The sequence below is a fragment of the Sphaerimonospora thailandensis genome (genome assembly GCF_016863115.1).
Classification (GTDB): domain Bacteria; phylum Actinomycetota; class Actinomycetes; order Streptosporangiales; family Streptosporangiaceae; genus Sphaerimonospora; species Sphaerimonospora cavernae.
This window is the reverse complement of the sequence record NZ_BOOG01000060.1, coordinates 1-41,059: the sequence shown is the minus strand read 5'-3', so window position 1 is coordinate 41,059 and position 41,059 is coordinate 1. Positions and strand designations below refer to the sequence as shown.

Sequence of the window (41,059 nt, the reverse complement as noted above, 5' to 3'; positions counted from 1 at the left end):
TGGTAGCCCGTGCAGGTGCCCGGGTTGGAGGTGGGGCCGGGGCTGGGGCTGACGGTGGGGCTGGGGCTCGGGTTGGGGTTGCCCCCGCAGGTGCTGTCGTTGCCGGCCACGTTTACGGCGGTCCAGGCCGCCTGGACGGCCTTGTACTCAGTGGAGCAGTTGCCGTAGAGATCGGTGGCGGCGCGCAGGGTGTAGGCGCGGGCGGTGTTGCCCGGGTTGCTGGAGTTCACGTAGCGGGTGCTGGAGGTGAAGTGGTTGGCCAGGGCCTGGAACCAGATCTTCGCCGCCTTGTCGCGGCCGATGCCGGTCACGGCCGGGGCCGAGCCGCACACCGGCGAGTTGCCGTACCGCGTGCTGCCGGAGCCCTCGGCGAGCATGAAGAAGAAGTGGTTGCCGACGCCGGAGGAGTAGTGCACGTCGACGCTGTTCGTGCTGGTCGACCAGCACGAGTGCGAGCTTCCGTCCAGCGACGGGTTGTACATGTAGCGCAACGGACTGCCGTCGCCGCGGATGTTGATCTTCTCGCCGATGTCGTAGTCACCGGGGTCGGAGGTGTTGTCGGCGTAGAACTCCACCATGCTGCCGAAGATGTCGCTGGTCGCCTCGTTGAGGCCGCCGGACTCCCCGGAGTAGGTCAGGTTGGCGGTGCGCTCGGTCACGCCGTGGCTCATCTCGTGCCCGGCCACATCGATCGCGACCAGCGGCCGGGAGTTGCCCGACCCGTCGCCGTACGTCATCTGGGAGCCGTCCCAGAAGGCGTTCACGTAGTTGCTGCCGTAGTGGACGCGGCTCGGCACGCCCTGACCGTTGCCGAAGATGCCGTTGCGGCCGTGCACGTTCTTGAAGTAGTCGAACGTGGTCGATGCGCCGTAGTGCGCGTCGACGGCCGCGCTCTGCCGGTTGCTGTTGGAGCCGTTGCCCCAGGTGTTGTCGGAGTCGGTGAACGTCGTGCAGGTGCCGCTGGTGCGGTTGTTCATGTCACACGTACGGCCGTTGCCGTGGGCCACGTCCACCATGCTGTAGGAGCCGCTCGACCCCGAAGTGGAGATCGTGACGGTGCCCGAGTAGATCGAGTTTCCGGTGCCGTCGACGTGCCTGATCTCGTCGAACGACGACAGGACCGTCCCGGCGAGCGCGTCGGTGATCACGTGCAGCCGCGACGGTGTCTGCCCGTCCTCGGCCACACCGCTGACCACGGTCTCCCAGGCCAGCCTGCCGTTCCCTGTGGAGGCGTCGACGATCAGTTCGGGCTTGCCGACCTCGCCGGCCTCTCCGGTGAACGCGTCCTTGGCCTTGGCGGCCGCGTCGGCCGCGCTGATCTTCGGGGTGACGCCGAGCGTGAGCGGCGCCGTCAGGCCCACCGACGCCCCGTCGAAGGCGCCGTCCGTGTTGAGGTGGACGACGAAGTCGCCGCCGAGGACCCGCAGGTTGTGGTACTTCCGGGTGTAGCGCACGTGGGCCGTGCCGTTGTCGTCCACGTTGGTGGCGGACACGGCGTACTTGTCGGAGCCCCCGGCGCGCACGGCCTCACTGTGCTGCGCGATGGCCCGGTCGGCCTTGGCCGTGATGGCGGGGTCGGGGGCCGGGTCCGCGGCAGTCGAGGCCAGGGCCGTCGAAATGGGGATCGCGGTCGTGGCCGCGACGGCCACGGCGGCGATGCCGATCGGAGTCAGTCTTCGGAGGAAACCTCTCATGTCGTCCTCGCTGCTAGACGATGTGGGGGGGACCGCGGCCCGGCCGGGTGGCCGTGCCGCGACATCGACGCGGGACCTGTACCGGTCATGTGTGCGCCGGGACAGGGCAGGAGCGCCGCGACCAGACCGTCCCAATCTCGACAGATCGGGTCAATGATCTAGACAGAGCATGCAAACTTTGTCGATCCGTACGGCACGGCGATCAGGTTCAGCGGGATTTCCGTGACGGAAGGTGACGAAGTGAAACCGCTCCGAGATGCGGTTGGCAAGGAATCGACAAGCACCCGCAAGTGCGGCCGACTCGGCCAAAGAGATCGACAGCGGAGATCAGTAAAGGAAACCGCCGGCTCGGGCCGCGAAATCCCGCACATCGGGCCGACCGCCCCAGCGGGCGACCATCCGGTCGCGCAGGCCCCGCAGCTCCTGGCTGATCATCGTGGTCGGCACGGCGACCGCGTCGGCGAGCACCGACTCGGCGACCACCAGCGCGGTCTCGACGTTTCCGGCGCAGGCGTAGCCATCGGCCAGCCGCAGTGTGAGCATCACCCGAGCGGGACGCATGTGCGGCGGCAGATGGCGCAGCGACCGCTCGATCGCCTGGACCGCCAGACCGGCCACGGACCGGTTGGCCGTGACGACCGCGATGTCACGCAGCGCGCCGCCGGTGCTCGACTCGACGCGGAGGTGACCGGCGGCGCCGCACAGCCAGGGCGCCTCGAGCTCGTCGCGCTCGCCGAACCGGGTCAGATGCACCCTGGCGTGCGCGATATGCCGGTGGCACTCGGCCGCGTCGCCGCCCAACCCGTGTGCCCGGGCCTCGTAGAGATCGGCAAGGGCCGCCACCCAGGGCCGGTCCGGTCCGGCCGCCCGGATCCCGCGCGCGTACGCCAGAGCGGACTGCGGGTCGTTTTCGAGCCGGGCCAGCGTGCTCATGTCGCCGAGCAGGGACACGCGCGCCACGAGGTCCTCGGCCATGGCGGCCCAGCGCAGGCCGCCGCCGAACCAGGCCGCGGCCATGCCGTGCTGGCCGCGCTGCATCCGCAGCACCGCGGCCAACTGCGCGTAACCGGCGGCGAGGCTGAGCAACGCCCGCCGGTACGGCCCGGCGAGCACCTCCGTCCACCGCACGATCGCGTGCAGCGCGTGCTCGACCACTGTGACGAGCACCGCCGCCACCCGCTCGTCGGCCGCCTGCCAGTACGCCGCCAGGAGCGCGGCCAGCACGTGCACGGCATCGGCGTCGATGCTCTGCGGGGGTGGAGAGGTCTGGTCGAACGCGCAGGAGGCGAGATAGGTCGACAGCGCCTCCGCCGGAACGGGCACCGCACAGCCCGCGGTGTCGTGAAGCGGGCACGCCAGCCCATAACTGGGCAGGTGGGACGGCCAACTCAGCGTTTCGAGGATCTCCATGTCGGCCAGCAGTGCTCTGCCGTCTCCGGGCAGCGGAGTGGACAGGGACAGTCCGATCGAGCCCGTGCCGGTCCCCGCCTGTCCGGGCAGAGCCGCCGCCGTATAGGCCGCCTGCAGCTCCCCACCGGTGCCGAGCAGGTCGTCCAGTCGCCGCACGAGCCGGGGGGACGGCTCCCGGCTTCCGCCCTCCAGCTTGCTGATCGCGCTGTGGTCGTAGCCGACGTGGATCCCGACCTGCGCCTGTGTGAGCCCGGCCCGCCGGCGCCAGTGCCGCAGGCGTCGGCCGAACTCCTCCCACCGGGCCGGCGACCGGACGGCCGGGGAGTTCGCGTGCGCAGTCTCGGCGTCCACCAGGCTCCCAAGGCCGCCTCTTTACAGAAACCTTACTGAGATTGGTCGGATCGTAGCTCTACGCCGGATGCCCGACAAGACCCGATTCCACGCCTTCCTGACGCGCCCCCGCTCCCTGCACGTTGACGAAGTCCACGTGATCGTAGATCCGGTCGAGGTCGAAGCCGTCCGTGAGCCTCCTCCGGTCCCTGGGCAGGTACACGGTCAGCAGATAGCGCCTGCCCGTCTCCTCACCGAGCGCGTCGAGCTGGCAGCGGAACTCGGCGAGCAGCTCGGTCAGGTTCTCCCGATCCGCGTCGCTGACATGGTTTCCGGCATGTCCCCCGGACCCCGGCCACTCCCAGTCGATGTCGATGCCGTCGAAGACGCCCTCGGCGCTGCGCGGGCCGCCCCGTCCGCCGAACTCCGGAAGATCACCTCTGATGTAGGCGTCCAGGCATGACCTCACGAACCTCCGCCTGCTCTCGGCCGTCGCCGCGACGTCGGAGAAGTACTTGGAGTAGCTCGGACCACCGATCGAGATCAACGTCTTGAGGCCGGGGTGACGGGCCTTGAGCTTCTTGAGCTGGTTGAAGTTGCCGCCCAGCGCTGTGTCGGGCGCGTCGGCGACCCCGTCCACCGACTCTGCCGCGGAGAACCCCCGCAGGTAGTCGGCCCAGGCGTCGCCGGCGCCGTCCCCCTGATCGGGATCGTCGGGGTCGGGCAGGGGCGGCCTGGTCACCCCGCTCAGGCAGGTCAGCGCGTCGGGGTCGATGTTGGCGAAGGCGTAGTTGACGTGGGTCAGCCGGGCCGCCAGGCCACTGGTCTCCAGGCTCATCACCGTGGACGTGCCGCCGAAGGCACCGCGCTGGGCCAGATATCCCACCCGCGCCGTCCGCGGCGTGGGAGACGGCCGGGGAGGGGGAGGCGGCGGGGAGGGCGTGACGGTCACCCGGACCGTCACGGTCACCTCCGGCTCGGGCGGGGCATCGTCATCGGACCCATCGGCCGGGCCCTCCTCCTCGTCAGCGGCGGCAGCGGCGGCGGCGGCGGAACTCTCCCCCGAGGCAGGCGCGACCGCGGCCACCGGGGACAGCGGAGGGTTGGTCATGACAAGGGTCCGCCTGGCGGCGGGGGGCGTGCTCCCCGTTGCCTGGACCTGGCCGCCGTGCCATACGCCGTACCACACGACGAACAGCGAGGACATGACTGCGGCGAGGACCAGCACGGTGAAGGCGCCTCGCGTGATCGCTCCCATGGGATGACTCCGAGATGCCGGGGCGTGACCGTACGCGTTGACGAGATTGCCGAGGGAGCGTAGCGACGGCCTGACCAGCGGACAATCCACGCAACCTTAAGCACCGCTTATGGTCGGCTCATCCCGCAGCAGGGCACGTTCCAGCCTTCGCCTGTGATTTTCGTCACATCATCCCGGGCCGCTGCGACTTTCACCTTCGCGGACCGGGCGGGGTGTCGACCTGAAGATCGTGGTGCGGATATATGGTGAAACATCATTTTTTGTGGGAGCAACGTTGTTCTTCGGCATCACCAACATCTGGACCTACGTCCTCGGCTCGTTCCTCATCATCCTGCTGCCCGGCCCCAACTCGCTGTTCGTGCTCTCCACCGCGGCGAGGCGAGGTGTCAGGTACGGCTACCGTGCCGCGTGCGGGGTCTTCGTCGGCGACAGCGTGCTGATGTTCCTCTCGGCGGCAGGCGTGGCCTCGCTGCTGAAGTCCACGCCGCTGCTGTTCTCGGTGGTCAAGTACTCCGGCGCGGCGTACCTGGCGTGGATCGGCTTCGGCCTGGTTCGCACGGCCTGGAAGTCGTTGCGCTCCCCCGCCGCGCCCCGTGAGGTCGAGGCGGCCGAGGCGCGCGTGCCGCCTGAGAGCGGTCCATTCCGCAGGGCCCTTACGATCAGTTTGCTCAATCCCAAGGCGATCCTGTTCTTCGTGGCGTTCTTCGTGCAGTTCGTGGACCCGTCGTACGGCGCGCCCGCGCTGTCGTTCCTGATCCTCGCGCTGATCATCCAGGTCTTCAGCGTCGCCTATCTGACGATGCTCATCTTCGGCGGCACTCTCCTCGCCGACCGCTTCCGGCGGCGCCGCGCACTGTCGGCCGGTCTGACCTCGGGTGCGGGCATCCTGTTCCTGGGCTTCGGCGCCAAGCTGGCCACGGCCACGCTGAGCTGACCGACGGAAGCCGCAGAACGTTACAAATTGGCAGGTTATAGGGCACGAAACGCAAAAATCGGGTAATGTCCGGGCATGTCCGGCGCTTCGTTCCCCCGCATCCAGACAGTCACCGGCGCGGTTCCCGTCTCGGAGCTGGACGGACCGGTGCTGCCCCATGAGCACATGCGCACCGACACCCGCTGGGGCGTCGGGGTGGAATCCGACCCGCGACGCTGGCTGGACGAGGAACGGCACATCATTCCCGAGATCAGAGTCCTCGGGCGGGAGCACGGCCTCACACTGATCGTCGAGCACAGTTGCCTGGGTATGGCGAGGGATCCGGCCGCGCTGGCCCGCGTCTCCATGGACACCCGGGTCCACGTCGTGACCGCGACGGGCTTCGCCGCCGAGCCGTTCTCCGGCCATCTGATCCGGCACCGCGATGTGGACGACCTCACCGGCGACCTGCTGCGGGAGATCGGCGCCGGACTCGACGGGACCGGCGCCCGGCCGGGGCTCATCGTGGCGGCCTCGTGGGACGAGATCCCGACTCCCGCCGAAGAACGCGCGGTGATCGCGGCGGCCCGCGCCTCATTGCATGCCGATCTTCCAGTGGCCGCGGAAAGCCTCGAACTGCTGGAGCTCCTGCTCTCCAACGGCGTTCCCGCGCGGCGGCTGAGCATCCGCGGCGCGGATGCCCCCGCCCAGCGCAAGATCGCCGAGACCGGGGCCTACGTGAGCGTACGGGAGGCCGAGCAGGTCCTGGCCCTCCTGGACGCCGGGCACGCCGAGCGGGTGCTGCTCAGCAGCGGGGTGGAGCGCCAGGAGCACGTCGCCGCTTACGGCGGGCACGGGTACGCCCGGCTGTTCGACACGCTCATCCCGGCCCTGAGCGGAGCGGGTGTCGACAACGACACGCTTCACCTGATGATGTGCGAGAACCCCCTGCGCTGGCTCACCGACGCGGGGTGAGGCGACCCCTCCCCCCGCTCCCCCCAGAGGGGTGGGGGGTCAGGAGTCGAAGCCGAGGCCCATGGCGTCGAGGAGGCGCAGCCAGGCGTTGCGACGGCCCTGGTGGGCATCGGCCCGGGCCATCGACCATCGGGTGAGCTGGATGACGCCTGACCTGAACGGCTCGGGCGGGAACGGCAGCGGCTTCTCCCTGACCATGCGCAGCCGGGTCCGCTCGGTGTCGCCGCCGCCGAAGCCCGGGCCGCCCCAGTCCGAACCAGCACGGTCCGGGCCGCCGAGCAGGTCGAGCATCACGTTGGCGCCGAACCGGGTGGCGCCCACGCCCAGGCCCGTGTATCCCACGGCATAGGCGAGACGGGAGTCGTACGCCGTGCCGAAGAAGGCACTGAACCGGCTGCAGGTGTCGATGACCCCGCCCCAGCGGTGGCTGAACCGCACCCCATCGAGCTGCGGGAACGTCTCGAAGAAGTGCCTGGCGAGCTTCTCGAACGTGGCGTCGCGCTGGTCGTGCGCCGCCTTGATCAGGCCGCCGTTGTGGTAGACCGCGTCGTAGCCGCCCCACAGGATCCGGTTGTCGTCGGTCAGCCGGTAGTAGTGGAACTGGTTGGCCGAGTCTCCCACGCCCTGCCGGTTCCGCCAGCCGAGCTCGGCCAGCCGGGCCGGCGGCAGCGGCTCGGTCATCAGCGCGTAGTCGTACACCGGCACGAGGAAGTGCCCGAGTCGGCGCAACAACGGCGGGAAGACGCCGGTGCCGAGTGCCACCCGCCGGGCCCTGACCCTGCCCCCGGGGGTGACGAGCTCCAGCAGCCTCCCGCCGTCGCGCACCGACCTGACCGGCGTGTGCTCGAAGATCCGCACACCGAGCCGCAGACAGGCGTCCCGCAGCCCCCAGGCCAGCCGGGCCGGGTCGACCATGGCGGTCCCGTCGCGGTCCCACAGGCCGCCGAGGTAGGTCGGGGAGTCCACCTCGGCCCGCACCTGGTCCCGGTCGAGCCGGTCCAGCCGCAGGCCGAGGGAAGCGGCGGCCTCCGCCTCCTCGTCCAGCCCGTCGAGCTGCCACTCCTCGGTGGCGACGTGCAGCTCGCCGGTGCGCTCGAACGAACAGTCGATGCCGTACCGCGTGAGCGTCGCCTCGATCTCGGCCAGGTTCTGGCGCCCGAGCCGCTCCAGCGTGGCGATCTCCTCGGGCCAGCGCCGCAGCCCATTGCCCAGGCCGTGGGTGATGCTGGCCGCGCAGAAGCCGCCGTTGCGGCCGGAGGCGGCCCATCCGATCCTGCGGCCCTCCAGCAGGACCACGTCGAGCGAGGGCTCTCGCTCCTTGGCCAGCAGCGCGGTCCACAGGCCGGAGAAGCCGCCTCCGACCACGGCCAGATCGGCGACCGCGCCCGCGGCCTCCCGGGCGTCGATCGGCGGCAGCGGATCCGTCGCGATCGGACGGTCCAGCCAGTACGGCTTGCGCTCCGCGTCAGCGAGGGCCTTCAGCGGATCCACACATTTCACTTCCCTACAGCGGCATGAACCGCTAAATCAACTACGACGTCGGGCCATCAGGGCGTTGATCACCGCGATCGACACACCGGCCGCGAAGATCAATGTGCCCATGATGTTGACCTGGGGCGGGATGCCCACGCGGGTGGATCCCCAGATCCACAGCGGGAACGTCACCGTGCCGCCCGCGTTGAAGTTCGTGATCACGAAGTCGTCGATGGACAGCGCGAACGCGAGCATCGAACCCGCCAGCACACCCGGGAAAATCATGGGCAGGGTGACCAGGCGGAATGTGGTCCAGGTGCCCGCGCCGAGGTCCCTGGCGGCCTCCTCGAGCGAGCGGTCCAGCGTCATCACCCGGGCCCGGACCGTCACGGCGACGAACGAGATCGAGAACATCACGTGCGAGATCACGATCGTCCAGAAGCCCAGCGGCACGGCGAGGGTCACGAACAGCGACAGCAGCGAGGCGCCCATCACGATCTCGGCACAGGAGATGGCCGCGAACATGACGACGTTCGTCGTGCCCGACCCGCGGAAGCGGTACCGGCCGAGGGCCAGCCCGATGAGCGAGCCGAGCACGCCCGCGATCACCATGGTCAGCAGGGCGATGAGCAGCGAGTTCACCAGCGCCTCGGTCAGGTCGCCGATCTCGAACAGCTTGCCGTACCACTTGAGCGTGAAGCCCTGCCAGCTGGTGTTGTAGCGGCCCTGCGTGTCGTTGAACCCGAACAGGACCATGACGGCGATCGGCGCGACCAGCCAGGCGATCACCAGCCAGGTGTATATCTGCAGGCCGCGGCCGGCCAGCAGGGGCCTGCGCCCGGCCGCCCTCCCGCGTGTGGTCATCGGGCCGCCACCTCCAGCACGTCCTCGGTGCCCAGCGCCTTGGCGTAGGCGAAGATGCCGACCAACAGCAGCGCCATCAGCGTGAACGACAACGCCGAGGCCGTCGGGTAGTCCTGGGTGACCAGGTACTGGTTCTGGATGACGTTGCCGATCATCGTGGTGTTCGTTCCGCCGAGCACCGACGCGTTGACGTAGTCCGACGTCGCCGGCACGAACGTCATGAGCACGCCGGCGAACACGCCGGGCAGCGACAGCGGGAGCACCACGCGCAGGAACGTCTGGAACCGGCTCGCGTACAGGTCCTGCGCCGCCTCCAGCACCCGCGGGTCGATCCGCTCCAGCGCCACGTACATCGGCAGCACCATGAACGGCAGGAAGTTGTACGCGAGACCGCCGATCACGGCGTACGGCGTGGCCAGGACGCGGAAGCCCTCCGGCAGCAGCCCGAGGCTCTTCAGCGGGCCCAACAGGATGCCGTTGTCGGACAGCATGAACTGCCAGGAGATCGTCCGGAGCACGAACGACACCAGGAACGGCAGCAGCAGCAGGAACAGGTAGAGCGACTTGTGTTTGCCGCCCTTGAACGCGATCCAGTACGCCACCGGGAAGCCGATGATGATCTGGATCACGGTCGAGGCCAGGCCGTAGATCACCGAGCGGATGATCTGATCGTGGTAGTTCGACAGCCCATCGGCGTACGAGTGCCAGTTCCAGGCGAAGGCATAGCCTTCCTCCACGCTGCCCGACTGCAACGACAGCGACAGCATGACCACCATCGGGACCACGAAGAAGATCGCCAGCCAGATGCCGCCCGGGAAGATCAGCGCGTACGGCGTCAGCGCCGCCCTGAGCCTTCTGCTCATGAGGTGGTGATGGGCTGGAAGACGCTCTCGAACTTCTTGTGCTCCTCGCTGTCGGCGAAGGTCACATAAGTCCGCAGCTTGGCGTAGTCGTCCTCACTCGGGAACACCAGCGGGCTGCTCGCGATCATGTCGAGCGTCTTCTTGTCCTCCCCGGACGCCTTGGCCGCCTTCTCGACGATGATCTCCTTGGCCGCGGGCACCGGGGTGACGTAGTTGATGTACTCGGTCAGGCTCGCCGCGATGGCGGGCTCGTAGAAGAAGTCGATCATCATGATCGCGTCGACCGGGTTGGCGGCCGTCTTCGGGATCATGAAGTTGTCGGTCCAGATGGTCGCGCCCTCGTCGGGGATCACGAACTTCAGGTCGGTGCCGTCGGAGAGGTTCTTCTGGAAGATGTCACCGGACCACGCCTGCGTGATCCAGATGTCGCCCTTGGCCAGCGGGTCGATATACGACTGGTCGTAGTATTTCCGAACGATCCCGGAGTCGCGCTGTTCCTCGAGCTTCGCGGCCGCCTTCTCCCAGTCGGCCAGTGTGGACTTGTCCGGGTCGATGCCCAGGGCGAACATCCCGAAGTTCGCGATCTCCTGCGAGTCGGCCATCATGCCGACCTTGCCCTTGTACTTCGGATCCCACAACGCCGCGTAGCTCGTGGGCGGAGTGTCGACGTACTTCGGGTTGTACGCGATGCCGGTCATGCCGGAGGCGTACGGGACCGTGAAGACGTTGCCCGGGTCGAACGCCTCGTTCTTGTACCGCTCCCCGACGTTCTCGGCGAAGTTCGGCAGCTGTGCGTGATCGAGCGGCGCCAGGTAACCCAGCTTGATCAACTGGGTGAGCTGGAAGCTGTTGGTGACGATCATCACGTCGTAGTCGATGGACTGACCCGCGGCGAGCTGCGGCTGGATCTTGGCATACCAACTCGTGGTCTCCTGGATGACCTCCTTGTGGTTCACCGTGATCCCGGTCCGCTTGGTGAACTCCTTGAGCTCGGGCAGCTTGGGATCCATGTAGAGCGGCCAGTTGGCGAAGTCGATGTGGCCGTTCTTCACCTTGCCCGACCAGTATTTGTCCACCTCGGACTCGACCTGCGCGGAGGAGGTCGGCCGGGCCACGCTCTTGCCCTGCACGCCACAGGCGGCGAGGGCCAGCCCGGCGGCCGACAGGCCGGTCAGGCGCAGGGCGTCGCGGCGTCCGAGCCGCCGTCCGGTCATGCCGCGAAGGAAGGCGAGATCCTGCCTGGAGGAGTCGTTCATGAGGTTGTGCTCCGGGGATTTGCTGTGCGTGCTCTGGAGAACCGCGCTCGGGGGAATCGGCTCGGGGGAATCGGTGTTACCGCAGCGCGTAGGAGTGCCGGGGCTGCCAGGAGAGCCAGACCGTGTCGCCTCGCCCGGCCGTGATGGTGCTGTCGTGCGCGTTCTGCTGGAACACGGTGATGTCGGCGCCGTCGGCGAGCACCACCGTGTAGCTGTTGGATGTGCCGAGGTACACGACCTCCGCCACCGTGCCGCGCACGATGCTCAGGTCGCCCACGGGCTGCTCCGTCGAGATGGTGATCTTCTCGGGGCGGACGGTGAGGTCGACCGCGTCGCCCGTGGACGCCGTACCGTCGGCCGGGATCACGATCCGGTCGCTGGGGCCGAGCGCGAGCACCGCGGTCGCGCCGGTCACGTGCTGCACGGTGCCGCTGAGCAGGTTGGAGGTGCCGATGAACCCGGCGACGAACTTGGTCGCCGGCCTCTCGTAGATCTCGCGCGGGTCGGCGAGCTGCTCCACCAGCCCGTCGTTCATCACGGCGATGCGGTCACTCATCGTGAGCGCCTCGCCCTGGTCGTGGGTGACGTAGACGAACGTGATGCCCACGTCCCGCTGGATGCGCTTGAGCTCGATCTGCATGGCCTGGCGAAGCTTCAGGTCGAGCGCGCCGAGCGGCTCGTCCAGGAGCAGCGCCCGGGGCCGGTTCACCAGGGCGCGGGCGAGCGCGACACGCTGCTGCTGACCGCCGGACATCTCCTTGGGGCGGCGCTTCTCGCGGCCGACCAGGTCCACGACCTCCAGGATGTCGCCCACCCGGCGCTTGATCTCGTCGCCGGGGACCTTCTTGCGCCTGAGCCCGAAGGCCACGTTCTCCCAGACGCTCATGTGCGGGAACAGAGCATAGGACTGGAAGACCATGTTCACGTCGCGCTTGTTCGGCGGCACGTTGGTGACGTCCTCGCCGCGCAGCCGGACGGTCCCCCGAGTGGGCTCCTCGAACCCGGCGATCATCCGCATCGTCGTGGTCTTGCCGCAGCCGGACGGACCGAGGAGGGAGAAGAACTCGCCTTCGGCGATGGAGAGGCTGACCCCCTTTACCGCCGGAACGACCTCTCCGTGTGACACGTACTCCTTGACGACGCTGTCGAGCTCGATGGCGGGCACGTCGGCTGATACGGGGGCGGCCGCGACGGCCGCCCCCGTGCCCGCCTGGATGTTTGTCATTCCAGGCTTATCCCTCTTTGTCGGTAGGCCGTACGGCTCGGCCTGCTGCCGCGACCTATTCGCCGATGTAGTGCATGACGTGCTTCACACGCGTGTAGTCATGCAGGCCGAAGACCGAAAGGTCCTTTCCGTAACCGGAGTGCTTGAAGCCGCCGTGCGGCATCTCGGACACGAACGGGATGTGGGTGTTGACCCACACCGCGCCGAAGTCCAGGCGCTTGGACATCCGCATGGCCCGGCCGTGGTCGGAGGTCCACACCGAGCCGGCCAGCCCGTACCGCACGCCGTTCGCCTTGGCCAGCGCGTCCGCCTCGTCGGTGAACGTCTGGATCGTCATGACCGGGCCGAAGATCTCGTCCTGGATCATCTCGTCGTCCTGCTGGAGCCCGTCCACGACGGTCGGGGCGAAGAAGTACCCCTTCTCTCCGACACGGTGGCCGCCGGTCAGGACCTTCGCGTGGTCGGGCTTGCGTGCGAAGAACCCCTCCACTCTGGCGAGTTGCGCGGGGTTGTTGAGCGGGCCGAAATAGGCCTCCTCGTCGTCCAGGCCGCCCACCTTGGTGGCGGCGGCGGCCTCGGCCAGCGCGGCGGCGAGCTCGTCGTGGATGCTCTCCTGGACGAGGACCCGGCAGGCGGCGGTGCAGTCCTGGCCGGCGTTGTAGAGGCCGGCGCCCGCGATCGCCTCGGCCGCGGCCCTGATGTCCTTCACGTCCTCGAACACCACGACCGGGGCCTTGCCGCCGAGCTCCAGATGGACACGCTTGAGGTCGTCGGCCGCCGAACGGGCGACCGCCATGCCGGCGCCGACCGAGCCCGTGATCGCCACCATGTCCGCGCTCGGATGGCCGACGACCAGCGCGCCGGTCTCACGGTCACCGGTGACGACGTTGAAGACGCCGGCCGGGAGGATGTCGCCGACGATCTCAGCGAGCTTGAGTGTGGCGGCGGGGGTCGTGTCGGAGGGCTTGAGCACGATCGTGTTGCCGGCGGCGAGCGCGGGGGCGATCTTCCAGACCGCCATCATCATCGGGTAGTTCCACGGGGTGACCTGACCGATCACGCCGATCGGTTCATGCCGGATCACCGACGTGTGGTCGGCGAGAAACTCCCCGGCCGTCGGGCCCTCGAGTGTGCGGGCGGCCCCGGCGAAGAACCGGAAGTGGTCGGCTGCGACCGGCGTCTCGTCCTCGGCCATCCGGGCCCGGGGCTTGCCGGTGTTGCGGCACTCCGCCTCGTTGATCTCGTCGGCGCGCGCCTCGATCGCGTCGGCGATCTTCAGCAGCAGCGCCGCCCGCTCGCCCGGCGTGGTCTGCCCCCACGTCTCGAAGGCGGCGGTGGCGGCGGCGTAGGCGGCGTCGACGTCCTCTCGGCCCGATACCGGTGCCTGGGCGTAGACCTCGCCCGTCGTAGGGTCGACCACGTCGGAGAAGCGCCCGCTCACGGCGTCGACGAACTTCCCGTTCACGAAGTTCTGGAGACGGGTGGTCACCATTGACCTCCTGTTGAGGTGGCTGGAGTTGTCGCGACTCTGACAGAGAAAACAGACAACTACAAGGGAATCCGTGGCTAAGATACCAAATCGCTACGAAATCGCTTGCCGCGAGCAGAGAAATTGACAATATGTCAGATCGTGATCACAGGTTGTCTGGAACTACCCTGTAACACGAGGTCACACCGGTGATGGCCCCTCCCCTGTCCCACTCCCTCCCCCAGAGAGGACACCCCCCCGAGGATGACGAATCCGCCGAAGGTACGCGCGCCCGGCAAGGGCGGGCCAGTGGTGCTCGACGAGATCTCCAAGCAGATCATCGAGCAGCTTCAGGCCGACGGGCGTAAGCCGTACGCCGCGATAGGCAAGGCCGTGGGACTGTCAGAGGCCGCGGTACGCCAGCGGGTGCAGCGACTGCTCGACCTCGGCGTGATGCAGATCGTCGCGGTCACCGACCCCCTGTCGCTCGGGTTCCCCCGGCAGGCGATGATCGGCATCAAGTGCGAGGGCGATCTGGACGCGGTCGCCGAGGAGCTCTCCTCGATAAGTGAGATCAACTATGTGGTGCTGACCGCGGGTTCGGTGGACCTCATCGTCGAGGTGGTCTGCGAGGGCGACACCCATCTGCTGGAGATCCTGGGCAAGATCAGGGCGATCTCCAGCGTGCGGGCGACCGAGACGTTCGTCTACCTGAAGCTGCACAAGCAGACCTACTCCTGGGGCACCCGCTGACCGCGGTGACCGCCCGACACACCCCTACGTCGATCAGCGAGGCGATGGCAGTGAACGCTCCCGTGATCCTCGCCGTCCAGCACGAGGACGGCGCCGGCCCCGGACTCATCGGCACCCGAATCGCGGCGGCCGAGGTGAAACTGGACCTACGTCACCCCTGGCGGGGCGACGCCCTCCCGCGTTCCCTGGAGGGCGTCGACGGGTTCCTCGTCCTCGGCGGCATCCCCGGCGTCGACGACGTGGATGTGGCGCCCTGGCTGCCGGCGGTGGCCGATCTGCTGCGGCAGGCCGTACGCGACGAGATTCCGACGCTGGGCGTGTGCCTGGGCGGTCAGTTGCTCGCCCATGCCTGCGGCGGCACGGTGGCGAAGGCCGCCGCCCCCCAGATCGGCCTGTTCCCGCTGACCGCCCGGCCCGCCGCCGCACAGGACGCGCTGTTCACCGGCCTCCCCGACGACGCACGGGCCATCCAGTGGCACTATGACGCGATCACCGAGTTGCCGCCCGGGGCGGTGCCCCTGCTGTTCTGCCCCGACTTTCCCCACCAGGCCTATCGGCTGGGCCCGGCGGCCTGGGGCGTGCAGTTCCATCCCGAGGTGCTGCTCGAATCCACCGAGCGGTGGGCGCGGAGCGGGGCGGGCCAGCTCGCCGAGCTGGGCATGGACGCGTCCGCCATGCTCGCCGAGATCGCCGCCGCCGAACCCGCCCTCCGGGAACTGTGGGGCCGCATCGCCGACCGGTGGATCGACCTGGCCACCCGCCACGCCGCCGCCGGCGCGGATGTGGCCATGGACAAACTCCGCGAGATCGTGGCCGACTTCGAGGCCGATCAAGATCCGCTGACCCGCGAGGAGATCGAAGCGGCCCGCGCGCTGCTACGCCGTGATCACCGCACGGAAGGTGGGTCCCTCGCCTGACGTTACGGACGGGTGCGGCGAAGGTACGCGTAGGCGGCCAGGCCGAGGGCGGGCCACAGCAGGGACTGCACCGTGAGCAGGGGCAGATTGGCGAGTAGGACGCAGTGGTGGGCGTCGCGCATCCAGGCCATCAGCGGGACGCCGAGCCAGCGCACCCCCGACAGGCTGATGAGCAGCATGGCCAGGTAGCCGAAGATCAGGACCATGCTCGACACGGCGGGAGAGGGCAGGATCGGGCGGCTCGTCAGCGCGCCGAGCACCACACCCGCGATCACCGACAGCAGGTGCAGGCATCCGCCCGCCAGCAGTACGGCCAGGCCGGGGGCGCCCGACAGACGCAGGACGAGCGCCCCCATGGCGACGGCCGCCAGTGCGAGGTCGTACGCGCAGGCGGCGAGCAGCCCGCTGACCGCCTCCGACCGGCCGACGGCCGTACGGAAGATCATCCGCTGCTCGTCCGGCTCGATGTCGAGCAGGCCGCGGGCGGCCCAGGCGAACACCGGGACGAGGATGGCGGCCGAGTCGGCCGCGGCCCCCAGCTCGGCGCCCGCCGGAACCGGCGTCGCGTAGAGGATCGCCAGCAGCGGAAGCAGCCCGATGAGAGGCTGAACGGCCCTGTGGGAGCGCGCGTAGGCGGCAAGCCGGAACCGGGCCAGAGCCATCACCGGAGCCATCACTGCCCCACCACCGTCCCGGTTGTGCGGCCCGGCCGGGCCGTACCGACCGTCCGGACGCCGTGGCCCTCCGCCCGCAGGCGCTCCGCCAGGTCCGCGGCCTTGGACGTGACCACGCTGACCTCCAGCATCGTGACCGGCTCGGCGACGTCCGAACCGTCGTCCGGCGCCGCGACGGGGACCTCGCGAAGGGTGCCGTCACGGACCTCGTGCCGCCGCCTTCCGGGCAGCGCGCGCAGGTCACCCTGATGATCGCTGACGACGACGATGCCCCCTCGACCGGCGACCTCGTCGACGACGCGTGGCAGTTCGTCCCGGGTGGCCGCGTCCAGACCGGCGAAGGGCTCGTCGAGGACGAGCAGCCCCGGCCGGCACAGCAGCGCCTGAGCGAGGCCCACCTTGTGGGCGCTCCCCTTGGACAGGTCCGGCAGCAGCTGCCCGAGCAGATGATCCATCCCGAGCCGTTCGGACCATTCCTCCGCCGATCGCGGATCGACACCGCGGACCGCCGCGATGTGCCGGAGATAGGCGGCGACGGTGAACGGCTGACCTGCCGGGAAACGCTCAGGGGCGTACCCGACCACGCCGGGCCGATCCTCGATCGTTCCTCTGACGGGCCTGAGAAGTCCCGCGATCAGGCGCAGGAGGGTCGACTTGCCGGTGCCGTTGATCCCGATGATCTCGATGACGTCCCCGGCGCCGAGGCCCAGCTCCACCCCGGACAGCACCCATGGATCCCGCCGCCCATAGCGGAATGAGAGATTGGCGACCCGCATGGTCACAGGAGCTTATCGTCTGACTTCCACCCTTATCCGGTAGTTCAGCGATCTCATCAGACGGTGGAACGGCGGCTGTTCGGGCGGATATGCACCTCGATGGGGGCATGCTTCGCAGATCATCCCCCTTCGCGGCGCTCACCACCGCCGCGGGTCTCGCATTGGTCACCCTCCAGCCGACGGTGCTGCCGCCGCGGCTTCCACTGAGGCGGTCCGGGCCGGTGCCTTCACACCCGGCTCGGCCGGTCTCGGCGATCCGTACTTCCCGCACGCCGCGACGACCCTGCACGCGCTTCGCGAGAAGATCGGCGACAATACGTTCTTCACGCTGCTCAAGACCTGGGCCAGGGACAACCGGCACGGCACGGTGACCACCCGCGACTTCGTCGACCTGGCGGAGAAGCTGTCCGGTCAGGACCTGGACGCGCTGTTCGACGCCTGGCTCTGCCGCAGCGGCAAACCGAAGCTCTGAGCGACCCGTGGGAGGCGACGTGCTGATCGACCTGACGGTGCCGATGGCGACCGGGATGCCGGTCTACCCCGGGGATCCCGAGGTGGTGATCGAACCGGCGCTCACGGCCGCGGTCGAGGGGGTCAACGTCCTCGGCCTGCACCTCGGGTCGCAGTCGGGCACCCACGTGGACGCGCCGTTCCACATCGACGACGACCTGCCCACGCTGGAGGACCTGCCCCTCGATCGGTTCATCGGCCCGGCGGTCGTCGCCGACGTGCGGGGCCTGCCGCCCCGCTCGCCGATCACGCCCGAGGCGCTGGCCCCGGCACTGGCGTCAGCGGGTCGGCCGGGGGCGATCCTGCTGATCGCCACCGGCTGGGCGACCCACTGGGGTGACGAGAACTATCTGGCGCATCCGTGGCTCACCGTTGAGGCGGCCGAGCTGATCGTGGGGTCGGGGACGCGGACGGTCGGGATCGACGCGCTGAGTGTGGATCCCACCCCGGCCGGCGAGATCCCCGCCCACCGCGTCCTGTGCGGGGCGCACGCCGTCATCGCGGAGAACCTGCGCAACCTCGACCACCTGCTGGCGGCTCAGGCCGCGGCTCATGAGATCGAGGTCTTCCTGCTGCCGCTGCGGCTCGGCGCCGCCGACGGCGCCCCCATCCGCGCCGTCGCCCGCGTCACCGCCTGAGTCGTACGCCCCGGTCGGGCTGGATAGAGGCCGCCCCTATCTGGGGTAGACGTCCGAGCGGTGATCGATTCGTACGACATGGACGAGTAGTGATTGGTGGAGGTTTCTCGAGGGACGGATTTCGCCCTTCCACAGTCACGACGGGTTGGCGGCGGCGAGTTGGCCGCAGGCGCCGTCGATCTCCCGGCCGCGGGTGTCCCGTACGGTGACGGCGACGCCGTGCGACTCCAGCCGGCGGACGAAGGCGCGCTCGTCCTCCGGGCGGGATGCCGTCCACTTCGAGCCGGGCGTCGGGTTGAGCGGGATGAGGTTGACGTGCACGAGCTTGCCCTTGAGCAGGCGGCCCAGCAGGTCGGCACGCCACTCCTGATCGTTGATGTCCTTGATCAGCGCGTACTCGATGGAGATCCGGCGCCTGGTCGTCTCCGCGTAACGCCAGGCGGCGCCGAGCACCTCGGCGACCTTCCACCGGGTGTTGATCGGCACGAGCGTGTCCCGCAGTTCGTCGTCGGGCGCGTGAAGGGACACGGCGAGCGTGACGGGCAGGCCCTCGCCCGCCAACTTGTCGATCGCGGGCACCAGGCCGACGGTCGAGACCGTGACGCCCCGGGCGGAGATGCCGAGACCCTCGGGCGCGGGATCGACGAGGCGGCGGACCGCGCCGATGACGGCCTTGTAGTTGGCCAGCGGCTCGCCCATGCCCATGAAGACGACGTTGCTGACCCGGCCGGGACCGCCGGGGACCTCGCCGCGGGTCAGCGACCGGGCCCCGGCGACGACCTGCTCGACGATCTCCGCCGTGGACATGTTCCTGGTGAGACCGGCCTGGCCGGTGGCGCAGAACGGACAGTTCATCCCACAACCGGCCTGCGAGGACACGCACATGGTGACCCGGTCGGGATAGCGCATCAGCACCGACTCGACGAGCGACCCGTCGAACAGCCGCCACAGGGTCTTGCGCGTGGTGCCGCCGTCACAGGTGATCTCGCGTACGGTCGTCAGCAGTGGCGGCATGAGCTCCTCGACCAGCCGCTCGCGCAGCCCGCCGGGCAGATCGGTCATCTGCTCCGGCGAGGCCGTGAGCCTGGCGAAGTAGTGCCGGGAGAGCTGATCGGCGCGGAACGGCTTCTCCCCCAACTCGGCGACCGCCTCCCGGCGCTCGGCCATGCTCAGATCGGCCAGGTGGCGTCGCGGCCTGGCCCGGCGCGGCGCGACGAAGGTCAGCTGGCCGGGCCGGGGCTTTCCGGTGGTCGGCTCCCCGGTGGTCGGCTGCCCGGTGGTCGGCTGCCCGGTGGTCGGCTGCGTGGTGGTCGGCTGCTCGCTCACGCGGAAACCTTCCGATCTCGTGGTCGGCGGAACGTCTGGTCGGTGGAACGTCTGGATGGCGGAACATGGTCTTAACGGCGGCCCCGACCGGGCTTACATTCAGTCTGACGGCCTGATTGCGGAGGCGACCGGGAGGTTGACGGGTGGACATCACCACCGTGCTCACCAGCCCCAATCCGTACCGGAGCCGCGCCCTCACAGTCGAAACCGACCGGGAGTCCTCCGTAGCCTACCTGCGGGACGCCCGGGGCGCCGTACGCGGAGCGGTCTGGCTGGCAAACCACTGCCCCGCGCCGGCCACGGCGGATCCGGTCCGGGCCGACGGCGGTCTCCCGCCCGTGCTGCCGATGCACGCCACCGGCCGCCCGGCCGGCACTCCGCCGCTGGACCCGGCGGCGCTGTCGGTGCTCTGGTTCGAGGAGGGTGACGGCGTCGCCCTGTTCGAGAACGGCGAACTCCTCGCCGTCATTCCGAGCTGGGCGGACATGGATCGCGGCATGCCCGGCTATGCCCGCGACGCCGTGGGCGAGTCGCCGTACGCGTGGCCGCTGGCTGAGGCGATGGAGGGACTGTCGTCCCGTGTCGCCAAGGCGCGCGCGTACTGGATGTGGCGGGAGGCGAAAGGAAGCTGGGCCTCGTTCCAGCAGTTCGTGATGGGCCACCTGGACGGCAGGGTCGGCCCGCCGGGCCGCTACTGGAACGTCGGAGGCGGAGGCCTTCCGATGATCGGCGTGACCGAGCGCCCGGCCACTGCGGAACGGGACCACACAATTCTGTCGACGGTGGGGATGAGCTGCCAGCGGATGCCGGGAGCCGAACTCTACGACACGGCCTGCCGGGTGGAGTTGGCCGTCGCGACACGGCAGGACCCGCGGGCCGTCGCCCGGCTGTTCGCCTGGTTGGGCCGCTATCCTTGGCGGTCGGTGACCTGGCTGGGGGACGGCCACACGGCGCGGTGGTTCCGAAGACCTGACACCTTCCCTCTCGACGGGGGCTACCAGGGGGTCATCATGCTCGTCGACCCACCGGGATTTCCGGACATGTCAGGATTTGCAGTCGGGGGTGATCCGGTCCGCTGGCTGTGGCTGTTCCCGCTCACCGAGGCCGAGCTCCGCTTCACCGCCGAGCACGGGCACGAAGTGCTCGCCGAGCGCCTGGCCGTACGGCACCGGGTCTGACCGGCGCACATCTGACAGCGTCGTGCACGGTCATGGACTGACGAGGAGCGTCAGCAGCAGCCAGACCGGGACGAGCGTGAAGAGCAGGGAGTCGAGGCGGTCCATGGCGCCGCCGTGGCCGGGCAGCAGCGTGCCCATGTCCTTGATGCCGAGGTCACGCTTGACCACCGACTCGATGAGGTCACCGAGGGTGGCGCAGACGACCACGACCGCGCCGAGCACCGCACCCTGCCAGTAGCCCGAGTCGAGTCGGAAGTGGACGAGTAACGCCCCGGCGACCACGCAGGCGACCGCCGAGCCGGCGAATCCCTCCCAGGTCTTCTTCGGGCTGATGAGCGGTGACATCCGGTGCCTGCCGAAGAAGATGCCCGCGAAATAGCCGCCGATGTCGCTGCAGACGGTCACGGCGATGAAGATCACGACCCGGTCGGCGCCGTCCTCCGGCTTCAGCAGCAGCGGCACGAACCCCGCGAACAGCGCCGGGTAGACCGTGATGAACATGCTCGCCGTAGCATCCCTGACGTAGCCGTCGGCGCCCTGGAACATCCGCCAGACCAGCAACACCATCGCGGTCACCGCGAACGCGCCGACGAGGAAGGGGACGCCGCCCCAGTACGGACCGACGACCATCGCGGCCATTCCGGCGAGCAGCGGGATCACCGGCACCCGGATGCCGCGGATCGCGAACGCCTTGGCCAGTTCGTGCACGCCGACGCCGACGACGGCCAGGACGACGACCAGGAAGGCCGCCTTAACAATGTAGAGCGAGCCGATGACGACCGCGCCGAGCGCGACGCCGACCGCCACCGCGGCCGGCAGGTTCCGTCCCGTACGGCTCCCGCCCCCGGCGGCCGCGGCCGTTCCAGGGACCCCATTGCCGGGGACGCCGTCACCGTCGAGCGCTTTCCGGTCGGGCCCGTTCTCCGAGGCGGCGGCCGTTGCGTCCAAAACGTCCTACTCCCTATACACGTGATCCTTGTGCCGCGCCGCGTGAGGGCGGCGCGGCACAAGGATCACGGTCGAGCCGATCGTCGACCCCGAGGCATCCCGCGGCCGAGGCGTCGGTCAGACCTCGAGCAGCTCGGCTTCCTTGCCCTTGAGCAGCTCATCGATCTTCGCGACGTGCTTCTGGGTGAGGTCGTCGAGCTCCTTCACCGCCCGGTGGACCTCGTCCTCGCCGGCCTCGCCGTCCTTGACCATCTTGTCCAGGATCTCCTTGGCGTGGCGGCGGATGTTCCGGATGGAGACCCGGGCGCCCTCCGCCTTGTTGCGGGCGATCTTTACGTACTCCTTGCGGCGCTCCTGCGAGAGTTCGGGGAACACCACGCGGATGACCGCACCGTCGTTGCCGGGGTTGACCCCGAGATCGCTGTCCCGGATGGCCTTCTCGATCGCGTTCAGCGCGCCCTTGTCATACGGCTGGACAAGGACCATCCGGGCCTCGGGGACGTGAAACGACGCGAGTTGCTGGATCGGCGTCGGCGACCCGTAGTAGTCCACGTTGATCTTGTTGAACATCGCGGGGGTGACGCGGCCGGTGCGGATGCCCGAGAAGTCCTCCTTGGCGACCGCCACCGCCTTGTCCATCTTCTCCTCCGCCTCGAGGAGGGTTTCGTCGATCACTGCGGCTCCCTATTTCCCTGCCGGACTCACCAGCGTGCCGATCTTCTCACCTCGAACCGCCCGCAGGATGTTGCCCTCGCCCATCAGGTCGAAGACCACGATGGGCAGGCCGTTGTCCATGCACAGGCTGATCGCGGTGGCGTCCATGACCCCGAGACCTCGCGTCAGCACCTCACCGTACTCAAGCTGGTCGAACCGTACCGCGTCGGGGTTCTTCCGCGGGTCCGAGTCGTAGACGCCGTCGACCTGCGTACCCTTCAGCAGCGCCTCGGCGCCGATCTCCAGAGCCCGTTGTGCCGCACAGGTGTCGGTCGAGAAGAACGGCGATCCCAGCCCCGCACCGAAGATGACCACTCTGCCCTTCTCCAGGTGGCGGATCGCCCGGCGGGGCAGGAACGGCTCGGCGACCTGCTGCATCGTGATCGCGGTCTGCACACGGGTGTCGATCCCGCGCTTCTCCAGGAAGTCCTGCAGCGCGAGGCAGTTTATGACGGTCCCGAGCATGCCCATGTAGTCGGCGCGGGCACGGTCCATGCCCTGCTCGGAAAGGGCTGCGCCGCGGAACATGTTGCCGCCGCCGACGACCACCGCCACCTGCACGCCCTCGCGGACGGCTTCGGCGACGGAGTCGGCGAGCTGGGCGACGACGAGCGGGTCGATGCCGAGAGTGTCTCCCCCGGCGAACGCCTCGCCCGACAACTTCAACATCACCCGCTTCCAGCGCAGCGGCCCGTCGTACGACGAAGCCGCCGGCGTGGCGGGTCTGGTGTTTTCCTGCACGGCGGCGGCCTCCTCGAGATATCCGCGGGTCAACGGCTCCTTGGCGATAAGCCTAAGCCTGCCCGACCTTGTAACGGGTAAAGGCCAGAACCCTGACCCCTGCCTCGTCCGCGACCTTGGCGATCGTCTTCTTGTTGTCCTTCACGAACGCCTGCTCCACGAGCGTGAAGTCCTTGTACCAGCCGTTGACACGGCCATCGACGATCTTCGAGATGGCCGCCTCGGGCTTGCCCTCGTCGCGGGTCATCTGCTCGAACAGCGACCGCTCCTTCTCGATCACCTCGGCCGGCACGTCGGCGGGGCTCAGGAACCTCGGCGCCATCGCCGCGGTGTGCTGCGCGATGTCCTTGGCCACCTCGGCGTTCGGCTTGTCGAGCTGGATCAGCACACCGACCGCCGGCGGAAGCTGCGGGTCGGTCTTGTGCATGTACGACACGATGTACCCGCCGTCGAGCACGGAGAACCGACGGATCTCGATCTTCTCGCCGAGCGCGGCGTTCGTCTCGTCGAGCAGTTCCTTGACGCTCTTACCGTTCAGCTGGGACTCCAGCAGGGCCGGCACGTCGCCGGGCTTGGTCGCCGCGACGTGCCCGACGATGTCAGCGGCCAACTGCTGGAAGCGCTCGTTCTTCGCGACGAAGTCGGTCTCGCAGTTGAGCTCGAGCAGCGCGGCCAGGGAGTCGCCCTCGTGCTTGACGGCCACCAGGCCGTTCGAGGCGGTGCGGGCCTCGCGCTTGCCGACGTCCTTGGCGCCCTTGAGACGCAGGATGTCGACGGCCTTGTCGAAGTCGCCCTCGGCCTCCTCAAGCGCCTTCTTGCAGTCCATCATGCCGGCGGCGGTCATCTCGCGAAGCCGCTTGACGTCGGCCATGTTCACGGAAGCCATTGTTCCAATTTCCTCTTCAGGACCCGGATGTGAATCGTCATGGGGGGCGGGCGCCCCCTGCGAGGGTGCCCGCCCGATGGAGCGTGTTGCCTGACCGTACGGCTCCGCCGTACGCCGGCGGGAGCGGCCCTAGGCCTGCTCGGCCTGCTCGGCCTGCGTCTGCTCGGGCTGCTCGGCCTGGACGGCGGCGGGAGCCTCACCGGCCTCGGCCGCCTCGGTGGCCTCGGCTGCCGGGGCGGAGCCTTCGAGCAACTCGCGCTCCCACTCGGCCAGCGGCTCGGCCGCGGCGACACCGGCCGGCTTCTCCTCGCCGCGGGCGGCGCCGGCGCGGGTCATCAGGCCGTCGGCGACGGCGTCTGCGACCACACGAGTGAGGAGGCTGACGGCGCGGATCGCGTCGTCGTTACCCGGGATCGCGTAGTCGACCTCGTCGGGGTCGCAGTTGGTGTCCAGGATCGCGACGACCGGGATGCCGAGCTTCTTGGCCTCGTTGATCGCGATGTGCTCCTTCTTGGTGTCCACGATCCAGATCGCGCTCGGGACGCGGGCCATGTCGCGGATGCCGCCGAGGGTGCGCTCCAGCTTCTCCTTCTCGCGGCGGCGCATCAGGAGCTCCTTCTTGGTGAGCCCGGAGCCGGCCACGTTGTCGAAGTCGAGCTCCTCCAGCTCCTTGAGGCGCTGGAGCCTCTTGTGCACGGTCGAGAAGTTGGTGAGCATGCCGCCCAGCCAGCGCTGGTTCACGTACGGCATGCCGACGCGCGACGCCTGCTCGGCGATCGCCTCCTGGGCCTGCTTCTTGGTGCCGATGAACATGATGGTGCCGCCGTGCGCGACGGTCTCCTTCACGAAGTCGTACGCACGGTCGATGTACGACAGCGACATCCGCAGGTCGATCATGTAGATGCCGTTGCGCTCCGTGAGGATGAAGCGCTTCATCTTCGGGTTCCACCGGCGCGTCTGGTGGCCGAAGTGAACGCCGCTCTCAAGAAGCTGCCGCATGGTGACGACAGGAGCCATGGTGCTGTTCCTCCATGGTCGCGTGCCCTGGGGCACTGGCCTCGGTTGGTCACGCGGGCCCGTCTGCCCGCGTCCTGACGCCCGGGCCGTCTTCACCGGACGAGGTCGCGTTCGGTCGAACACTCCCCCGATCCGGACCGAGGAGACGGTCTTTGCACGGGCGTGCGAATTCGGCCCGCATAGCAGGCCGCCGAACAGTCTATACGGATCCGCCCCCCTCAGGTGACGGCCGGTTCGCCCGGCTCGGCACCGGTGACGCCGTCGGCTCGCGGCCCGGCCCTGCGCGGCACACGCGGGAACATGCGGAGGTGGAACTCCGCCAGGCGGGCCCCCGTCGGCGCGTCCTCGGTCGTGCGCTCGGTCGCCCGGTAAGGGTGGATGAGCTCGTCGATCCGCTCGCCGAGCACCCGCAGTTCCTCGGCGTCGACCAGCAGCACGGAATGAACGAGGCGGGATGCGGACTCCCACTCGCCTGACTCCCGGTCGGACTGTGCCAGGAAGTCGGCGAGCCGCAGTCCCGCCTCGGCCAGGACGGTGTCGATGACCGCCCGCTGCGCCCGGAGCAACTCCGGACTCAACTCGCCCTCGGGGGCCTGGAACCCCCATCCGCGCTGAAGTGCCCGCCACACCCGCTCCCTGCCGTCCCCCCGGGGCGGCGCCTCCGCCACGAACCCGTGTTTGGCCAACGTCCGGAGGTGATAGCTGCACGCGCTGGGAGACAGCCCGGTGACCTGGGCGCATTCCGTGGCGGTCGCGGGCCCCTCGTTCTGCAGCCGGGAGAGGATGGCCAGCCTCGCCGGATGCGCCAGCGCCCGCAGCACACCGCTGTCGGTGACCTGTCGGTACGCCTCCGGCCGGGTGCTCGTCATGCGTCCCAACACTACCGCCCAACATGTGAAGTATTTACTTCGCAACTATGAAGCATTAGTTTCACAGTTGTGTCGATCACATCCACTGACTCCCCCTCCCCCGTCTCTCCGGAGACAGACCGGCCCGTCCCGCTCCGGCGGCAGCGGGACTATCGGCTGCTCTGGTCGGCCCGTGCGGTCTCCGAGACCGGCAGCGAAGTGGCCCGGCTCGCCGTACCGCTCACGGCGGCCACCTTGCTGACCGCCTCACCGATCGAGATGGGACTGCTCACCGCCGCCTCGACGGTCCCGTTCCTGCTGGTCGGCCTGCCGTCGGGCGCGCTCGCTGATCGCGTCGCCCGCCGCAGGCCGGTGATGGTCGCGTGCGAGGCGTTCGCCGGCCTCGCCGTACTGTCCGTGCCCGCCGCCTGGTTGGGCGGTCTGCTGACCATCCCCTGGCTGATCGCGGTCGCGCTCGTCGTCGGCGTGTGCACGGTGGTGTTCCGCTCGTTCAACACCCCTCACCTGATGTCCGTGGTGGCGCCGTCGCAGCGGACCACGGCCCTGGCGGGTTTCCAGTCCGTGTTCTCCGTCGCCGAGATGTGCGGGCCGAGCCTGGCGGGGCTGCTCGTCACCCTGCTGACCGCCCCCATCGCGATCGTGGTCAACGCGGTCACGTTCCTGGCGTCGGCCCTCTGCCTCAAGGGCATCCGCGCGCCGGAGCACGGGACGCGCGGCTCGGGGCGCGGCATCCTGCGCGAGATCGCCGAAGGCGTGAGCGTGCTGATGAAGCACGGCGCGCTGCGCGCACTCTGCGCCACCGGAATGCTCGTCAACTTTCTCGGCGCGGCCCAGCTCGCGCTCTACGTGCTCTTCGCCGTACGCGTCCTGGGCCTTCCCGGCGCTCTGGTGGGCGTCACCGCGACCGGCTTCGGCGTCGGCGGGCTGCTCGGCGCCGTGCTCGCATCCCGGCTCGCCCGCCGGTTCGGCGAGAACCGGGTGCTCCTCGGCTCGGTGCTGTTCTTCCCCGTCGGATTCGTCACGACGGCGGCGGCCGGGGGCCCTTTCTGGCTCGTCGTCTGCCAGCTCGTCGCGGCGGAGGTGATCACCGGGGTGGCCGTCGTCTGCTACAGCGTCTGTGCGGGCGCCGTGACGATGCGGGAGTCTCCCGCCGAGTTGCTCGGCCGGGTGAACGCCACGACCAACTTCGCCACCCAGGGCGTGATGGCGCCCGGTGGCGTGCTCGGCGGCCTCCTCGGAGCGTCGCTCGGGCTCCGTCCCGCGCTGTGGGTGTGCGCGGCGGCCGCGCTGCTCATCATCCCCTGCCTGTGGCTGTCGCCCATTCGGCGGGGTGCTCGCCCTGCCTCGGCGGCGGGCTCGCCCAGTACGGCTCGGCGCCCGCGATCAGGCCGGGCGGCCGCACGTAGGTGAGGGTGCCGAACGCGCTGGGCATGGTGGCCAGCAGCCCGTCGGCCGACGGCTGTGGGACGCCGGCGCCGTCGACCCTGCCGAGGTCGTCGAGCCACTTGGCGGTACGCGCCAGGGAGACCTCGACATGCCAGGATCCGCCCTCTGCCCGGCGCCGCAGCAGCGCGGCGACCGCGCCGAACGCCGTGAGGAAGCCGCTGCCGTGGTCGAGCGCCTGGGCGGGCAGCGGGGCGGGCCGGGACCCATCGCCGTTCTCGTGGGCGATCCCGCAGACCATCTGGACAAGGCTGTCGAAACCCCGCCTGCCGCCCCAGGGGCCGCGGGAGCCGTACGCGGAGATGTCGACGCAGACGATCCCCGGCCGCATCGCGGCGAGATCGGCGGGCCCGAACCCCCTGGCGTTCAGCGCTCCCGGACGGTATGCCTGGATGACGACATCGGCCTGGCGGACGAGATCGCGCAGCGCCTCGGGCTCAGAGCAAAGATCGATGTGACATGACCGCTTGCCGAACGCCGTCTCCACGACGAGCCCCGGCACCTCGGGCAGATGGGCCGCACCGACCCGCAGCACCTCCGCCCCGTGGGCGGCGAGCGTGCGGGCGGCCACCGGTCCGGCGATCACCCGGGTCAGATCGAGAACGCGCACCCCGCTCAGCGGCCGTTCCCCGCTCGATGCCCTGGATATGCCGGGTGATCCGGACTCACCGGAGGAATCAGGCAGACGGGTGAGCCCGACCAGCGGCTGTTCTGCGATCACACGCGCCTGCGGGTGCGTGAGCCATCCGGCCCGGCTCCGCATCGCCCCCGCGCACCCGCCCTCGCGGGTCACCGCCTCCTCGACGTCGAGTGCGGTACGGCTCTCGCAGGCACGTGCGACATCCTCCTTGGTCGCCCCGGCGGGCAACCCGAGCGCCCGGAGGGCGGCGTCCCGATGATGATCGAAATTGCAGTGGAGCTTGACCCAGCCGTCATCGGCCCGGTAGTCGCCGGACAGGGGCGCCCAGACGTCGAAGTTCTCTCCGTCGGCCTGGAAGTGGCGTTCGCTCTGGAAGGCCACCGCCGCGTGCCGTACGTCGACGAGCGCCTCCGGCGGCGCGACAGGCCGCCAGTAGGCGGCGACGGCGGCGGTCGCCGCCCCGGCACACGCGGCGGCGGCCGCGCCGACCGGGAAGACGGACGGCAGCACGGGGTCGTCGCCGGTCACCCGCACATCCGGCAGGGCCACCCCCACGCCCTCGCCGAGTTCCTTGATGAGCGTCTCGATCACGTGTCTCATCCCTTCCCCCCGGTCCTGCGGCGGAGCGATCGCAGAGAGTTGTCCACAGAATGCGGTTCGGCTCATCGAGGGTAGTCCGCGATCGGCGATCGTCGAGGCCGGAGGTGGTCCCATGGCCGCGAAGGATCGACTTGGCAGGCACGGCGAGCGGCTCGCCGCGAACTTTCTCGAGGCGGGAGGCATGCGGATCCTGGCCCGCAACTGGCGCTGTCCCCAGGGCGAGATCGACATCCTCGCCCGGGACGGCGACGCACTGGTCGTCGTGGAGGTGAAGACCCGGTCCGGCCGCAGCCACGGCACCGCGTTCGAGGCGGTCACCCGCGAGAAGCTGCTGCGCCTGCGGAGCCTGGCGAGCAAATGGCTGGCGTCGCAGCCCGAGAGCTTCGGCACGATCCGGGTCGACGTGGTCGCGCTCGAGCGATTCGCCGGCGACTTCGCCGTACGGCACGAGAGGGGGGTGATCTGACATGGCCGTGGCACGGACCCGGTGTGTGGCCCTGGTGGGCGTCACCGGCCGGATGGTCGAGGTCGAGGCCGACGTGGGGCCGGGGGTGGCGGGCACCCACTTCATCGGCCTTCTCGACACGGCGATCAGTGAGGCCCGCGGGCGGGTGCGGTCGGCAATGATCAACAGTCACTTCGCCTGGCCCGACACCCGGGTCACCGTCAGCCTGTTCCCCGCGAGTCTGCCCAAGCGCGGCTCGATCTTCGATCTCGCCATCGCCGTCGCCATGCTGGGCGCGGCCGGCGCCGTCCCCGCGCACCGCATCGCGGATCCCCTGTTCCTCGGTGAGCTGGGGCTGGACGGCAGGGTGCGGCCGATCAGGGGGGTGCTGCCCGCCGTGCTGGCGGCGGCGGAGGCAGGGGCCGGCACCGTTGTCGTGCCCGCGCGCAACGCCGCCGAAGCGGCCCTCGTGCCCGGCATCGCCGTGGTCCCCGTCGCCACCCTGAGTGAACTCGTACGGTGGCTGCGCTCCGGCGATGCGGGCCGCCGGCCGGCCGCCACCGGCCAGGCCGCACCGTCCACCGGAGGCGCCGACGCGGAGCCTGCGGCGACCGGGACGGAGGCAAGCGGGACGGAGGGCGGACCGGACATGCGGGACGTGGCCGGTCAGCCACTCGCCCGCAAGGCACTCGAAGTCTGCGCGGCGGGCGGGCACAACCTCTGGATGCTGGGTCCTCCGGGCACCGGCAAGACCATGCTCGCCGAGCGGCTGCCGACCCTGCTGCCATCTCTCGGTCTCGACGAGGCCCTCGAGGTGTCGGCGATCCACTCGGTGGCGGGAACGCTGCCGGCTGGGCATCCGCTGCTCGCCCGGCCGCCTTTCATGGCCCCGCATCACAGCGCGACGGTGGCCGCCGTGGTGGGCGGCGGCAGCGGCGGGACGGTGCGTCCAGGCGCGGTGTCGCTCGCGCACCGGGGTGTGCTGTTCATGGACGAGGCCCCTGAGTTCGCCACCTCCGTGCTCGACTCCCTGCGGCAGCCGCTCGAATCAGGCGTGGTGACGATCGCGCGGGCGAGCGCGACGATCACGTTTCCCGCCCGCTTCATGCTCATCCTCGCTTCCAATCCCTGCCCGTGCGGCCGGCCGGGGACGTCGAGCGAGCCCTGCCGATGTACGCCGACCGCACGTCGGCGCTATCTGGCACGGCTGTCCGGCCCGCTGCTCGACCGGGTGGACGTGAAGGTGCGGGTCGGCCGGGCCACCCGGGCCGAGCTGTTGGCAGACCGGAACTTCACCGAGCCGACCGAGGCGGTGGCGCAGCGGGTCCTGCTCGCACGGGAACGGGCCGCCAAACGGCTGGCGGGGACGCCCTGGCGCGCGAACGCCGAGGTGCCGTCGGCCGTCCTGCACAACGAGTTCCGCCTGTCCGGCAGGGCCCTCGCTCCGCTGCACCGCGGTCTCGACCTCGGGACGCTCAGCGCGCGCGGGCTCGACCGGGTGCTCCGCCTGTCCTGGACCCTGGCCGACCTCGCCGCCAAGGAGATCCCGGGCGAGCCGGAGACGACGGGAGCGCTGGCGATGTGGCTGGGCGTGGACTGATTGGGCGGGCGACTTGATTGGGGATCTCGAGTGATGGGGGACGTGTGATGGGGAACCTTGGAAGAGACGAGTGCCGGCCCGACGTCCCCGAGGATGCCGGCGCCCGGGAAGAGGAGCGGGCCGCTCGAGCGGCGATCATGCGGATGGCCGAGGCCGGCGACCCGGTGATGGGCCGGCTGATCGCGGCCCACGGCCCGCGGGAAGCTCTCGAACAGGCCAGGCTCGGCAGGCTGGACCCGGAGTCCGCGCGGAGGGAGGCCGAGCTCGCTCTGACATCGCGGCGGCGTCTCGATCTCGCCCGGCTCGTCGCGGGATGGGCCGCCCGCTACACGGACCCCGAGGCACTGGTCGCGGCGGGGCGGGAGCGGGGAGCCCGGCTGGTCATCCCCGGCGACGCCGAGTGGCCGACGCAGCTCGACGACCTCGGCGACCGGCGGCCGTTCGGATTGTGGCTCGAGGGCCGGGCCAACCTGCGCTTCATCTGCCTTCGCTCGGTCGCGATAGTCGGCGCACGGGCCGCGACCGCGTACGGGACGACCGTCGCAAGCGATCTCGGCTCGGGGCTCGGCGAGCGCGGCTGGTCCGTGATCAGTGGTGGTGCCTACGGGATCGACGGGGCCGCCCACCGAGGGGCGCTGGCGGCCGGGGCCGCGACGGTGGCTGTGCTGGCCTGTGGGGCGGACGTCTGCTATCCCACCGCGCACGAGGAGTTGTTCGGGGTCGTGCGCTCCCAGGGCCTCATGGTCAGCGAATGGCCGCTCGGCGTCCATCCCACCAGGCCCCGCTTCCTCGTACGCAACCGCGTGATCGCCGCGTTGGCGCGCGGCACGGTCGTCGTCGAGGCGGCGGCGCGGAGCGGAGCGCTCAACACCGCGGGACATGCCGCCGACCTGAACCGGCACCTGATGGCCGTGCCGGGGCCCGTCACCTCGGAGACCTCCGTGGGCTGTCACGCACTGATCCGGGAGGGCAAGGCGGTCTGCGTCACCTCCGCCGCCGAAGTGATCGAGTTGGTCGGCTCGATCGGGGCGGATCTCGCACCCCGCGCCCGAGGGCCCGTGCTGCCCAGGGACGCGCTGGGCGAGGAGACGAGGCGGGTGCTGGAGGCGGTTCCGGCCCGCGGTGGATCAGGGCCGGCCGCCGTCGCCGTCGCGGCAGGAGTGGATCTCACCACAGCGCTCGCCTGCCTCGGCGGACTGGCCGCCGCCGGATTCGTCGAGCAGTCAGACCGCGGCTGGCGGCTTCGCCGCTCCCGGTAGTTCCATTCATCGAGATCACGAAAGGGTCAACGGATAGCATGCGATCCATGGCTGACCGCAGCTCAGTAACGATCAATACCGGGGACGGCAGGGAGATCGCTCTGGCCACCCGTCAGGACGTCTGGGAGGCACAGGCGGCGAACGCCAGGCTGTTCACCGCGATCCACGAAACGCTGCAGGAGCAGCAGGAGATCCTCCGCGAGTACGGCAAAGACCTGGAGTTCCAGAGAAACGTCCTGGAACGTCATGGCACGGTGCTGGTACGCCACGGCGGCATCTTGGACGACCACACCCGGATTCTCGAACACCACAGCACGATGCTGGAACAGCAGGGCGTCGCGATGGAGCAACTCTTGGTGGGTGTGCAGGGCATCAAGGATCATTTCGGGATCGGCTGAGATGTCGTCTCCCGGGTTCGAGTCCGTCCTGGCGGCGTTCGAGCGCCATCTTCGCCTGGAGCGAGATCTGTCGCCGCACACCGTCAGGGCGTACCTGGGGGATATCGCCTCACTGCTCGCGCATATGGCCCCAGGGCAGGAGGGCCCGGAGCGGGAAAGCATCGCCACCCTGGACGTGAACGCCCTCCGCGACTGGCTGGGGGCCCAGCACCAGGCAGGGGCGTCCCGGGCGACGTTGGCGCGGCGGACGGCGTGCGCGCGGGCATTCACCGCGTTCTGCCACCGCAGGGGCTGGCTGGACGGTGATCCGGGATTGCTGCTGGGCACCGCCAAGCCGCACCGGCGCCTACCGGAGGTGCTGGACCAGGTGGAGATCCGAGCCGTGCTGGACCGGGCAGCCCCTGACGAGGCCGCCCCTGACGGAGCGGGCGCCCACAACCCCAAGAGCCTGCGCGACCAGGCGATCATGGAACTGCTCTACGCCACCGGTGTGCGGGTGAGCGAGCTGTGCGGTCTCGATGTCGACGACGTCGACCGCGACCGCCGTACGGTGCGGGTGCTGGGCAAGGGCCGCAAGGAGCGAACGGTGCCCGTGGGAGCGCCCGCGCTGCGCGCCCTCGACGCCTGGTGCGTGCGCGGCAGGCCGTTGCTGGTCCGCGAGGGCACCGGCCCCGCCCTCTTCGTCGGAGTCCGCGGCGGCCGGATCGATCAGAGCACGGTCAGGCGGGTCGTGCACGCGCGCCTGGCGGAGATCGAAGGAACTCCGGACCTGGGCCCGCACGGCCTCCGGCACACCGCGGCCACCCATCTGCTCGAGGGCGGGGCCGATCTGCGCAGTGTCCAGGAGATGCTGGGTCACGCCTCCCTGGCCACCACACAGATCTACACGCATGTGTCCGTGGAACGGCTCAGGGCCGCGTATCGGCAGGCTCATCCGCGGGCCTGACCTTCCGTGGACGCCGGCCGCAACGGCAGCAGGCGGACCCGGCCGAGACCGAACAGCAGGAGAGGATCGAGATAACTCCTCCCCCGCAAGAGCCCCCAATGGAGGCAGGTAATCCTGCAGTGACCCGAGACGTCCTCGATCACCCCGATCACGTCCCCCGCCGCGACGCTCTGGCCGGGCCGTACGGATGCCAGGACCGGGAGATAGGTGGTCCGCAGCCCGTTCACGTGAGCGACGGCGACGACTCCGCGCCCGGCCACCCGGCCCGCGTACTCGACGACACCCGAGCCGGCCGCGTAGATCTCCTCACCCGCCCCCGCTGCGAGATCCACGCCACGGTGCCCGGCGAGCCAGGGCAGAGCCGGCGGATCGAAACCCCTGGCCACCAGACCGCGAACGCCGAGCGGGCGACGCCCATCCAGCGCGACCGGCGACGCCCATGCTCCGCCATGCGGACCAGCGGCCCTCTCGGCGGATGACAGTTCAGCGGGCGACAGCTCAGCAGGCAGCGGCGACCGTGGCGACCGTGGCGCCAAGGGGCCGATACCGGACGAGGCGGCCACGAGGCAGGCGAGCAGGCAGACGACCGAGCGCATGCTGGAACGGTGCCGCAAGCGGACACATCCTCAGCCCGCCGAACCCGGTTCTGGGGAAAACGGCCCGGGACACTCCCTAGCTGGAGAATCCCTCCTTGGGCATCTCGAGATCGGGCTTGGCCAACTCCTCTATGTTGACGTCCTTGAACGTCACGACCCGCACGTTCTTGACGAAGCGGGCCGGACGGTACATATCCCAGACCCAGGCGTCCTGCATCTTCACGTCGAAGAAGACGTCACCGTTCTCGGCTGTCCGGACATCGAGGTCCACCGAGTTGGTCAGATAGAAGCGCCGCTCGGTCTCCACGACGTAGGTGAACAGTCCCACGACGTCGCGGTACTCCCGGTAGAGCTGCAGCTCCATCTCGGTCTCGTACTTCTCGAGATCTTCCGCGCTCATTCCGGACCTCCTCTTCCGCTCCCCGTCGCGGTCGCCCCTTCAGACGACACTGGCCCCGACCTCATTCTCTTGCATGCCCCCATCCTGCCCGGTCCACGGGCCCACGTCCTGGATCTCCGCTCCACGAGTCACCCTGGCCACCGTCACGAACGAGAACCGGTGATGGGGGCTGGGTCCGTGTTGCGCCAAAGCCCGACGATGGCCCGCGGTGACGTATCCCTTGTGCACGGCGAAGCCGTACTCGGGGGACGTCTCGTCCAGGCCGCGCATCAGGCGGTCCCTCGTCACCTTGGCCACGATCGAGGCCGCCGCGACGCAGGCCGCGACCTGGTCTCCCTTCCATACGGCGAGCGACGGTGCGGGCAGCCCGGCCACGGGGAAGCCGTCGGTCAGGATGTAGCCGAGGTCGATCCCCAGTCCCGCCACCGCCCGGCGCATGCCCGCGACATTGCACTTGTGCAGGCCCCGTGCGTCGATCTCCGCAGGAGGGATCACGACGACTCCGACCGCCTTCGCCGTACCGGTGATGTGGTCGTAGAGACGTTCTCGGGCGGCCTCCGTGAGGAGTTTGGAATCGGTCAGGCCGTGGATCTCCCGGCCCAACACGACCGCCGCCACCACCAGCGGCCCGGCGCAGGCGCCCCGGCCTGCCTCGTCCACCCCGGCCACCGGAGCGAACCCCCGTCGTGCCAGGGCCCGCTCGTAGCCGTACAGTCCCGAATCCCGCCGCACCACGCTGGGACGGGGGCGATACAAAGGCGTCATGACGACAAGCAGATTACGCCCCAATCCGCCCCGGCGATACGGCCGGAGCCTCCGCCTCCGGCAAAAGCCCGGGCGAATTCGGGGCCGGATCAGTGAACGGCGGAGAAAGTCGCAGGCGGGGACAGCCAGGAGAAGCGTGACAGCGGCCAGAAGCGAACGAAAGCCCGGCCGGTGACGTCAGCCTCCGAGATCGTGCCCAGCTGCCCGTCTTCCAGGAACATCCGGGAGTCCATCGAGTTGTTCCGATGGTCGCCCATCAGCCACAAACGCCCCGGCGGCACCTTCACCTCGAACCGGCGTCCCGAGGGGTGGGCTCCCGGGTACAGGTAGACGCCCTCCTCATCGAGCGGGGTGCCGTTGACGGTGATCCGGCGCTTGTCGTCGCAGCACTTCACCGTGTCACCGCCGACGCCGATCACCCGCTTGATCGTGTCCTCCCCATCCCAGCCCTTGAAGACCACGATGTCGCCCCGCTCCACGTCGCCCAGCTTGTAGGCGAGCTTGTTCACCGCCACATAGTCGTTCAGCAGCAGCGTGTTCTCCATCGAGCCGGAGGGAATGTAGAACGTCTGCAGGACGAACGCGTGGACCAACAGCGCCACCACGATTCCGCCGAGGCCGTACAAGATGGTGTCACGGAGCCCCGAGCCCTTCTTGGCGGGTGCGTCGTTCTTCTCCTCGGTCTTGCCGGTCTTCGCCATGGCCTTCCTCTACCGCTTGGCCGATCTGCGGTTCCTGAATCTGCGGCGCAGCGCCACCAGCGGCACGGCTCCCGCGAAGCCCGCCAGGACGGGGGCGGCTCCGGCGGCGGCTCCGGCGGCTTTCAGGGCGGGCTGAGCGAACGTGTCGGGGATCGGCAGGATCTGGGCCCGGTCGAACGGCCAGACGATGACGAAAGCACGGCCGATCACCTGGTCGGCCGGGATCGCGCCACCTCCGGGATCCCCCGTGTGACGCCGGGAGTCGGAGGAGACCAACCGGTGGTCGCCCATCACCCACAGCCGTCCCGGCGGCACCGTGACGTCGAAGGGCGTGTCGGATGGCGTGTCGCCCGGATGCAGGTACGCCCCCTCGTCCAGCGGCACCCCGTTCACCGTGACGCGGCCCTGCTCGTCACAGCACTTGACCTTGTCGCCGGGCAGCCCGATGACCCGCTTGATGTAGTCCTTCTCCCCCGGGACCACGCCGAACGCCGTACCGACCCAGCGGAGGGCCCCGGTGATCGGGTTCGACGGCTCCTCCAACTGCACCTCGGGATCCCAGGAGTCCACCCCCGAGAACACCACGATGTCCCCGCGCTCGATGTCGCGGACGTGGTACACGAGTTTGTTGACCAGCACCCGGTCATTGATCAGCAGCGTGTTCTCCATCGACTCGGACGGGATGTAGAACGCCTGAACGACGAAGGTCTTGATGAGCAGGGCCAGCCCCAGCGCCACCACGATGAGGACGGGAAGCTCCCGCCAGAACGACCCCTTCTTCTCCTTGGCGCCATCGGCGCTTTGCTGGATGTCTTCGGCGACCACGTCCACCCCGTCCTCGCCAGGGTGGCGCACGCCGAGCCCCTGACCTTCGCTAGCCAACGGTGCTGAGCCTAAATGATGTCCGCGACGGCCAGTGGCGTGGACGCGGCATCCCCGGCAAAAGAAAGTGGTCCGTACCGATGGCACGGACCACGATCGACACTCCTTGACCTACTTGGCGGCCGGCGTCGCCTCACGCTTCTCGCGGATGCGAGCCGCCTTGCCGCGCAGGTCGCGCATGTAGTAGAGCTTCGCCCGGCGGACGTCGCCCCGGGTCACCACGGTGATCTTCTCGATCACCGGGCTGTGCACCGGGAAGGTCCGCTCGACGCCGACGCCGTAGCTGACCTTGCGGACGGTGAAAGTCTCACGTACGCCGCCGCCCTGCCGACGCAGGACGAACCCCTTGAACACCTGGATTCGGGACCGGTTGCCCTCGACGACACGCACGTGGACCTCCAGCGTGTCACCTGGGCGGAAGGCCGGAACGTCGCTGCGGAGCGCAGCCTTCTCGAGTTCCTGGATCTGCGTGTGCATGACGGCGGTTCCTCGCTGACATGGGCACGCGGAGGTCCACCCGGCCGGGCCGGAAAGGCTCGGCGGCAAGGGGGACACGCGTGCTTGGCTTGATTTACGTCCGAATCTGCCGCGGCTGGGACCGGGCGGCACCCGGCCACACGAAAACGGCAGCAGCGATTCAGTTTGCCACATCATCCGGCCCGGCGCGAAACGGGATGCCGCATGGGGCCTCGAACTCCGTGAGGATCTTCCGGTCGTCCTTGTCCAGACCGGCCGGATCGAGCCTGGCGACCAACTCGGGCCGTTTCTCGAGAGTACGCCGCAGTGCCTGGTCGCGTCGCCATCGGGCGATCTTTCCGTGGTGGCCGGACAGCAGTATCTCGGGTACCTCGCGGCCACGCCACACGGGCGGTTTGGTGTAGACCGGGCCCTCCAGAAGGTTGGCCATCGGCCCGGGAGCGAAGGAGTCGTCGGCGACCGATCTGGCGTTGCCGAGCACCCCGGGCAGCAACCGCCCGACCGCCTCGACGATCACGAGGACGGCCGCCTCGCCGCCCGCCAGCACATAGTCGCCGATGCTCACCTCGTCGACCCGCAGCCGTGAGCCGTACTCGGCCGCGACACGCGAGTCGATGCCCTCGTAACGTGCCGGGGTGAACAGCAGCCACGGCTCCTCGGCGAATTCGATGGCCGTCTCCTGGGTGAACGGCCGTCCGCTCGGCGTCGGCACGATCATCCGGGGCGACGCGGCCGGCCCGGCCTGGGCGATGACGGCGTCGATGGCCTCACCCCAGATCTCCGGCTTCATCACCATGCCGGGGCCCCCGCCGTACGGCGTGTCGTCCACGGTCTTGTGGACGTCGCGGGTCCAGTCCCGCAACTGGTGGAGACGGATCTCGAGGATCCCCCGCTCCCGCGCCTTGCCCACCAGCGACACGTCGAGCGGAGCGAAGTACTCGGGAAAGATCGAGATGATGTCGACGCGCACGCGTGCCTCCTCTTGCTCGGAAACCCGCGCCGCCCTACTCGGTCTCGCCGAGATCGAACAGGCCGGGCGGCGCGTCTACGACCAGTACGCCCCGGTCGAGATCGACCTCGGGTACGAGCGCCTTGACGAACGGAACGTAGGCCTCGCCCTGATCCGGTCGGCGGACGACGAGCAGGTCCTGCCCGTGGTGGAGGACGTCGGCGACCTCGCCGATCCGCTCACCGGCCGTGGTCACCACCGCAAGGCCGATGAGTTCATGGTCGTGGAACTCGTCGGGATCGGCGGACCGTGGCACGTCGGCGGCGTCGATGACGAGCAACGTGCCCCGTAGTTCCTCGGCGGCATCGCGGTCGTTCACACCGGCCAGGGCCAGCAGCAGGATCCCCTTGTGCCAGCGCGCCCCCTCGACCGTCAGCGGGCCGGCAGCCGCCGGATCGGTGGCGAGAGCCGTACCGGGGGAGAACCGCACGTCGGGATCGTCGGTGCGCACCTCGACGGTGACCTCGCCCCGTACGCCGTGCGGCCGGCCGATCCTGCCCACCACCAGCTGCACTTGTCGCCTTCCTTCAGAACCGGACCTCGTGTTAGGACACGAAGCTCGCATTGGAACGAAACTCGCCGGAAACGGAGCCGGGGGACCCCATGAGGGGCCCCCCGGACGTGAGGTTCTCCTCAGCGGGCCTAGGCCGTGTCCAGATCGACCAGGTCGATCCGCACGTACCGGCCCTGAGACAGCCCGTTGACGACCGTGCGCAGCGCCTTGGCCGTACGGCCGCCGCGGCCGATGACCTTGCCGAGGTCTTCGGGGTGGACCCGGACCTCCAGGACGCGTCCGGTGCGGATGCGTCGCGCGCGGACCCGGACGTCGTCAGGATGTTCGACGATGCCCTTGACCAGATGCTCGAGGGCCTCCTCGAGCATCTCAGGCCTCGCCTTCCGGCTTCTCCTCGGCTGCCGGAGCCTGGGCTGCCGGAGCCTCGGCGGTCGCTTCGGCCTTGGCGGGCTTCTTGGCCTTCTTCTGAGTGGTGGCGGCGACAGCGGTGTCACCGGACAGCGTCTCCCGGGCCGCGGCCTCGTAAGCGGCGTGGCGGTCCGGCTTCGGCTCGGCCACCAGCAGCGGCGTCGCCGGGGCGGGCTCGCCCTTGAACTTCTGCCAGTCACCGGTCAGCTTGAAGATCTTGAGAACCGGGTCGGTCGGCTGCGCGCCGACGCCCAGCCAGTACTGCGCCCGCTCGGAGTTCACCTCGATGCGCGAGGGGTCCTCCTTCGGGTGGTACAGGCCGATCTCCTCGATCGCACGACCGTCGCGCTTGCTACGGCTGTCGGCGACGACGATGCGGTACTGCGCGTTGCGGATCATTCCGAGCCGCTTGAGCTTGATCTTGACTGCCACGGGTGTGGTCTCTCCTGCATTAGAGCGTGGGTGAGCGGTGTCTCATCGAGTGGGGCACGATGGGAGCCCGCCCGAGGGACAGGCGCGACCGGCGGGGGTGAGAGGGCACCCGCACAGTCACGATGTTCCAGCTAGATATTCTGCCAGATCGCTCAGGGTGTTCGGGCATCCCCTCGCCCACTCGACACCGTCGCTTGCCGTACCGCTACTTCTGACCCGGCAGCTTGAACTTCGACGGGTCGAAGCCGGGCGGGAGCTCCAGGCCCGGTGGCAGCTGCCCTGTTCCGAGGTTGCCGAGGGCGCCGGCGCCCTTCGGCAGTGCGGGCGTGTCCGCCGTACCGGAGCCGGCCTTTCCGAGCGCCGCCTTGCGGGGGTCGCCGCTGACGCGGCGGCCCTTCTTGGCCTTCTGCGCCTTCTGGCTCTTGCCCCGGCCCGGCATGCCGGGAATGCCCAGGCCCTGGGTCATCCGCTTCATCATCTTCTGCGCCTCGAAGAAGCGGACGACCAGGTTGTTGACCTCGGTGACGGTGACGCCGGAGCCCTTGGCGATGCGGGCCCGCCGCGAGCCATTGATGATCTTCGGTTCCTGGCGCTCACCCGGGGTCATGGAGCGGATGATGGCGGCGATGCGGTCGAGGTCACGGTCGTCGACCTGGTTGAGCTGCTCGCGCATCTGGCCCATGCCCGGCATCATGCCGAGGAGATTCTTGATGGGGCCCATCCGGCGGACCATCATCATCTGCTCGAGGAAGTCATCGAGCGTGAAACCGTCACCGGAGGCGAGCTTGCCCGCCATCTTGGCGGCTTCCTGCTCGTCGAAGGTCTTCTGGGCCTGCTCGATCAGGGTGAGGATGTCGCCCATGTCGAGGATCCGGCCCGCCATCCGGTCCGGGTGGAAGGCGTCGAAGTCCTCGAGCTTCTCGCCGGTGGACGCGAACATGATCGGGCGGCCGGTGACATGCCGGACCGACAGCGCGGCACCCCCCCTGGCGTCGCCGTCGAGCTTGGTCAGCACGACGCCGTCGAAGCCGACCCCCTCCATGAACGCCTGGGCGGTGCTCACGGCGTCCTGACCGATCATCGCGTCGACCACGAACAGCACCTCGTCCGGGCTGATCGCGTCCCGGATGTCCGCCGCCTGCTTCATCAGCTCCTGGTCGATGCCCAGCCGGCCGGCGGTGTCGACGATGACCACGTCGTGCTGACGGCGCCGGGCCTGTTCGACCGACTCCCTGGCCACCTCGACGGGGTCGCCCACACCGTTGCCCGGCTCGGGCGCGAACACGGCGACCTCGGCACGCTCGGCCATGACCGACAACTGCTGGACCGCGTTGGGCCGCTGGAGGTCGCATGCGACGAGCAGCGGGGCGTGTCCCTGATCGCGCAGCCACTTGGCCAGTTTGCCGGCGAGTGTGGTCTTCCCGGAGCCCTGGAGACCCGCGAGCATGATGACGGTCGGCGGAGTCTTGGCGTGGCGCAGCCGACGCGTCTCACCGCCCAGAACCTCGATCAGCTCGTCGTTTACGATCTTCACGACCTGCTGGGCGGGGTTGAGCGCCTGGGAGACCTCGGCTCCGCGCGCCCTTTCCTTGACCCGGGACACGAAGTCCTTCACCACGGGCAGCGCGACGTCCGCCTCGAGCAGGGCGATGCGGATCTCGCGGCAGGTCGCGTCGATGTCGGCGTCGGAAAGCCTGCCCTTGGACCGAAGGGAGGAAAAGACCGAAGTCAGCCGGTCGGAAAGCGTCTCGAACACGTGAGTGGCCAGCCTCGAAGCGATTGGACGGGTGAATGGACCGGCCTCCAGCCTATCCGGCCGCGCGGCCAGTGTGCCCGTGCGCGCGCCCGCTCATCCACCGTACGCGCCC

42 protein-coding genes are annotated in these 41,059 nt (G+C 69.5%); 12 read left to right on the top strand and 30 right to left on the bottom strand.

The features are described 5' to 3' along the window. The 3 genes from Mth01_RS24900 to Mth01_RS24890 form a co-directional block, all read right to left on the bottom strand. The coding region (locus Mth01_RS24900) for a M4 family metallopeptidase (RefSeq protein ID WP_204018368.1) at positions 1-1,694 on the bottom strand (1,694 nt) is incomplete at its 3' end. Between the two features lie 327 nt (positions 1,695-2,021). Continuing rightward, positions 2,022-3,455 carry a helix-turn-helix domain-containing protein gene (locus Mth01_RS24895; protein WP_204018367.1) on the bottom strand — a complete coding sequence of 478 codons (1,434 nt, stop codon included), beginning with the start codon at positions 3,453-3,455 and terminating at the stop codon, positions 2,022-2,024. 58 nt (positions 3,456-3,513) lie between these two features. Further along, a complete protein-coding gene (locus Mth01_RS24890; protein ID WP_204018366.1) occupies positions 3,514-4,692 on the bottom strand; it encodes a glycoside hydrolase family 18 protein in 1,179 nt (392 codons plus the stop codon). A gap of 262 nt (positions 4,693-4,954) precedes the next feature. On the opposite strand from Mth01_RS24890, the gene leuE reads away from it, so the two are divergent. Both leuE and Mth01_RS24880 read left to right on the top strand, forming a co-directional pair. Beyond that, positions 4,955-5,626, top strand: a complete 672-nt coding sequence (gene leuE / locus Mth01_RS24885) for a leucine efflux protein LeuE (RefSeq protein ID WP_239089978.1) — start codon at positions 4,955-4,957, stop codon at positions 5,624-5,626. 75 nt (positions 5,627-5,701) lie between these two features. Further along, the gene (locus tag Mth01_RS24880; protein WP_204018365.1) at positions 5,702-6,580 is read left to right on the top strand and encodes a phosphotriesterase family protein; all 879 of its coding nucleotides are present in this window, start codon (positions 5,702-5,704) and stop codon (positions 6,578-6,580) included. A 39-nt stretch (positions 6,581-6,619) separates the two neighbouring features. Here the strand turns inward: Mth01_RS24880 and Mth01_RS24875 are convergent, their stop codons facing one another. The 6 genes from Mth01_RS24875 to Mth01_RS24850 all read right to left on the bottom strand — a co-directional run bounded on the left by Mth01_RS24875 (position 6,620) and on the right by Mth01_RS24850 (position 13,753). Next, complete coding sequence (locus Mth01_RS24875; RefSeq protein ID WP_204018364.1) at positions 6,620-8,071, bottom strand: NAD(P)/FAD-dependent oxidoreductase; 1,452 nt, start codon at positions 8,069-8,071, stop codon at positions 6,620-6,622. 36 nt (positions 8,072-8,107) lie between these two features. After that, the gene (locus Mth01_RS24870; RefSeq protein ID WP_204018363.1) at positions 8,108-8,917 is read right to left on the bottom strand and encodes an ABC transporter permease; all 810 of its coding nucleotides are present in this window, start codon (positions 8,915-8,917) and stop codon (positions 8,108-8,110) included. After that, complete coding sequence (locus Mth01_RS24865) at positions 8,914-9,780, bottom strand: ABC transporter permease (protein WP_204018362.1); 867 nt, start codon at positions 9,778-9,780, stop codon at positions 8,914-8,916. Before Mth01_RS24865 ends, Mth01_RS24870 begins: the two co-directional genes overlap by 4 nt. Then, positions 9,777-11,036 carry a polyamine ABC transporter substrate-binding protein gene (locus Mth01_RS24860; protein ID WP_204018361.1) on the bottom strand — a complete coding sequence of 420 codons (1,260 nt, stop codon included), beginning with the start codon at positions 11,034-11,036 and terminating at the stop codon, positions 9,777-9,779. The genes Mth01_RS24865 and Mth01_RS24860 overlap by 4 nt, the downstream gene beginning before the upstream one ends. Before the next feature lie 76 nt (positions 11,037-11,112). Then, complete coding sequence (locus tag Mth01_RS24855) at positions 11,113-12,261, bottom strand: ABC transporter ATP-binding protein (RefSeq protein ID WP_204018360.1); 1,149 nt, start codon at positions 12,259-12,261, stop codon at positions 11,113-11,115. 55 nt (positions 12,262-12,316) lie between these two features. Continuing rightward, the gene (locus tag Mth01_RS24850) at positions 12,317-13,753 is read right to left on the bottom strand and encodes a gamma-aminobutyraldehyde dehydrogenase (RefSeq protein WP_239089977.1); all 1,437 of its coding nucleotides are present in this window, start codon (positions 13,751-13,753) and stop codon (positions 12,317-12,319) included. A 240-nt stretch (positions 13,754-13,993) separates the two neighbouring features. On the opposite strand from Mth01_RS24850, the gene Mth01_RS24845 reads away from it, so the two are divergent. Next, positions 13,994-14,482: an Lrp/AsnC family transcriptional regulator gene (locus Mth01_RS24845; protein ID WP_204018358.1), complete on the top strand. Its 489-nt coding sequence runs from the start codon at positions 13,994-13,996 to the stop codon at positions 14,480-14,482. A gap of 50 nt (positions 14,483-14,532) precedes the next feature. Then, positions 14,533-15,399 (top strand): type 1 glutamine amidotransferase, encoded by an 867-nt coding sequence (locus Mth01_RS24840; RefSeq protein ID WP_204018357.1) that lies wholly within the window; start codon positions 14,533-14,535, stop codon positions 15,397-15,399. Positions 15,400-15,401: 2 nt separating this feature from the next. Here Mth01_RS24840 and Mth01_RS24835 read toward each other — a convergent pair whose 3' ends face one another. Together Mth01_RS24835 and Mth01_RS24830 are read right to left on the bottom strand one after the other, a co-directional pair. Further along, entirely contained in the window at positions 15,402-16,073 is a 672-nt protein-coding gene (locus Mth01_RS24835) for a hypothetical protein (protein ID WP_204018356.1), read from the bottom strand. Beyond that, positions 16,073-16,849: an ABC transporter ATP-binding protein gene (locus tag Mth01_RS24830; RefSeq protein WP_204018355.1), complete on the bottom strand. Its 777-nt coding sequence runs from the start codon at positions 16,847-16,849 to the stop codon at positions 16,073-16,075. The genes Mth01_RS24835 and Mth01_RS24830 overlap by 1 nt, the downstream gene beginning before the upstream one ends. Before the next feature lie 491 nt (positions 16,850-17,340). On the opposite strand from Mth01_RS24830, the gene Mth01_RS24825 reads away from it, so the two are divergent. After that, the gene (locus tag Mth01_RS24825; RefSeq protein WP_239089976.1) at positions 17,341-17,997 is read left to right on the top strand and encodes a cyclase family protein; all 657 of its coding nucleotides are present in this window, start codon (positions 17,341-17,343) and stop codon (positions 17,995-17,997) included. A 135-nt stretch (positions 17,998-18,132) separates the two neighbouring features. Here the strand turns inward: Mth01_RS24825 and rlmN are convergent, their stop codons facing one another. After that, the gene (gene rlmN, locus Mth01_RS24820; RefSeq protein WP_239089980.1) at positions 18,133-19,221 is read right to left on the bottom strand and encodes a 23S rRNA (adenine(2503)-C(2))-methyltransferase RlmN; all 1,089 of its coding nucleotides are present in this window, start codon (positions 19,219-19,221) and stop codon (positions 18,133-18,135) included. A 245-nt stretch (positions 19,222-19,466) separates the two neighbouring features. Between rlmN and Mth01_RS24815 the strand changes: the two genes are divergently transcribed. Then, positions 19,467-20,501, top strand: a complete 1,035-nt coding sequence (locus Mth01_RS24815; RefSeq protein WP_239089975.1) for a suppressor of fused domain protein — start codon at positions 19,467-19,469, stop codon at positions 20,499-20,501. Between the two features lie 30 nt (positions 20,502-20,531). Here the strand turns inward: Mth01_RS24815 and Mth01_RS24810 are convergent, their stop codons facing one another. The 6 genes from Mth01_RS24810 to Mth01_RS24785 all read right to left on the bottom strand — a co-directional run bounded on the left by Mth01_RS24810 (position 20,532) and on the right by Mth01_RS24785 (position 25,676). Then, the gene (locus tag Mth01_RS24810) at positions 20,532-21,449 is read right to left on the bottom strand and encodes a phosphatidate cytidylyltransferase (protein ID WP_204018353.1); all 918 of its coding nucleotides are present in this window, start codon (positions 21,447-21,449) and stop codon (positions 20,532-20,534) included. A gap of 117 nt (positions 21,450-21,566) precedes the next feature. Further along, entirely contained in the window at positions 21,567-22,124 is a 558-nt protein-coding gene (frr, locus tag Mth01_RS24805) for a ribosome recycling factor (RefSeq protein ID WP_204018352.1), read from the bottom strand. A gap of 9 nt (positions 22,125-22,133) precedes the next feature. Further along, positions 22,134-22,832, bottom strand: a complete 699-nt coding sequence (gene pyrH / locus Mth01_RS24800; RefSeq protein WP_239089979.1) for a UMP kinase — start codon at positions 22,830-22,832, stop codon at positions 22,134-22,136. Between the two features lie 124 nt (positions 22,833-22,956). After that, a complete protein-coding gene (tsf, locus tag Mth01_RS24795; RefSeq protein ID WP_204018351.1) occupies positions 22,957-23,790 on the bottom strand; it encodes a translation elongation factor Ts in 834 nt (277 codons plus the stop codon). A 129-nt stretch (positions 23,791-23,919) separates the two neighbouring features. Beyond that, positions 23,920-24,807 carry a 30S ribosomal protein S2 gene (gene rpsB, locus Mth01_RS24790; protein WP_204018350.1) on the bottom strand — a complete coding sequence of 296 codons (888 nt, stop codon included), beginning with the start codon at positions 24,805-24,807 and terminating at the stop codon, positions 23,920-23,922. Between the two features lie 218 nt (positions 24,808-25,025). Further along, positions 25,026-25,676, bottom strand: coding sequence for an ArsR/SmtB family transcription factor (locus Mth01_RS24785; RefSeq protein WP_204018349.1), 651 nt, complete (start codon positions 25,674-25,676; stop codon positions 25,026-25,028). Positions 25,677-25,745: 69 nt separating this feature from the next. Here Mth01_RS24785 and Mth01_RS24780 point away from each other — a divergent pair, with 69 nt between their 5' ends. Next, positions 25,746-27,086 (top strand): MFS transporter, encoded by a 1,341-nt coding sequence (locus Mth01_RS24780; protein ID WP_239089974.1) that lies wholly within the window; start codon positions 25,746-25,748, stop codon positions 27,084-27,086. Here the strand turns inward: Mth01_RS24780 and Mth01_RS24775 are convergent. Next, on the bottom strand, positions 26,971-28,350 hold the full coding sequence (locus Mth01_RS24775; RefSeq protein WP_204018348.1) for a CoA transferase: 1,380 nt from the start codon (positions 28,348-28,350) through the stop codon (positions 26,971-26,973). The genes Mth01_RS24780 and Mth01_RS24775 overlap by 116 nt on opposite strands. A gap of 121 nt (positions 28,351-28,471) precedes the next feature. On the opposite strand from Mth01_RS24775, the gene Mth01_RS24770 reads away from it, so the two are divergent. From Mth01_RS24770 to Mth01_RS24750, 5 genes are read left to right on the top strand one after another with little or no spacing between them, the layout of a single operon-like run. Continuing rightward, entirely contained in the window at positions 28,472-28,825 is a 354-nt protein-coding gene (locus tag Mth01_RS24770) for a YraN family protein (RefSeq protein WP_204018347.1), read from the top strand. A 1-nt stretch (position 28,826) separates the two neighbouring features. Then, positions 28,827-30,404: a YifB family Mg chelatase-like AAA ATPase gene (locus tag Mth01_RS24765; RefSeq protein WP_204018346.1), complete on the top strand. Its 1,578-nt coding sequence runs from the start codon at positions 28,827-28,829 to the stop codon at positions 30,402-30,404. A gap of 47 nt (positions 30,405-30,451) precedes the next feature. Beyond that, positions 30,452-31,663 (top strand): DNA-processing protein DprA, encoded by a 1,212-nt coding sequence (dprA, locus tag Mth01_RS24760; protein ID WP_204018345.1) that lies wholly within the window; start codon positions 30,452-30,454, stop codon positions 31,661-31,663. 47 nt (positions 31,664-31,710) lie between these two features. Next, on the top strand, positions 31,711-32,061 hold the full coding sequence (locus Mth01_RS24755; RefSeq protein WP_204018344.1) for a hypothetical protein: 351 nt from the start codon (positions 31,711-31,713) through the stop codon (positions 32,059-32,061). A 1-nt stretch (position 32,062) separates the two neighbouring features. Then, entirely contained in the window at positions 32,063-33,007 is a 945-nt protein-coding gene (locus Mth01_RS24750) for a tyrosine recombinase XerC (protein ID WP_204018343.1), read from the top strand. On the opposite strand, the gene Mth01_RS24745 is transcribed toward Mth01_RS24750, so the two are convergent. The 11 genes from Mth01_RS24745 to ffh all read right to left on the bottom strand — a co-directional run bounded on the left by Mth01_RS24745 (position 32,992) and on the right by ffh (position 40,947). Further along, positions 32,992-33,603, bottom strand: a complete 612-nt coding sequence (locus Mth01_RS24745; RefSeq protein ID WP_204018342.1) for a M23 family metallopeptidase — start codon at positions 33,601-33,603, stop codon at positions 32,992-32,994. The genes Mth01_RS24750 and Mth01_RS24745 overlap by 16 nt on opposite strands. Positions 33,604-33,679: 76 nt before the next feature. Next, complete coding sequence (locus Mth01_RS24740) at positions 33,680-34,003, bottom strand: DUF2469 domain-containing protein (RefSeq protein WP_036327164.1); 324 nt, start codon at positions 34,001-34,003, stop codon at positions 33,680-33,682. Positions 34,004-34,042: 39 nt separating this feature from the next. Continuing rightward, entirely contained in the window at positions 34,043-34,768 is a 726-nt protein-coding gene (locus Mth01_RS24735) for a ribonuclease HII (RefSeq protein WP_204018341.1), read from the bottom strand. Between the two features lie 89 nt (positions 34,769-34,857). After that, positions 34,858-35,469 (bottom strand): signal peptidase I, encoded by a 612-nt coding sequence (gene lepB, locus Mth01_RS24730; RefSeq protein WP_204018340.1) that lies wholly within the window; start codon positions 35,467-35,469, stop codon positions 34,858-34,860. A 9-nt stretch (positions 35,470-35,478) separates the two neighbouring features. Then, complete coding sequence (lepB, locus tag Mth01_RS24725) at positions 35,479-36,351, bottom strand: signal peptidase I (protein ID WP_407695976.1); 873 nt, start codon at positions 36,349-36,351, stop codon at positions 35,479-35,481. Between the two features lie 111 nt (positions 36,352-36,462). After that, positions 36,463-36,828, bottom strand: coding sequence for a 50S ribosomal protein L19 (rplS, locus tag Mth01_RS24720; protein WP_204018339.1), 366 nt, complete (start codon positions 36,826-36,828; stop codon positions 36,463-36,465). 160 nt (positions 36,829-36,988) lie between these two features. Further along, a complete protein-coding gene (trmD, locus tag Mth01_RS24715; protein WP_204018338.1) occupies positions 36,989-37,798 on the bottom strand; it encodes a tRNA (guanosine(37)-N1)-methyltransferase TrmD in 810 nt (269 codons plus the stop codon). Positions 37,799-37,832: 34 nt separating this feature from the next. Beyond that, positions 37,833-38,351, bottom strand: a complete 519-nt coding sequence (gene rimM / locus Mth01_RS24710; protein WP_204018337.1) for a ribosome maturation factor RimM — start codon at positions 38,349-38,351, stop codon at positions 37,833-37,835. Between the two features lie 128 nt (positions 38,352-38,479). Next, a complete protein-coding gene (locus Mth01_RS24705) occupies positions 38,480-38,719 on the bottom strand; it encodes an RNA-binding protein (protein ID WP_204018336.1) in 240 nt (79 codons plus the stop codon). Position 38,720: 1 nt separating this feature from the next. After that, positions 38,721-39,191 (bottom strand): 30S ribosomal protein S16, encoded by a 471-nt coding sequence (gene rpsP, locus Mth01_RS24700; RefSeq protein WP_204018335.1) that lies wholly within the window; start codon positions 39,189-39,191, stop codon positions 38,721-38,723. Between the two features lie 205 nt (positions 39,192-39,396). Then, a complete protein-coding gene (gene ffh / locus Mth01_RS24695) occupies positions 39,397-40,947 on the bottom strand; it encodes a signal recognition particle protein (RefSeq protein ID WP_204018334.1) in 1,551 nt (516 codons plus the stop codon). Positions 40,948-41,059: the final 112 nt, after the last annotated feature.

Excerpts from the sequence above, each read along its gene's own strand:
- Mth01_RS24890 (WP_204018366.1), bottom strand. The coding sequence starts at position 4,692 with ATGGGAGCGATCACGCGAGGCGCCTTCACCGTGCTGGTCCTCGCCGCA.
- Mth01_RS24880 (WP_204018365.1), top strand. The coding sequence starts at position 5,702 with ATGTCCGGCGCTTCGTTCCCCCGCATCCAGACAGTCACCGGCGCGGTT.
- Mth01_RS24870 (WP_204018363.1), bottom strand. The coding sequence starts at position 8,917 with ATGACCACACGCGGGAGGGCGGCCGGGCGCAGGCCCCTGCTGGCCGGC.
- Mth01_RS24865 (WP_204018362.1), bottom strand. The coding sequence starts at position 9,780 with ATGAGCAGAAGGCTCAGGGCGGCGCTGACGCCGTACGCGCTGATCTTC.
- Mth01_RS24860 (WP_204018361.1), bottom strand. The coding sequence starts at position 11,036 with ATGAACGACTCCTCCAGGCAGGATCTCGCCTTCCTTCGCGGCATGACC.
- Mth01_RS24855 (WP_204018360.1), bottom strand. The coding sequence starts at position 12,261 with ATGACAAACATCCAGGCGGGCACGGGGGCGGCCGTCGCGGCCGCCCCC.
- Mth01_RS24850 (WP_239089977.1), bottom strand. The coding sequence starts at position 13,753 with ATGGTGACCACCCGTCTCCAGAACTTCGTGAACGGGAAGTTCGTCGAC.
- Mth01_RS24845 (WP_204018358.1), top strand. The coding sequence starts at position 13,994 with ATGACGAATCCGCCGAAGGTACGCGCGCCCGGCAAGGGCGGGCCAGTG.
- Mth01_RS24835 (WP_204018356.1), bottom strand. The coding sequence starts at position 16,073 with ATGGCTCCGGTGATGGCTCTGGCCCGGTTCCGGCTTGCCGCCTACGCG.
- Mth01_RS24830 (WP_204018355.1), bottom strand. The coding sequence starts at position 16,849 with ATGCGGGTCGCCAATCTCTCATTCCGCTATGGGCGGCGGGATCCATGG.
- pyrH (WP_239089979.1), bottom strand. The coding sequence starts at position 22,832 with ATGTTGAAGTTGTCGGGCGAGGCGTTCGCCGGGGGAGACACTCTCGGC.
- tsf (WP_204018351.1), bottom strand. The coding sequence starts at position 23,790 with ATGGCTTCCGTGAACATGGCCGACGTCAAGCGGCTTCGCGAGATGACC.
- rpsB (WP_204018350.1), bottom strand. The coding sequence starts at position 24,807 with ATGGCTCCTGTCGTCACCATGCGGCAGCTTCTTGAGAGCGGCGTTCAC.
- Mth01_RS24785 (WP_204018349.1), bottom strand. The coding sequence starts at position 25,676 with ATGACGAGCACCCGGCCGGAGGCGTACCGACAGGTCACCGACAGCGGT.
- Mth01_RS24770 (WP_204018347.1), top strand. The coding sequence starts at position 28,472 with ATGGCCGCGAAGGATCGACTTGGCAGGCACGGCGAGCGGCTCGCCGCG.
- Mth01_RS24765 (WP_204018346.1), top strand. The coding sequence starts at position 28,827 with ATGGCCGTGGCACGGACCCGGTGTGTGGCCCTGGTGGGCGTCACCGGC.
- dprA (WP_204018345.1), top strand. The coding sequence starts at position 30,452 with ATGGGGAACCTTGGAAGAGACGAGTGCCGGCCCGACGTCCCCGAGGAT.
- Mth01_RS24755 (WP_204018344.1), top strand. The coding sequence starts at position 31,711 with ATGGCTGACCGCAGCTCAGTAACGATCAATACCGGGGACGGCAGGGAG.
- Mth01_RS24750 (WP_204018343.1), top strand. The coding sequence starts at position 32,063 with ATGTCGTCTCCCGGGTTCGAGTCCGTCCTGGCGGCGTTCGAGCGCCAT.
- Mth01_RS24745 (WP_204018342.1), bottom strand. The coding sequence starts at position 33,603 with ATGCGCTCGGTCGTCTGCCTGCTCGCCTGCCTCGTGGCCGCCTCGTCC.
- Mth01_RS24740 (WP_036327164.1), bottom strand. The coding sequence starts at position 34,003 with ATGAGCGCGGAAGATCTCGAGAAGTACGAGACCGAGATGGAGCTGCAG.
- Mth01_RS24735 (WP_204018341.1), bottom strand. The coding sequence starts at position 34,768 with ATGACGCCTTTGTATCGCCCCCGTCCCAGCGTGGTGCGGCGGGATTCG.
- lepB (WP_204018340.1), bottom strand. The coding sequence starts at position 35,469 with ATGGCGAAGACCGGCAAGACCGAGGAGAAGAACGACGCACCCGCCAAG.
- rplS (WP_204018339.1), bottom strand. The coding sequence starts at position 36,828 with ATGCACACGCAGATCCAGGAACTCGAGAAGGCTGCGCTCCGCAGCGAC.
- Mth01_RS24705 (WP_204018336.1), bottom strand. The coding sequence starts at position 38,719 with ATGCTCGAGGAGGCCCTCGAGCATCTGGTCAAGGGCATCGTCGAACAT.